Raw genomic sequence first — 54487 nt, 5'->3', positions numbered from 1 at the left:
GCCCGTACCGCCCCCGCCAATGCCAAGCGCGTGGCCTACGCCGAAGGTGAGGATGAACGGGTGCTGCGCGCCGCCCAGATCGTCATCGAAGGAGGGTTGGCCCGTCCGATCCTGATCGGCCGCCCGGCAGTGATCGAAGCGCGTATTGCCAAAGCCGGCCTGCGCCTGCAACTCGGGCGTGATGTGGACTGCGTCAACCCCGAGGAGGACCCGCGTTTCCGCCAGTATTGGGAAACCTACCACCAGCTGCTGGGGCGCCAGGGTGTCAGCCCCGAGGCCGCCAAGGCGGCCGTGCGGCGCAGCACCACCATCATTGCCGCGCTGATGATCAAGCTCGGTGATGCCGACGCCATGCTGTGTGGCCTGCATGGCCGTTTTGACGTGCATCTGGACCATGTGCGCGACGTGATTGGCCGCAAGGCCGGGGTCGATACCTTTGCCACGCTCAATGCCCTGATGCTGGAACACCACTCGATTTTTGTCGCCGACACCTATGTCAACGAAGACCCCAGTGCCGAACAGTTGTGTGCCATCGCCCGCATGGCAGCAGATGAGGTGCGGCGCTTTGGTCTGCCGGCCAAGGTGGCGTTTCTGTCACACTCCAACTATGGGTCCTCCCAACGGGCCTCGGCCCGCAAGATGCGCCGCGCCACTGAACTGTTCAAGGCCGCTTGCCCGGACGTGGAGTGCGACGGCGAATTGCAAGGCGACGCAGCGCTGTCCGAAGAGATTCGCCGCCATGCGCTGATCGGCAACACCCTCAGCGACCGCGCCAACATCCTGATCTGCCCGAACCTGGATGCCGCCAACATCCTGTTCAACGTGCTCAAGATGACCGGTGGCAACGGCGTGACAGTGGGGCCGATCCTGCTGGGCGCCGCCGCCACCGCCCACGTGTTGAACCCCTCCAGTACCGTGCGCCGCGTGGTGAACATGACGGCACTGGCCGTGGCCGATGTGAACGCCCTGCGCTGACCCCGAAATCACCCAGAGGGTGCTTACCCGAGCCTGGTACCCAAGGCGGACACCAGGCTCGGGCGCTGTTACTTTTTGAAAGCCGTCTTCAATCAAGTGATTGAACTTTTCAATTAGCACTCTCTCTTAGGGAGTGCTAATATAGAAGTATTGAGCAATAGGAGTACTGGCATGACAATTCACACTGGCACCACAAGCTCTGCAATGACTTTGGCCAACCCTTGGGCGCTGACGCCTTCGCTGGGCAATCTGGACGCCTATATCTCGGCGGTCAACCGCATGCCCATGCTCACCCCGGAGGAAGAGCAGTCTTACGCACGCAAGTTCCGCCAGGACAACGACCTGGATGCCGCTGGAAAGTTGGTGCTGTCGCACCTGCGGCTGGTGGTGTCCACCGCCCGTCAATATCTGGGCTACGGCCTGCCGCATGGCGACCTGATTCAGGAAGGCAATGTGGGGCTGATGAAAGCCGTCAAACGTTTTGACCCGGATCAAGGTGTGCGCCTGGTGAGTTACGCGCTGCACTGGATCAAGGCCGAGATTCACGAATACATCCTGAAAAACTGCCGCATGGTCAAGGTGGCCACCACCAAGGCCCAGCGCAAGCTGTTTTTCAACCTGCGCTCGATGAAGCAGCGTTTTCGCAGCGACAACGCGCTGGCCGATCTGGACACTCACCGAGACACCTTGAGTGACAGCCAGATCAATGCCATGGCCACCGAGCTCAATGTCAAGCGTGAAGAGGTGATCGAGATGGAAGCCCGTCTGGCAGGCGGTGACGTGCTGCTGGACCCCAGTCCGTCCGATGACGGCGAAGATGCCTATGGCCCGATTGCCTACCTGACCGATGCCAGCCATGAGCCCACCGCCATGCTGGAAGCCCATCACCGTGACCTGCTGGCCAGTGATGGCCTGGCCCAGGCGTTGGACACACTGGACGCCCGCAGCCGCCACATTGTGGAGGAGCGCTGGCTCAAGGTGAACGACGACAACTCCGGCGGCATGACGTTGCATGACCTGGCGGCGGTCTACGGCGTCAGCGCCGAACGCATCCGCCAGATTGAAGTGGCGGCCATGAAGAAGATGAAGAAGTCGCTGGTTGAATTCGCCTGATCCGGCCTCAATCAGATTCCCGCCAGACCCAGCCCCCAGCACAGCACCTTGCTCTGGGGGCATTTTTTTGCACACAGGAGACCGGTTCATGCGTTCGAGTCATCGTCGAAATGCTCTATTTTTCATAGCTATATCATCAATGTTTACCTGGGCTAGCGCCCAAAATAACACACAAAATGCGCCATGGCCCAACAAAGCGGTGCGCATCATTGTCGGTTTTCCCGGTGGTTCGTCACCCGACCTGACAGCGCGCACCCTGGCCGAACCGTTGTCCAAGGCACTCGGTCAGCCGGTGATTGTGGAAAACCGCGTGGGAGCCGGCGGCAATATTGCCGCTGATCTGGTCGCCAAAGCCACCGACAACCACACGCTGGGTCTGATGATCAACGGCAACCTGACCATTGCCAAGCTGCTCAACCCGAAAGTGCCCTATGACCCGCTCAAGGATTTCAAACCCGTGAGCCTGGTTGGCGTGTCTCCGCTGGTGTTGATGGCCCCGCAAAATGCGCCAGGCGCGGATGGACCGGCTTTTCTGGCGGCAGCCCGGCAAGCCGGTGACGGTTGGAGTTACGGTTCACCCGGCGTTGGCACGGTGGGTCACATCGGCATGGAGCTGTTCAAGGCCCAAACCGGGATCAAGCCGGTGCATGTACCCTACCCCGGCTACGCCCAGGTGGCCAACGCGATGATCGGTGGGCAATTGCATCTGTCGATGTTGCCGCCAGCACTGGCCACCGCCCAGGTCAAGGGCGGCAGACTGCGGGCCATCGGTGTGACCAGCAGCGGGCGTAGCCCCCTGGCCCCCGATCTGCCAAGTATGGCTGAGGTGGGGGTGGCCAACTTCAATCTGGAAATCTGGAACGCGGTGGCGGCGCCCAAATCCATGCCGGCCCCAGTCGTGGCCAGGCTTTCCACACTGATCAGTGAGATTGCACGCTCACCCGAGGTGCGGCAAAAACTCTTCCAGCAAGGCTGGCAGGTGGTGGGCTCTTCACCGGAAGGATTGTCCAACCGCATCCAGTCTGACGCGGTCCTGCTGGGCCGCATCATCAAGTCCTTGGCCATCAGCAGCCAATAACCAGGCGCGCCGGCGGTCGGTCTTTAGCCGGCCTGCTGCAGCAGGATGCGCAAGTCGGCAGCCGTCAGCTCCGGCTGGGTGCCATAACGGGTAAACAGCCGCAGTTTCCCTTTGGTGTCATAGACATAGCTGCCAGCCGTGTGATCCATGGTGTAACTGGTGGGCGTGGGACCTTCCACCTTTTTGTAATACACCTTGTAGTCTTTGGCCAGTGCCGCCAGCTGTTCGGGTGCGGGCACCAGCGCCAGAAACGACGGGTCAAAGGCAGCCATGTAGTCCTTGAGCATGGCGGGTTTGTCGCGCTCGGGGTCGATAGTGACAAACAGGCACTGAACCTTATCGGCATCCTTGCCCAGCAGTTTTCTGATGGCCACCATTTCGGTCATGGAGGTCGGGCAGACATCCGGGCACTGGGTGTATCCAAAGAACATCATGACGATCTTGCCCTGGAAATCTTTCAGGGTCCGCAACTGACCGTTGTGGTCCTTCAGGGCAAAGTCACGGGCGTAATCAGCGCCGGTCAGGTCAATCGCAGTGAATTTGGGCGTGCTGTCAGAGCAGGCGGTGATTTGGCTGACAACCCCGCTCCAGGCGGCACAGGCAACGATCAGTTGAAGAGCATTTCGTTTGTTCATGCGGTGCATCATAAACTGCCAGCCATTCAGGCCAACACGGCAGACCCTCGTTCGGGCGACTCAGGGCAGCACGTAATGGTCAATCAGCAGCGCAGCAAACAGCGCACTCAGGTGAATCAGGGAAAAGCGGAAGGTCTTGCGAGCCAGCAGGTCGGAATAATCACGCCACAGCCCATACGCATGCAGGCAAAACCCAATGCTCAAGCCCAGCGCCACCACCAAGTACAACCAGGAACTCATGCCGTAGATGAACGGCAGCAGGCAGGCCGCCAACAGGATAAAGGTGTAGAGCAGCACCATCAAGCGGGTGAACTCGCTGCCATGCGTCACCGGCAGCATCGGCAGGCCTGACTTGCGGTAGTCTTCCACCCGGTACAGGGCCAGGGCCCAGAAATGTGGTGGCGTCCACAGGAAGATGATCAGAAACAGGATCAGCGCCTCCGGCCCGACCTGCCCTGCCATCGCGGCCCAGCCCAGCACCGGTGGCATGGCGCCAGACGCACCACCAATCACAATGTTTTGCGGTGTCAGGGGTTTCAGAATCACGGTGTAGATCACGGCATAACCGATGAAAGTGGCAAAAGTCAGCCACATGGTCAGCGGGTTGACCCAGACATACAGCAGCACCGAGCCCAATCCACATAGGGCGGCTGAGAACAGCAAGGTTTGGCGGTCACCCAACTCTCCTTTGGCCGTGGGGCGCCAGGACGTGCGTTTCATCTTGGCATCAATGCTTTTTTCAATGATGCAGTTGAACGCGGCAGCAGCGCCAGCCACCAGCCAGATGCCCAGGCAGGCCAGCAAGGCCACACCCACTTCGTGCCAAGAGGGCACGCCGGGTACAGCCAGCACCATGCCGATCAAGGCACAAAACACAATCAGTTGCACCACCCGCGGCTTGGTCAGCGCGTAATACTGGGCCCACACCGGTAAGGTCGGTGCCGCAGCGGCGGCCGTCGTCCCCTTGCTCATACCGCCGCCCTGACCACAGGCTGACCACGTGATGCCAGCCCTGATGACGTCTCTTGAGGCTGGCCACCGGCCACCACCCAGGTCAATGTCAGCACCAGAGCACTGGCGCCACCGGTATGCAACAGCGCAGCCAGCAGTGGCCAGCCCAACACGACGTTGCTCAGACCCGTGGCCAGTTGCAGGCCAATCAACCCGGCCAGCACACGCGAGTGAACACGCCATGGCTTGACACGATTGAGCTGCCAGGCCAGTGCGATCAGCAACACCATGGCCAGCCCTGCCATCAGGCGGTGCGCATAGTGAATCGCCGTCAAGGCTGCAAAACTGATGTGCACCCCTGTGGCGGTGAACCCCAGGGGGCGCCACAATTCAAAGCCCTGGCGGAAGTCCATGTCAGGCCACCAGCGCCCCTGGCAAGTCGGAAAATCACTGCAAGCCAGCACGGCATAGTTGGTGCTGACCCAGGCCCCCAGCGCCACTTGTACCAGCAGCGCGGCAAACGCCCAGCCCCACCAGCGCCGCAGTCCGGCCGTCATGGGGCGGGTGGCTCGTGTCTTGGCCTCGCGCGCCACCGGCAGACACAACAACACCAGCAACCCCAACGCCCCAAGCAAGTGCAGGGTCACGATGGCCGGAAACAGCTTCATGGTCACCGTCAAGGCACCAAACGCCCCTTGCAGACACACCCACAGCAAGGTGGCGGTGGGCAACCAGGGAAATGGCACCCGCGCCACCTTGCGCTGATGCCACCAGTCGCGCCAACTCAACGCAGCCAAGCACACAATCAGAACGCCAACCCCCATGGCCAGATAACGATGCAACATTTCGATCCAGGCTTTGGCATGTGTCACCGGACCGGATGGCAAAGCGGCCTGGGCCGCAGCGATATGATCGGACGCCCCCAACGGAGAGCTCTGGCCATAACAACCCGGCCAGTCGGGACACCCCAGCCCCGAGTCGGTCAAGCGGGTGAAAGCGCCAAACAGCACCAGGTCAAAGGTCAAAAACAGGGTCAGCAGGCGCAGCGCCTGCACTTTTTTCAGCGGCGAGGTGTGCCGATGCCGCAGCCACACCCAGGCAACCGGTCCCAGAGCCAGCAGCACCCCCACCAGCAACAGGCTGATCAGTGGCGAAAAATCGTAGAGCGACTGAGCGTTCATGACTCGTTCACCTTCATCGTCCGGGAGGATCCCAGGGCAGGGAGGCGCGCAGCAAGTGGTCCATATCGCGGCGCGCCTTGGCCGCACCGGCGGTGTCAAATGGTGCTGGAAAACGCATCATGGTGTTGCCCATCGGATCCACCACAAAAATGTAGTCCGACAGCGATTTGCCGGCCGGCACGTCAAACCAGGCCTGCAATGCCGGTGGGGCCAGTCGCAGCAGCGTGGCCTTGTCCTTGGTCAGCCCCTGCCGTAACACCGGCTCCACCGCTGTCTGGTCGTTGATCAGCCAGACCCAGTCCACCCGGTCCATGTCCTTGCCCAGCGTCAAGCGGAACTGGCGCAGCAACAACAATTGCTTCTGACAGTTCTGAGCGCAGGCACCACCATCGACCTTGACCAGCAGCCATTGCCCTTTGAGTGAACTCAATGGCACGGGCTGACCGTCCAGGTTCGTGGCCGGTGCCTCGGGCAACACCCGCACCGGAGAAATCAGTTGGCCAAAAGAAGCCTCCCCTTGCGGACGCACCACGTAAAAAGTCAGGTACGCCAACAACACTGGCAAGGAACAGATGAACACAATCGCCAGCAATTTGACGCGGCTGGTGATCAACGCCGGCCGCCCCGCTTCTGCCGGATTTGGCAGGGAATGCACGGACAACTCAAGCACCTTGTCTGCTTCCGACTGGCTCATGTGCGATCACCTTTGCGAATACTGGCAAGCAGATAAAAAATCAGCAAGGCCAGCGCCATGCCAAACCACTGGAAGGCATAACCACGATGCATGCCGACCCGGTTTTCCGGCGGATCCCAACGCCGCACCAGCGTGTCGTTGGCGTCACCGCTGTTTTGCAACAGTACCACCGGCTGCAGAGGATGCCCCAGCAAAGCGGAAAAACGGGCCAGATCCAGCCGGGACCACAATTGGGGGGACACTTCCGGATGATCGGGCATCAGAAAAAACTTCTTGGTCGACGGCACAAAGGCCAGCCCAGTCACCTGCACCCGGCCGGCCGGAGTCGCCACCGTGGGCAACACAGAGCGCCCCTGGGGCCAGCCGACCCAGCCACGGTTGACTAGGATCCGGTTCTGCGTTCCTTCGATTTTTAATGGCGTAATGACATGCACACCAGGCTGGCCGTTGTCCTGTCGGTTGTCCAGAAAAATCTGATATTGCGGTTCGTAATACCCGGTGGCGGTGATCGGCGCGTCGCGCAGCTGGCTGGCATCCACCAAAGACGCGCCCACGGTCACAGCGCCAAGCTGGTGGCGGGCCGCATGCTGGGCCAGTTCGGCCTCCAGCTTGTCACCTTTACCGGACTGCCACAAGCCCAGGTAAACAAAAAGCACCATGCCCAGCAAAGTGGCGGTGGCGGGAAGCCATCTGAATTCGAAACGCACGGAAGTGATGCACCAAGGTGAAAAAAAGCATAATGCACCAAAACTTCTGGATGAGTGATTGATGCTGGCAAAAATTTTAATTCTGGTAACCCTGGTGATGATTCTGGCCAGCTTGTTCAGCGCGCTGGCCTTGCTGTTCAAAAATGACGATGCCAGCAAGCGCAAACGGGTGGTACAAGCCCTGACCGTGCGCATCAGCCTGTCCATCGGGCTGTTTTTGACGTTGCTGGCCAGTATTTATTTTGGTCTCATCCCCGGGCGGGGGTGATCGATGCCTGATGGGTCCACCGTGCACCGGGCACAGTGGATTTTGCGCCCAACGGTTCAGAGGATATAGACAAACACAAACAGGATCAGCCACACCACGTCAACAAAGTGCCAATACCAGGCAACTGCTTCAAACGCAAAGTGGTTGTGTTCGGAAAAGTGACCTTTCATGCCGCGCCCCAGCATCACGATCAGCATGATGGTGCCCAGCGTCACGTGAAAACCGTGAAAACCGGTCAGGATGTAAAAAGTGGCACCGTAAACACCGGCCCCCAGGGTCAAACCCATTTCGGCATAGGCGTGGGCGTATTCGTACACCTGAAAACCCATGAAGGTCATGCCCAGCAAGACTGTCAGCGCCAGCCCGATATTGAGCTGACTGCGTTTACCCTTGATCAAGCCCCAATGTGCCCAGGTCAAAGTGGCACCGGAAGTCAGCAGCAACAAGGTGTTGATCGCCGGAATCCCCCAGGCGTGCATCGGAGAAAACGGATCACCCAGAGGGCCGGCACTGGGCCAGGCACTGGTGAACTTCAGGTAAGGAGTGAAGATCTCTTCATAGCCACCGAGTTCCGGCAGGGCAATGCGCCGGATGTAATACAGCGCACCAAAAAAACAGGCAAAAAACATCACTTCCGAGAAGATGAACCACACCATACCGATACGATAAGAGCGGTCTTCCCACTTGGTGTAAACACCACGCACGTTTTCACTGATGAGTTCGCCAAACCAGCCAACCACCACATAAAGAATGAGTGCAGCACCGGCCAGCATGCTCCAGACACCGGCGGGCGTGCCATTGATCTGGAAAATGAACCCTAACGCGGTCAGAAAAACGCCCACCGACAGATAGGTGGAGTAATTGCTGGCCGCTGGCACAAAATAGTGGCCGCGTCCGGCAGAAGCTGTTGCATGTGTCATGTGATTTCCTTCTGGCTCAACTCTTGGCCTTGACGGCCTCAAAAAATGTGTACGAAAGCGTGACGGTGCCCAGGTCGCGGTCCATCTTGGGATTCACCACAAAGACCACCGGCATCGTGCGCGACTCACCGGGCTGGAACGTTTGCTGACGGAAGCAAAAACACTCCAGTTTTTCGAAATGAGTCGCCGCCACTGCGGGTGTAATGCTGGGAATGGCCTGCCCAACAAACACTTGATCGGTGGTATTGGTCACGGTGTAATTGATGTGGTTGATGGCCCCCGGGTGAACACGCAGGGAAAACTGTTCCGCCTTGAACTGCAATCCGACACCAGGCATGGTGTGGCTCAAGAACTCCACATTGACCCACCGGGTGGTATCGACCTGGGTGTTCTTGTCTGCCACCATGGCCACGGCATTGGTTTTGCCATTCAACCCGGTCAGCGTGCAGATCACGTCATACAACGGAACCATGGCAAAACCAAAGGCGGTAAAAAACAGCGCCACAAAGGACAGCCGCATCGCCAGCCGCATGTTGCTGCGCTGGCGATCCACCAGTGACTGTGCTGTCATAACGGGCGATATTTCCATATGGAGCCCAGAAAGATCAACAGCACAATCACACCAAACAAAATGCCGAGCCGCTTGTTGGCACTCTTGCGTTTGGCCCACTCTTCTGGGTCAAACTGCTGCTCGGGAGGTTTCGGCAAATTCATGGGTTCACACCGACAACAAGTTACTTGATTTCCGGCGGTGTTTCAAAGGTGTGATAGGGTGCCGGCGATGGCACGGTCCACTCCAGACCTTCGGCCCCCTCCCAGGCTTTGGCTTCTGCTTTTTCTCCACCACGGATGTTCTTGATCACGTTGTAGACAAAAATCAGGTGCGAAGCGCCCAGGATGAAAGCACCAATACTGGAGATCATGTTCCACTCCGCAAACATCAGCGGATAGTCGGGAATACGCCGCGGCATACCTGCCAGACCGACAAAAAACTGCGGGATGAAGGTGATGTTGAAACCCACCACCGCCACCCAGAAATGCCACTTGCCGAGAGTTTCATCCAGCATGTGACCGGTCCATTTGGGCAACCAGTAGTAAATGGCAGCCATCGCCCCCATCACGGCAGATGGGTAAAAGGCGTAGTGAAAATGCGCCACCAGGAAATAGGCGTTGTGGTACTGCGGATCAGCTGCAGCATCGGACAAAGCCAGACCCGTCAGCCCGCCCCAACCAAACAACACCAGGAAACCCAAGGCAAACAGCATGGGTGTTTCAAAGGTCATGGAGCCCTTCCACACCGAGGCAATCCAGCAAAAGAACAACACAGCCAACGGGAACGAAATGGCCATGGTCACGTACATGAAGTAAATCTGCCCACCCAACGACATGCCGCTGGTGAACATGTGGTGCGCCCAGACAATCAGCCCCAGGCCGGCAATCGCCCAGAAGGAATACACCTGCGCCTTGTAGCCATAAGTAGGCTTGCGGGTGAACGCTGACAACACGTGCGGAATGGCACCGGCAATCGGCAACAACAACACATACACCTCAGGATGCCCCATGAACCAGAAAATGTGTTGCCACAACACCGGGTCACCACCACCCGCAGCATTAAAGAAATGCGTATCAAAGTGACGATCCATCAGCACCATGGTCACACCACCGGCAAACACCGGCATGATGGTGATCAGCAGCACGGCAGTCATCAGGAAACCATGGGCAAACAAAGGCATCTTCATCAGTGTCATGCCGGGCGCGCGCATGTTCAAGACCGTCACAATGACGTTGATCGACCCCAGAATGGAAGACACACCCAGCATGTGGATGGCAAAAATGGCGAAGTCCATACCCCAGCCACTTTGAATGGACAGTGGCGCATACAAGGTCCAACCCGTATCCACACCACCTGGCCCAACACCGAACATCCCCAGCACAAACGGCAAGGTCAGCATGATCGCCGCCGGCGGCAGAATCCAGAAGCCCCAGTTGTTCAAGCGGGGCAAGGCCATGTCAGGCGCCCCCAGCACCAATGGCAACATGTAGTTGGCCAGACCGGTGGCCACCGGCATGGCAAAACCGAACACCATCACCAGGCCGTGCAGGGTGATCAACTGGTTGAAAAACTCGGGCTGCATGAGTTGCAGGCCTGGCTGAAACAGTTCTGCCCGAACCGCCAGAATCATGGCACCACCCACAAACAACATGACAAAACCAAAAATCAGGTACATGATGCCGATGTCTTTGTGGTTGGTGGTTTCCAGCCACCGGACAAAGCCACCCGAATAATGTTCGCCATGCGAATCCGCCCCCGGCAAACCATGCGCCATATCGTGTGCCATTCCCAACTCCTTCTACTGAATTTCTAAAACTGATTGCGCAGGCTTATTGAGCCGCTTTGGCCACCACAGCCACTTTGGTCTCGGGCACAGCGGCGGCTGCCACAGGCGCTTTCTTGCTGGCCAGCCACTTGGCAAACTCTTCCGGACTCACAACATTGACCACCACCGGCATGAAGCCGTGTTCCTTGCCACACAACTCTGAACACTGACCACGATAGGTACCAGGCTTATCAACCGTGGCCCAGAACTCGCGCAGAAAACCAGGCACGGCGTCACGTTTAACCCCAAAAGCCGGCACCCACCAGCTGTGAATCACATCATTGGAGGTGGTGATGAAACGCACTTTCTTGCCGGCGGGCAGCACCAGGGGGTTATCCACTTCCAGCAGGTAGTTGGGGGTTTTGGCTGCACCACTGTCAATCTGGTCACGCGGTGTCACCAGACGACTGGAAAAACTCACCCCTTCGGCCGGAAACTCATATTGCCACAGCCACTGGCTACCCGTGACCTTGACCACCAGTTCAGCATCCGTCTTGGTGTCTTCATACATCAATACCGCATGCAGTGCCGGGATGCCAAAAACAATGTAATCAATGAAAAACAGCAAGGCAAACGGCGAAAGCACCCACAGCCACTGCTTGCGGCCGACGGGAGCCGTGAACGTGGCCGCTTTGAACCCGGCAGATTTCCGATGGGTACGAAACGAGTACAGCAACAATCCAAAAACGAGAAAGAACAACACCAGGATCACCACCATCACCAGGTTGTGCATGTGCAGTGTTTCGCGTGCAATCGGGGTCACTGGCTCTGGAAAATTGAAGGCATACCCAGCCCAGGCCGCCACCGACCCCAAAGCAGCCAGAACGCCCAAGCCAAACCTGTACAAACTACGCATATTTCACGGTCCTTCACATCGAGATTTGCAGATCATTTGATCTTTATCAAACGATTCTAGTCGACGAATGGGCTATAGCTGCCCGCAAAGTGATCGGGGAAACCCGATACTTTGGCATCCATGGCCGTGCCAAATCGCTGTGATCAGGGTGTCCAGAACACCCGTGCCGTCGGCCACACCAGCGCCAACACAATCACACAGGGCACGATGGTCCAGGAAATTTCCACCCAAAGCGAACTGTGAAAATTCTCCTGCCCGAGTTTGTCGGCTCGATGATGCCGCCAGGCGGCCACCAACAGGGCCAGGAACGACACGGTAAAAATCAGCAGACAGGCCACCATCAGGGCCCAGCGAAAATTGAATTCGTTCATCTCGGATTTCCCTTGCCGATTTGCGCATGCGCGCGGCTTTGCTGGTGTGGCATGCCGCGGCCGCGCGCCAAAGTGGCGCGCATGTCGTCCAGACTGATTTCACTGTGTGTGCCCACGGTCAATCGGGCAGGCGGCCTGAAAGCATGGCCATAAATCACCTCGAAGGTCAGCTGCAACGGCTGCCGCGCCAACGCCTGCAACAGGTGCTGATGCCAGCGACGCCCGCGCAAGCCAGCAAACCGCCCGACAGACAGATTGCGCCCCAGGCCACGCAGCTCCTGCAGCAAGCGCTCAGGGGTCTCAAAGGTCAGCGTGATGCGTTCCATATCCATCACTGGTTCGGCAAACCCGGCAGACACCAGCATGTCGCCCCAGTCATGCATGTCAGTGAAATCGTGCGCTGGCGCGGGCCACTGCAAGGCCCGGTAAAGCGTCTGCAACTCCTTCAGGGTGTCGGGCCCGAGGCAGGAAAACATCAGGAAACCGTCCACATCGAGGGCCTGATGCCACTGCGCCATCAGCCCCCGGGGATCCGCCACCATGTGCAGCGCCATGTTGGACCACACCATCTGCGCCGGGAGGTCAATCTGGGTCACCACCGGGGTTGGAGCGCGCAACCAGCGTTGTGGCTGCCACCAGGGCAGGCGTAGCGCCAGCCGCGCCTGCGCGGCGCCTGCAACAGAGGACTCCAGGATGGTACAAACGGCCTTGGGATAACGCTGCCGCAACAGTCCATGGGCTTGCCAGCCACCACGCACCGGCTCCCAATGCACCCAGCTGGCGGGTTGTTGCTTGATCCAGTCCAGTCGTTCCTGCATGCGGCGCGCCACTTCCTCATGCAGCCATGGTGATTCGCTGGCCGGCAAATGCCGCCAACGCCGGGCGGCCTGCGAGTCGATGGTGGGGGGCTGAAGATGTGGCATGGGAAAACTTTGGCTGGCCGCGAGTATATTGACTCCATGTTTGCCAAGTTGCTTTCAGGGCTGTTGTCCAACCGTTCGGCGTTGTCCTGGCTGCCCAGCCAGTGCCGGGTGTGTCGTGCCTGGCCGGCGCAGCCAGTGTGTGAAGCCTGCGTCCACCAGTTTGCCCAGCCCCAACAGCGCTGTGAAACCTGCGCGCTGCCACTGCCGGGTGACCGGCGCCGGTGCGGCGCCTGCCTGAAACAGACGCCACCATTGGATCGATGCCTGGCCGCCGTGGCCTATGCCTATCCGTGGTCCAGCTTGATTCAGGACTACAAGTTTCACGCCGAGCCCGGTCTGGTGCGCAGCTTTGCTGCTTTGCTGCGGGCCGCCCCCTGGGTGGAAGCTGAGCTGGAGCAAACCGACCTGCTGCTGCCGATGCCGCTGTCAGCCGCCCGGTTGAAGCAGCGGGGCTACAACCAGGCGCTGCTGCTGGCACGGCAGCTGGCCCCCCACAAAACCAATGCCGATGTCCTGCTGCGGATCAAGGACACCCCGGCACAACACACCCTCAAACGCGCCGAACGGTTGACCGTCCTGAATCACGCTTTTGCCGTGGACCCGCTGCATGTTGCCGAGGTGAAAAACCGGCGGGTGATCCTGGTAGACGATGTGATGACCACTGGTGCCTCGCTCTTCAAGGCGGCCAGTGTGCTCAAGGCAGCGGGTGCCCGCCATGTCACCGGACTGGTGATTGCACGCACCGAGTAGGTCGCTGCGCGACAATGGCGGCATGTTTCATATTGTCCTGGTCGAGCCTGAAATCCCCCCGAATACTGGCAACGTCATCCGTCTGGCGGCCAACACCGGCTGTACCCTGCACCTGGTGGAGCCCCTGGGTTTCTCCATGGATGACAAACACATGCGCCGCGCCGGGCTGGATTACCACGAGTACGCCACCGTCAAGCGCCACGCCGACTGGTCAGCCTTTCTGGCGGCCGAAAAGCCGGCGCCCGAACACCTGTTTGCCCTGACCACGCGAGCCCGACACAGCGTGTTTGACACGCGCTTCGCCCCAGGGGACTTCCTGGTGTTTGGCTCAGAAACCCGAGGACTGAGTGAGACGGTGCGCCAATCTTTTACCCCTGCCGGTGCGATCAAATTGCCCATGGTCGCCGGTCAGCGCAGCCTAAACCTGTCCAACGCCGTGGCCGTGACTGTTTTTGAGGCTTGGCGGCAAAACGGCTTTGCCACGGGCCACATGGCCTGAGGTAGGTGCACCGCCGGGGAAACCGGTGACACTTCGGCGTTTTTCTGGGAATTTATGAAAAACAGGCCCTTAGCCCGCATGAAACAAGCACAAACAGCTATCTAATAGATAGCATCCGAAAAACCGGCATCCGCGGCCAACCATTGCAGCACCGGCACCGTGCCCGGCAGGATCGGCGCCACGGTGACCGGCAAGTGTTGCCAGGCAAAACTTTGCGCCTCGCGCATCTGCAATGCCCCGGTCCAGTCCAGCACCTTGCAAAAATGCAGGCGTACCAGTGCGTGCGGGTAGTCCACCATTTCTTCGCGCCAACGGACGATCTGGCCGATGTGAATACCCAGTTCTTCGTGCAGTTCACGTACCAGCGCCTGCTCCACCGTTTCGCCAGCCTCCAACTTGCCACCGGGGAATTCCCAATACCCGGCATAGACCTTGCCCTGCGGCCGTGAGGTCAGCAAAAACTCGCCATTTGGCTGGATCAGCACCCCCACCGCCACATCCACCACGGGGCGATCCGGTCCACCCAGCCGCGCCTGGTGAGCATCCGCCACCAGAGGGGTCGTCAACGCCGTCATGCCTGGCTGGCGTTCTGACCAGCGTAGTCACGGGCAAACTGGTAAGCCACCCGGCCACTGCGGGCACCACGCTCCAACGCCCAGACCAATGCCTGCGGCCGCGCCGCTTCCACAGCCTGTGAATTGACGCCGAACGAGCTCAACCACTGCGCGACGATGCCCAGGTATTCGTCCTGGCTGAAGGAGTAAAAGCTGACCCACAGGCCAAAACGCTCGGACAAGGAAATTTTTTCTTCCACCCCTTCACCCGGGTGAACCTCGCCGTCCTCACTGTGGGTGTAGCTGAGGTTTTCCTTCATGTACTCAGGCAACAGATGGCGCCGGTTGCTGGTGGCGTAAATCAGTACGTTAGGGGTGGTGGCCGCAACCGAGCCGTCCAGGATCGACTTGAGCGCCTTGTAGCCCGGTTCACCGTCCTCAAAACTCAAATCATCACAAAAAACGATGAATTTCTCGGGCCGCTCTGACACCAGGTCCACGATATCAGGCAGATCCGTCAAATCGGCTTTGTCCACTTCGATCAGGCGCAAGCCCTGGGCCGCATATTCGTTGAGGCAGGCGCGAATCAGTGATGACTTGCCGGTGCCACGGGCGCCGGTCAGCAGCACGTTGTTGGCCAGTTGACCACGCACAAACTGCAGGGTGTTGCGCCGGATTTTTTCTTTTTGTGGCTCGATTTCCTTCAGGTCATCCAGTCGCATGGCCCCCACATGGCGCACCGGCTCCAGACTGCTGCGGCCTGCGCTGCGTTTACGGTAACGGAAGGCGCTGGAGGCCGACCAATCCGGCTGCGCCAGTGGTTGCGGCAGCACCAGCTCAAGGCGCGCCATGAGTTGTTCAGCACGCTGCAACAGGTGGTCAAAGTTGCCACTCATGAGCGGTAATCGGCATTGATGGACACATAGTCGTGGCTCAGGTCACAGGTCCAGACGGTGTCCGACGCGCTGCCACGCCCCAGCAGCACCCGCACGGTGATTTCGCTCTGCTTCATGACGCGTTGACCATCTTCTTCACGATAAGCCGGATGGCGCCCGCCCTGGTGCGCGACAAGAACATCATCAAGGTACAGGTCAATGCCGGCCTGGTCCAGATCGGTGATGCCGGCGTAACCAACCGCCGCCAGAATCCGGCCCAGATTGGGGTCGCTGGCGAAGAATGCGGTCTTGACCAAGGGTGAATGGGCGATGGCATAGGCAACCTGACGGCACTCGGCTTGCGTCCTGCCGCCATCCACCTGGATGGTGATGAACTTGGTGGCACCCTCACCGTCACGCACAATCGCCTGCGCCAGCTTCTTCGCCACATCGAGCATGGCCGCACGCAAGGCCTGACCCGCCGCACTGTCCAGCGAGGTGATCAGGGCGTGGGCCGCGCGGTTGGTGGCGATCAGCACAAACGAGTCATTGGTGGAGGTATCGCCGTCGACCGTGACGCGGTTGAACGAGCCCTCGGCCAGATCGATGGCGAGTTGCTTCATCAGGTCCGGGCTGACACAGGCGTCCGTCGCCATGAAACCCAGCATGGTGGCCATGTTCGGGCGGATCATGCCGGCGCCCTTGCTGATCCCGGTGATGCTGACTTGCACACCGTCAATCAAGACCTGTGCACCAAATGCCTTGGCCACGGTATCGGTGGTCATGATGGCCTCGGCAGCACGCGCCCAGTTGTCGGCACGGGCATCGGCCAGCGCCGCCTCCAGGCCGGCTTCAATGCGGTCGTGTGGCAAGGGCTCCATGATCACCCCGGTCGAAAATGGCAGCACCTGTTCGGGCAGGAGACCAAGCCGGCTGGCCAGCGCCTGACAGGTACTCTTGGCACGCGCCAGACCATCGGCGCCGGTGCCGGCGTTGGCGTTGCCGGTATTGACCAACATGGCACGGATGCCCTGCCCGGCCGCCAGATGCTCGCGACAAACCTGCACCGGCGCAGCACAAAAACGGTTCTGGGTAAACACGCCAGCCACCGAGGCCGCCTCATCCATCAGCACCACCGTCAAATCCTTGCGGTTGGCTTTGCGAATACCGGCTTCGGTCACACCGATACGTACACCGGCAATCGGGAACAGTTCGGCTGGGTTGGGAGCAGTGAGGTTGACAGACATGGTGGGCTTTCAGGAATCAACTCGGAGAAGGATCAGGCAATGAAAAATCGGGCCTGAGCCCGATTTTGAAGGCTGACTTTCAGGCCAGCTTGCCGTGGCATTGTTTGTACTTTTTGCCACTACCGCAAGGACAGGGATCATTGCGGCCAACTCGTGGCACGGTGGCATTTTTAATCACGGTATCGTCATCCACGGTGACCTGAACCTCACCGGTTTCACTGGGTGCACTGTAGGTGACGTTGGCAATGTGCTCACCGCGACTCTCCATTTCTGCTGCAGCCTGTTCGACGGCATCATTGGATTGAATCCGCACCGTCATCAGCACCTTGGTGACCTCGTTCTTGACCGAGTCCAGCATCTGGCCGAACAGTTCAAACGCTTCACGCTTGTATTCCTGCTTGGGCTGCTTCTGGGCATAGCCGCGCAAATGGATACCCTGGCGCAAGTAGTCCAGCGCACTCAGGTGATCACGCCAATGCGTGTCAATACCCTGCAACAACACCATGCGCTCGAACTGGGTGAAGTTGTCAACACCAACCAGCGCGACCTTGGCATCAAACAGCTCATTCGCCTGCGCCCGCACCATCTCCACGATGTCGTGGTCAGTGATGGCACTGGCAGCACTCACTTTTTGTTGCAGCGGCAGTTGGATCTGCCACTCATCAACCAGCACTTTTTCGAGGGCCTTCAGGCTCCATTGCTCTTCGACCGACTCCAGCGGGACATACTGACGAACGATGTCCTCGAAGCAGCCTTCACGCAAGGACTGAATCTGCGCTGACAGGTCCGACGCATCCAGAATCTCATTACGCTGCTGGTAAATCACTTTGCGCTGATCATTGGCCACATCGTCGTACTCCAACAACTGCTTGCGCATGTCGAAGTTACGAGCCTCCACCTTGCGTTGGGCGCTTTCAATGCTGCGTGTCACGATGCCCGCTTCAATCGCCTCACCTTCGGGCATCTTCAGCCGGTCCATGATGGCTTTGACCCGGTCACCGGCAAAGATGCGCATCAAGGAGTCATCCAGACTCAAATAAAAGCGCGACGACCCCGGGTCACCTTGCCGGCCGGAACGGCCACGCAGCTGGTTGTCAATACGGCGCGACTCATGGCGCTCGGTGGCGATGATGCGCAAACCGCCCAGTTTGGTCACCAGCTCATGGTCCTGCGACCATTGAGTGCGCAGGGCCTCGATCTTCTGCTGCTTTTGCGCGGCGTCGAGGGTTTCGTCAGCCTCCATGGCTTCGATGGACTTGCTGATGTTGCCCCCCAGCACGATGTCAGTCCCGCGACCGGCCATGTTGGTCGCAATCGTGATCATCTTGGGTCGGCCAGCCTGTGCCACGATATCGGCTTCGCGGGCATGCTGCTTGGCATTGAGCACCTGGTGCGGCAACTTTTCCTTCTCGAGCAACTGCGAGATGATCTCGGAGTTCTCAATGGAGGTGGTACCAACCAGCACCGGTTGGCCACGCTCGTAACACTCGCGGATGTCCTTGATGGCAGCATCGTATTTCTCGCGGGTGGTCTTGTAGACCCGATCAAGCTGATCGTCACGACGGCTGGGCCGGTTGGGCGGAATGACCACGGTCTCCAGGCCGTAGATTTCCTGAAACTCATAAGCTTCCGTGTCGGCCGTCCCGGTCATGCCGGCCAGCTTGCCATACAGGCGGAAATAGTTCTGGAACGTGATGGACGCCATGGTTTGGTTTTCGGGCTGGATCGCCACCCCCTCCTTGGCCTCCACCGCCTGATGCAAACCATCACTCCAGCGCCGTCCGGTCATCAAGCGACCCGTGAACTCATCCACGATCACAATTTCGCCGGCCTGCACCACGTAATGCTGGTCGCGGTGATAGAGATGCTGCGCGCGCAATGCCGCGTACAAATGGTGCATCAGCGTGATGTTGGCCGGGTCATAGAGGCTCGCCCCTTCGGGGAGCAATCCCATCTCAAACAAGATGCGCTCGGCGTTTTCATGGCCACGCTCGGTCAGGAACACCTGATGACTTTTTTCATCCATCGTGAAGTCACCGGGCTTGGTGATACCTTCGCCAGTGTGCGGATCGGCTTCACCTTCCTGCTTCTCCAGTTGCGGCACGATGAGCTTGATGGCCTGGTACAAATTGGTCTGGTCTTCGGCCTGACCACTGATGATCAAGGGTGTGCGCGCTTCATCAATCAGGATCGAGTCAACCTCGTCGACGATGGCATAGTTCAGGCCGCGCTGTACACGGTCTGCCGCCTCATACACCATGTTGTCGCGCAGATAGTCAAAACCGTATTCGTTGTTGGTGCCGTAGGTGATGTCCGCACGGTAAGCCGCCTGTTTTTCTTCGCGCGGCACGTTGGGCAGGTTGATGCCGACCGTCAAACCCAAAAAGTTGTACAACTTGCCCATCCATTGGGCATCACGACTGGCCAGGTAGTCATTGACGGTCACCACATGAACCCCCTTGCCGGACAAGGCGTTCAAGTACACCGGCAAGGTGGCGGTCAGGGTCTTGCCTTCACCGGTGCCCATTTCGGAAATCTTGCCATAGTGCAGCGACATGCCACCGAGCAACTGCACATCAAAATGGCGCATCTTCATGACACGCTTGGAACCCTCACGCACCACGGCAAACGCTTCCGGCAGCAGTGCATCGAGTGACTCCCCCTGGCTCACCCGTTGTTTGAACTCCTCCGTCTTGGCGCGCAAGGCCTCATCCGAAAGCTGCTCAAAACTGGCCTCCAAAGCATTGATCTTGGCGACAGAATGGCGGTATTTTTTGAGCAGGCGATCATTGCGACTGCCGAAAATTTTGGTGAGAAAGTTGGTGGCCATGAATGCGGGGCGCGCGATGTTTGCCAATCATGGCAAACGTGCAGCACTGTCCTATTTTTACAATCTAACTGAAATGGGGATAAGCGGCATTAACACAAGCCCACACCGGGAAAACCCCTGCGCAGGCTGGAATCGGCGATTTTACCTTTGCGCCGCAGACCGGGAAAAAGTCACTGAGCACCAGGCACGGCAACACGTGGCTTCTGCTCCCCGGGGGAGCGCCCCATGGCTGCCACCTGCACACCAGAAGCCTGCCGCCCGGCTGACAGGAATTTTTGCGGATCCTGAGGGATGCCGCGAACCAGCACTTCAAAATGGAGGTGTGATCCGGTCGAACGCCCGCTGGTCCCGATCTCTGAAATTTTTTGGCCCCGCTTGATCAGGTCGCCCTTTTTGACCAGTATTTTGGACGCATGCGCGTAGCGGGTGATCAGATCATTGCCGTGGTCAATTTCGATCATGTTGCCGTATTCCGGGTGATATTCCTGCACCACCACCACACCACCCGCAGCGGCGAGAACAGGGGTACCGGTCGACGCAGGGAAATCAAGCCCGGTATGCAGGGCCGAGCGGCCCGTGAGTGGATCAAGTCGCCAACCGAAAGCAGACCCCACGTCATGCTGTGCAACCGGCTGTTGCGTCGGGATCATCATGCGTTTCATCTTGAGATCAAACAACTGTGATTCCAGGCCGGTGAAAAAGTCGGTGCGCTGGTCCGTCAAGTGCTCCAGTCCCGTCATGACAGACAGGATTTCCTCCTGCGACAAGGCATGTGAAGCCACCAGAGGACCACCTGACCCCGGCAGCATCTTGGCTGCTGGAGGCGTCATACCGGCCAGTCCAGACACCCGCTCCCCCAAAGATTCCAGCTGGGTCAATTTGGCCTGCATTTCGCCTAACCGGCGAGCCATGACATCCAGATTTTCCCTCAGGAAACGGTCTCGCTGTTCAAAATCATCCTTAGCCACCATTCTGACCAGGGACCCGATCACCGGCCAGCCTTCACGCGCTCCTTTGAGAAATACCCAGTGATACAGGCCAAGCGTGAGTAACATCAGCACAAAAGCACTCAGCACAAACGCCGCGATGAGTTGCCATCCGGTCAGACTGACTGCGCGAGACTTAGCCAGCCAAGCATCCGTCACGATCAATTGCATCTGTTGTTACTCCATCCAAACGCATGAACCTACGCCGACATCAACCCTTTACCCTGCTCCAGGCCAGCCAGAACAACCCAGGATTGGCCAAGCTGATGGCATTACAGGAGGAATCCCGAGACAGGCTCAAGGTCATTGAGCCGCTCATCCCGGCCGCACTACGAAGCCATGTGCAGTGCGGACCGATTGAAGATGGCGTATGGTGCCTGTTACTGAGCAACAACACGACTGCAGCCAAGCTGCGCCAGCTTCTGCCGGACTTTGCCACACGACTGAAGGCCAAGAACCTGGAGGTCAAGGCCATCCGGCTTAAAGTGAACCGGGAAAAATAGAAATGGTGCCGATTGTCGGATTCGAACTGACGACCTACCGCTTACAAGGCGGTTGCTCTACCAACTGAGCTAAATCGGCACTGGGTTTATTTTACATGACTGGAGCCAGTGAAACCTGTTACTTGATCCGTTTCAAAACAGGTTTTGTACCACCAGCAGGTCTTTCAGACGGCGCAACAGGCGAAGTGCTGGCAGACTCTATGCCAACCTCTGCGCCAGCCGCTGTATTCTCGCTCTTGGCCACCGCAAATGCCGGCTTCTGGTCATCTTTTTCAGGCCAAGTTGCGGCCTCAACAGGCGCAAGATCAATTCGGCTGGGTTTGGGAAATGCCATGCCTTGCCCGTTCTCTCTGGCAAAAATGGCAATGACTTGATCCACCGGGACCATGATGTCCCTGGCGACGCCGCCAAAACGTGCCTTGAAAGTAATGTAGTCGTTGCCCAGTTGCAGCCCACCGGTAGCAGTCAACCCGACATTGAGCACAATTTCACCGTCCTTGACGTATTCACGCGGCACCTGGACCGAGTGGTCAACGGCGACTGTGATGTGTGGTGTGTAACCATTGTCACAACACCACTCATGCATCGCCCGTATGAAATAGGGGCGAGTCGACGTTGGCTCGGTTTCTGATGTATCGCTCATGGAACCTTCGCTTACTTGCGCATCACCTTCTCGGACGGCGTCAATGCCTCAATGTAGGCGGGCCTGGAAAAGATGCGTTCGGCGTACTTGAGCAACGGCGCGGCATTCTTGCTGAGTTCAATGCCATAGTAATCCAGACGCCACAGCAGTGGCGCAATGGCCACATCCAGCATCGAAAAACCCTCACCCAGCATGTATTTATTTTTCAAAAACACGGGGGCCAACTGGGTCAAACGATCACGAATGTGAGCCCGCGCCTTTTCCAGCATTTTTTCATTGGACTTGGCCGAACGCGATTCCAGCGTTGACACGTGAACAAACAGCTCTTTCTCGAAATTAAGAAGGAAGAGTCGTACACGAGCCCGATCCACCGGATCACCAGGCATCAACTGAGGGTGGGGAAAACGCTCATCAATGTACTCATTGATGATGTTGGACTCATACAGAATCAGGTCACGTTCCACCAAAATCGGAACCTGCCCATAAGGATTCATCACACTGATATCTTCAGGCTTGTTGTAAAGGTCAACATCCCGGATCTCAAAGTCCATGCCCTTTTCAAAAAGGACAAACCGGCAACGATGAGAAAAAGGACATGTCGTACCCGAATAAAGCACCATCATGGTGGGAACTCCTAAAAAAATAAAAGAGCGGAGGGCTTGTCACCACTCCACTCTGAGCGATTCGGGCCACATCTGAGTGTCACCCGAACTGATGAATACGGTTACTTGATGTCTTTCCAGTAGGCCTTGTTCAGCCGCCAGGTAATGAAAGTAAAACCGGCCAGGAAGATCAAGACCCACAGACCAACACGCTGGCGTGTCGTCTGGACAGGTTCCCCCATCCATTGCAAATAGTTCACCAGATCACCCACCGCCTGATCATACTGAGCCGGCGTCATGGCTCCGGGTGTCACTTGCTCCCAGCCTTTGAACTGCTGTGTTGTTTGACCGTGTGCAGTGACCGCTTCAAACACCGCCTTGCGCTCACCCTGCAGCTCCCATAACGCGTGCGGCATGGCGACATTCGGGAACACCAGATTGTTCCAGCCCGTTTGTTTGGTGTCATCACGGTAGAAGGTGCGCATATAGGTGTACAGATAGTCCGCACCGGTTCCATTGGCACCTGCCCTTGAGCGAGCGATCACGGTCAAATCCGGCGGTGTATTGCCAAACCAAGCCTTGGCCTGGCGAGGATCAATCGACGCCTTCATGGTGTCACCAATCTTGGTATCGGTCAACAGCAGATTGCTCTTGATTTGATCCTGCGTCAAACCAATATCCTGCAGCCGGGTGTAACGCATGAACGCCGCCGAATGGCAATTCAGGCAGTAGTTCACAAACAATTTGGCACCATTTTGCAAGGCACCCATGTCATTGATCCGGTTCGGCGCCTTGTCCCAAGTCGGGCCACCGGTGTTGGCCTGTGCCACCATACTGATCCCGCAGACCAGCAACAGTCCCGACAAAATCTTTTTAGTCAAACCCATGGTTGTCATGAATATTCTCCGAATCAGTGAGCCGTGAAGGTAACGCGGCTCGGCACGGGCTTGAAGGCTCCCAGGCGACTCCACCAGGGCATCAACAAAAAGAAGCCAAAATAAAACAGGGTACCGACCTGAGACACCCGACCACCAATCACTGACGGCGGCAACATACCGAGATAACCCAGCACCAGAAAATCAACGACGAAAACGGCGTACAGGTATTTGTGCCAATCAGGGCGATAACGAATCGACTTCACAGCACTGTTGTCCAACCAGGGCAGGAAGAAAAGAATCACCACGCCACCCCCCATGGCCACAACACCCCAGAACTTGGCGTCAATGGACATCATCATGGCCAGCACCACAACCGCCCCGCCCACAATGATGGCCTTGAACAAAGCAGGCATCTTGACCTTCAGCACAGCCAGACCAGCACCCAGCACCACACACACCATGAGCACATACATCAACTCGGTCGTGACAGCGCGCAGCATGGAGTAGAACGGCGTGAAATACCACACCGGTGCGATGTGCAACGGCGTCTGGAACGGGTCTGCCGGGATAAAGTTGTTGTACTCCAGGAAGTATCCTCCCATCTCAGGCGCAAAAAACACGATGGCCGAGAACACAAACAGGAACACACTGACACCAAAAATGTCGTGCACCGTGTAGTAGGGATGAAACGGCACACCATCCAGAGGAATGCCATTGGCATCTTTGGTAGCTTTGATCTCAACACCATCCGGATTGTTCGAACCCACTTCGTGCAAGGCAATGATGTGCGCCACCACCAAACCCAGCAGCACCAACGGCACAGCGATCACATGGAAGCTGAAGAAGCGATTCAGTGTTGCATCACCCACCACGAAGTCACCACGAATCAGCAACGCCAGATCTGGGCCAATGAAAGGAATGGCCGAGAACAAATTGACGATCACCTGGGCCCCCCAGTAACTCATCTGTCCCCAGGGCAACAAATAACCCATGAAGGCCTCAGCCATCAATGCCAGGAAAATGCCACAGCCAAACAGCCAGACCAGCTCACGCGGCTTGCGATAGCTGCCGTACATCAGACCACGGAACATGTGCAGGTAAACCATCACAAAGAAAGCAGAGGCCCCGGTCGAATGCATGTACCGGATCAACCAGCCCCAAGGCACGTCCCGCATGATGTATTCCACCGAGCCAAACGCCAACGCGGCGTCCGGCTTGTAGTGCATCACCAGGAAAATGCCGGTCACGATCTGGATGACCAGCACCAGCAGCGACAAGGAACCAAAGATGTACCAGACATTGAAGTTCTTGGGCGCGTAGTACTCGCTCATGTGCTCTTTGAAGAGCTTGGACAACGGGAACCGGTTGTCGACCCAGTTAAGGGCTTTCTCAGCCACCGGGGCGTTGGGAGAAATTTCGTGAAATTCAGCCATGTTATGGTTCCTTAGGCTTTCTTATCTTCACCAATGAGCAGCTTGGTGTCCGAGAGATACATGTGCGGCGGCACTTCAAGGTTATCCGGTGCCGGCTTGTTCTTGAACACCCGGCCCGCCATGTCGAAGGTGGAACCGTGGCAGGGGCACAGGAAACCACCTTGCCAGTCATCGGGCAAGGAAGGCTGCGCACCGGTCTGGAACTTGTCTGACGGCGAACAGCCCAGATGGGTACAGATCCCCACCGTCACGAAGAACTCCGGCTTGATCGATCGGGTGGCATTGCGGGCATAAGCCGGCGCCTGCTCCTCAGGTTTGCGCGTCGAATCCGGATCCGCCAATTGACCATCGAGCTTGGGCAGCGCTGCGAGCTGCTCCGGGGTACGCCGCACAATCCAGACCGGCTTACCGCGCCACTCCACCGTCATTTTTTCACCGGGCTTGAGGGCTGAAATGTCAGCTTCAACAGCAGCACCAGCTGCCCTGGCTTTTTCGGAAGGCTGGAAAGAACTGACAAACGGCACCACAGCTGCCGCACCACCAATGGCACCGGCACAGCCTGATGCAATGAGCCAGGTCCGCTTGCTGGCATCAACCGAACCGCTATCGGCAAGAGCTTCACTCATGGGAATCCTCAATGACAAAGACCACAACAGATTACAACTTTTCGATTGTAGCTGAGCTACTTTGTCACGAAACTGACCGCCAGGGCACGGACACGGTCCTCCGGCCCGACATTTCCGCCCCTCTTCCGCGATACTTCACACCCTCTAGCAACCATTTCAGAAAGGAAACCCCATGAGCATGATGACTGAGTTCAAGGAATTCGCGGTCAAAGGCAACGTCATGGACCTCGCGGTCGGGGTCATCATTGGCGGGGCCTTCGGAAAAATCGTCGACTCGGTGGTGAACGACCTGGTGATGCCCGTGGTTGGCAGCATTTTCGGCAAACTCGACTTTTCCAATCTGTTCATCGTCCTGGGCAAGGCCCCCGAAGGCACCGCCATGACACTTGATGCCCTGAAAAAGGCCGGGGTGCCCATTCTGGCTTATGGCAGCTTCATCACGGTGGCGGTCAATTTCACCATTCTGGCCTTCATCATCTTCATGATGATCAAACAGATCAACCGCCTGAAAAAAGCCGCACCGCCAGCGCCTGCAGCTGCACCCGTCACCCCAGAAGACGTGCTCCTGCTGCGCGAAATCAGGGATAACCTCAAGAAATAGCTACTAAAAATATAGCTACATAACCAACAATTATCTGGGCTGAACGGCTGTTTTGTTACGAAGTTTGGCTCAATTGCCGGGCCATGCGGATGGCTTCAATCAGGCTGGCCGCATCAGCCCGCCCCGTGCCGGCAATATCAAAAGCCGTGCCATGGTCCGGGCTGGTCCGCACCAACGGCAAGCCCAGTGTCACATTGACCCCCTTGTCGACCCCCAGGTATTTCACCGGAATCAGGCCCTGATCGTGGTACATCGCCAGCACCACGTCAAATTCACCAGGTTCACCGGCTTTGGCGCGTGCCCGCATGAACACCGTATCAGGCGCCAGCGGTTCACTCACCTGCAGCCCCTGCAAACGCGCAGCAGCCACGGCCGGCCCAATGATGTCCTGCTCCTCGGTACCAAACAAGCCCCCCTCCCCCGCGTGGGGGTTGAGGCCCGCCACGCCGATGCGGGGCGTGCGTCCCAGCACCGCCTGCAATGACCGGTGGGTGATCAACAGGGTTTGCAGCACATTGTCAAACGTCACCGCAGCCAGCGCCGCACGCAGCGACACATGGATGCTGACCAGCACCACGCGCAGCTCGTCGTTGGCCAGCATCATGCGCACCGGCCACTGCGCAATGGATTGACCCGCATGGGCCGCCGCCAGCGACTGCAACAACTCGGTGTGTCCCGGAAAGGTGTCATACGGCGTCCCCGCCAGCGACAACGCGGCCTTGTTCAACGGCGCCGTGACCAGCGCCGCCAACTCACGCCGTAGCGCCGCATTGGCAGCCCACACCACACAATCACCGGCCATTTGCCCGGCACGCGCACTCACCTGCCCAAAAGGCACCGGCGGCAGGCCAGCCAACGCTGCCGATGAGGCGATGGACAAGAGGGGAACACAGCGCGGCGGGCAATGCCAAGCCTCCGCGGCTTCAGACAGCTCTACCACCGGCAGGCGCACCCCGCCGCCGGCCACAACCTGGGCCGCGCGGCGCAGGCTGGCAACGTCCCCCACCACAAAACAGCCCTGCGTCTCTTGCGGGGCGTCACGAAACGCCTTGACGATGATTTCAGGGCCAATGCCAGCAGCGTCCCCCTGGGTGATGGCGATGGGCAATTTCATGGCTGAACTTTCAAATGGCACTCAGGCCGGGTTGTCGATCTCGATGAATTCATGCGCCAGCCCGCATTGGCTGGCCACATGGGCGGCCACCGCCGGCGCGCCGTAACGCTCGCTGGCATGATGGCCACAGGCCAGATACGCCACACCACACTCACGCGCCAGGTGGGCCTGCGGCTCCGACATTTCGCCAGTGATAAAGGCATCGGCACCGGCAGCGATGGCCGCCTCAAAATAGCTCTGCCCACCCCCGCTGCACCAAGCTATCTTTTTAATAGCACCGTCACCCGTATGAACGTGGGCTACAGCCCGGTTTAATACATGACCAAGGTGATCTGCCAGGTCGTGTACCGAGGCAAAGGACTGGCCGTCAGCACGTTCACCGAGCCAACCCAGGTCCTGCTCACCAAAACGGCACTGACCTACCAGCCCGAGTTTCAGGCCAAGCTGGGCGTTGTTGCCCAACTCCGGGTGGGCGTCCAGCGGCAAGTGATAAGCCAGCAGATTGATGTCATGGGCCAGCAACAATGCCAGGCGTTGTTTCATCCAGCCCGTCACGCAGCCGGACTGCCCGCGCCAGAACAGACCATGATGGACAAAAATGGTGTCCGCGCCAGCGGTGATGGCCGCCTCGATCAGTGCCCGACTGGCGGTGACCCCAGAAACGATCTTGCGCACAAATGTTGTGCCTTCGACCTGAAGGCCATTGGGGCCGTAGTCGCGAAAACGCTCAGGCTGCAACAAGCCATCAAAAACTGCCAGAAGTTCATCACGGTGCATCATGGGCCACCATGATAAGGGACGGGCGCCACAGCGAACCGTGCGCTACACCTGTGCCCCCGGGACGTCGGGCGACGGCTGCAGCCGCTCGGCCTGCACATCACAATCACAACCGATACCGGCACCCACCCAACGCCGCGCCGATCGACGCAACAACCACCCCCACCAGAACCCGGCGCCATGCAACCAGGACGGCAGCCGCGCTTGCAGCACCTCCTGCGGCGCCACGATGGCTCCACAACGGTAGATGCCAGCGTCAGCCTGCCAACGCAGAGCCGAACAAGCCCCGCGGCGATGGCCCGACAACAGCACCCCGAGGGGACAGGGTTCCAGCAAACAACAGACACCACAACCATTACAAGCAGCGCCAAGTGCCGGCTTGTCGGGTGCCTGCGGAAAAATATAGAGGGTTGTGCGGGTCTTGGGCATTGAAATCAGGCGCGCCACCTACAATTTAAGTCGAACTGCCGTATTAGCTTGGACCTGTTCGCTGCGCTGGCATCCTGCCAACGGCGGCATCACCTTGATTCAACCTCATTTCTGGGGGCTGCTGCCTCCTCATTGTCCATGAAACGCTTCTGGTTGTTGTTCTCCCAATCGGTCACCGTGTTGCTGGCCGCCTATTTTGTCGTTGGCACGCTCAAGCCTGCCTGGCTGCCGCAACGTGTGAGCAGCGGCTCGGTTGCGGTCATCGAGGCACCGCCAGCGGCTGGGGGTGCCGTGCCGGCAGGAAGTTTCCGGCAGGCAGCACAAAAATCGTCGTCCGCGGTGGTCAGCATCAACACCAGCAAAAATGCCCGCCAGGGTCCGCATGACAACGACCCCTGGTTCCGTTTCTTTTTTGGTGACCAGCAGGACCAGCCCCAGGTCGGCCTGGGCAGCGGTGTGATCGTCAGTGCGGATGGCTATATCCTGACCAATAACCACGTGGTGGAGGGTGCCGACGAGATTGAAGTCATTCTCAACGACAGCCGACGCACCAATGCCAAAATCATCGGCACCGACCCCGATTCGGATCTGGCCGTCCTGAAAATCCAGCTGGATCGCCTACCGGTGATCGTGCTGGGCAACTCCAATACCTTGCAGGTGGGAGACCAGGTGCTGGCCATTGGCAACCCGTTTGGCGTCGGCCAGACCGTGACCAGCGGCATCGTCAGCGCCCTCGGACGCAACCATCTGGGCATCAACACCTTCGAGAACTTCATCCAGACCGATGCCGCCATCAACCCCGGTAACTCGGGTGGTGCACTGGTTGACACCAATGGCAACCTGCTGGGCATCAATACCGCGATTTACTCGCGCTCCGGCGGCAGCATGGGGATTGGATTCGCCATCCCGGTATCAACGGCCAAGATGGTGCTGGAAGGCATTGTGAAAGACGGCCAGGTCACCCGCGGCTGGATCGGTGTCGAACCCGCTGAACTCACCCCCGAGCTGGCCCAGACTTTTGGTGTGGCCGCGACCCAGGGTGTCATCATCACTGGCGTCCTGCAAAACGGACCGGCTGCCAAGGGCGGCATGAAACCTGGCGACGTGGTGACCCGTGTGGCGGGTCAGGAGGTGCACAATGTGGCGGAGCTGTTGACCAGCGTGGCGGCGCTCAAACCCGCAGCAGCGGTGGCCTTTGAAGTCCAGCGCCAGCAAGGCGCAGCCACCTTGCAGATTGCGCCCGGTGTCCGACCCAGACCGCGCCAGCAGCCGGCGCAGTAGGCTTTTCTCAGGAACTGGTGGCAGCATCCTCATCCGGCGCCTTGGTGTGCCGGATGAACACTTGGGCCGCCCAGATGCCAATTTCATACAGCAGGCACATCGGGATCGCCAGCGCCAGCTGGGACACCACGTCGGGCGGGGTCACGATGGCGGCAATGATGAACGCCAGCACGACAAAATAGCCCCGAAAATCCTTGAGCTTCTGGATGCTGAAAATGCCCATGCGAGCCAGCACCACCACCACCACCGGCACTTCAAACGCCAGGCCAAATGCCAGAAACATCGACAGCACAAAACTCAGGTAAGCCTCGATGTCCGGTGACGCCGTGATGCTTTTGGGGGCAAAACTCTGGATGAACGCAAACACGCGGCCGAACACAAAAAAGTAGCAAAAGGCCACCCCGACAAAAAACAGCAGCGTGCTGGACACCACCAGCGGCAACACCAGCTTTTTTTCATGGGAATACAGGCCAGGCGCCACAAAGGCCCACAACTGGTACAACACCACCGGCAAGGCAATCAGGAACGCCGTCATCAGCATCACCTTGAGCGGCACCATGAAGGGGGAAATGACCGAGGTGGCAATCAGTGTGGCCCCGGCCGGCAGATGCGCCACCAGTGGCGCCGCCAGCATGTCATACAGCGCCCCGGGGCCAGGGTACAAGGCCAAGGCCACCGCCACCACGGCAATGGCGATGAAGGCCTTGACCAGGCGATCACGCAACTCCACCAGGTGTTGCACAAACGGCTGCTCGGTGCCGGCCAACTCGTCTTCTTTTTGGGAGGAATCTGTCATTAACTTGATTTGGTCGGTCGAAAGCGCGCCACCCGGGCGGCCCCCGACAAAGCCTTGGTACGCACGCCGGCGCGGGCCTTGTACCAGTTCGGCATGGCGCCCTGTTTCAAGCGCCAGTTTTTCTTGGGATGACGGTATTCGGGTACGGGCTCAGACAAGCTGGGACGGTAGTCGGCAATGCCTTCCGATGCCGTGGCCGTCGCCTCGGCCCACGATTTTTCAAAGTCGGCCGCATTGGTCTGGATCGACTGCTGCACGTCCTGCGCCGCGTCTTCCACCGTCTGCTTCATCTTCTTGAGCTCATCGAGCTCCATGGCACGGTTGACTTCGGCCTTGACATCACCCACGTAACGTTGCGCCTTGCCAATCAGGGTGCCCACGGTACGGGCCACCCGCGGCAGTTTCTCCGGCCCGATCACGATCAGCGCCACCGCGCCAATCATGGCCAGCTTGGAAATACCCAGATCAATCATGCCAACCCTGTGTCCAACCAGTCAGGGGCATCAGGACTTCTGCTTGGCTTCCACGTCGATCGTGGTTTTTTCAGCCGGTTTGGCGGCCGCGACCTGGGACGGCTCGGCCGGTTTGTCTTCAGCCGATGCACCACCGTCCTTCATGCCTTCCTTGAAACCCTTGACCGCACCGCCAAGGTCACTGCCCAGGTTTTTGAGCTTTTTGGTGCCAAACACCATGACGACGATCAGCAGAACGATCAGCCAGTGCCAGATAGAAAAAGAACCCATCGTGAATCTCCTAACGAATATTGAAATTTTAGACGGGCAAGTGCTGCGTCTGTACCCAACGCCGCGGATTATCCCCGCAACCAGGGACGCGGGCCACCCATGACATGAATATGCAGGTGGTGCACCTCCTGCCCACCCTCGGCACCCGTGTTGCTGAGCATGCGAAATCCCCCCGCCGGGTAAGGATTACAACCCTCCAGCAGCGCCAACTTTGGCACCAGCACCATCATGCGTCCCATCATCGCCGCATGGGCATCGGTGAGTTGGGCCATGGACGCGATATGCTGTTTGGGAATCAGCAGAAAGTGCACCGGTGCCCAGGGATGAATGTCATGGAAGGCATACAACTCGTCGTCCTGGTACACCATCCTGGACGGAATCTTGCCCGCCACAATCTTGCAAAACAGACAATCGGGGTCCGTGTGCAACGCAAGTTCACTCATGTCGGCAACTCCATCGGCAAGCCCTTGTTCATGCGTACCATGCCACTGACGATACGGTACAGGAACCAGACTGAAATCAACAACCAGGCGATCCAACCTGGCACCAAAAACAACGCCCACAGCGGCGCGGTCACCAGATACAGCAACGCCGCGATGATGACCGTGCGGATGCGCCAGCGAAAGTGGGAAGCGTGCCAAGTCCCCTGGGCGTCATCACGCTTCACCAGATCCAGCACCAGGGCCGCCACCAGCAGCACCGGGCCGAACTGGCCGCCCGGGATCAGCGCCCCCACCGCCACGATCAGATGCAGCACATAACTGATGGTGCCGACGGTGTTCAGCGCATTGAGACGCTCCAGCGCCACGCGGTCCACAGACGCCTGCATCCGCTCCTGCTGCGTGTCATCTTCAGTCATGTCATCCTCCAGATGAATCACCCTCACGCGCCAGTACCTTGCGCATGGCTTTTTCTTCCAGACCACTGGTGCCCTCGCGCCGCTGCAGTTCCGCCACCACGTCCGCCGGACTCAAGCCGTAATGCGCCAGCGCCACCATGCTGTGAAACCACAGATCGGCCACTTCATAAACAATCTTGGCCTTGTCACCGCCGTGGTCGGCATCCTTGGCGGCCATGACCACTTCAGTGGCTTCCTCACCTATTTTTTTCAGGAAGGCATCCGGCCCCTTGTGCAGCAGACGCGCCACATAACTGGCCTGCGGGTCGCCACCACGCGCCGGCAGGCGGCTCTCGATCACCGCCGCCAACGCGGCCAGGGCATCAGGACAGGAAGGGCTTGCGGGCATGTTGTTCACTTGTAAATGGTTTGCGGGTCTTTCAGAACCGGTTCGCTGGCTTGCCAGACCCCGTCCTTGAGAACGCTGAAAAAGCAGCTATGGCGCCCGGTATGGCAGGCAATGCCAGGCGTGTGTCCGAGCTGGGTGACCTTGAGCAGGACCACATCCGCATCACAATCGACACGGATTTCATGCACGGTCTGGACATGACCGGACTCTTCACCCTTGAACCAGAGTTGGTTGCGCGAACGGCTGAAATACACCGCCCGCCCCAGAGCCACGGTTTTTTCCAGGGCTTCGCGGTTCATCCACGCCAGCATCAGCACGTCGCCGCTGCCCTGCTCCTGGGCAATCGCCGGCACCAGCCCCTGCGCGTCCCACTTGATGCTGTCCAGATAATTCATGCCCGCATTGTCGACGATCTGAAACACTCTTTTTTTGATAGCTTAAAACCCAATGAATACGTGGGCTAGCACTCAAAAACCTTATAAACGTACCGGAATGCCGCGTTCGGCCATACGCGCCTTGGCCTGCGCCACGGTGAATTCGCCATAGTGAAAAATGCTGGCCGCCAGCACCGCATCGGCCCCACCCTGCTGAATGCCATCCGCCAGATGGTCGAGTGTGCCGACGCCGCCGGAGGCAATCACCGGCACACTGACCGCATCACTCACCGCGCGAGTCAGCGCCAGATCAAATCCGGCCTTGGTACCATCGCGGTCCATGCTGGTGAGCAGAATCTCGCCAGCGCCATAGTCGGCCATCTGTTTGGCCCAGGCCAGCGCGTCAAGCCCGGTGTTCTTGCGCCCGCCATGGCTGTAGACGTCCCAGCCTTCGCCACGGTTGAGCATGTCCTCACCAAAGCGCCGCTTGGCGTCAATGGCCACCACAATGCACTGGGCACCGTATTTGCGTGAAGCATCCCGGATGACCTGCGGGTTGGCAATCGCGGCCGAATTGAAGCTGGTCTTGTCCGCCCCGGCGTTGAGCAGGCGGCGCACATCGTCCACGGTACGCACACCGCCGCCCACGGTCAGCGGAATGAACACCTGGCTGGCCACGGCTTCGATGATGTGCAGGATCAGGTCACGGCCGTCGCTGGTGGCCGTGATGTCCAGAAAGGTCAGCTCATCGGCCCCCTGATCGTTGTACCGCGCGGCAATCTCCACCGGGTCACCGGCATCACGCAGTTCGACAAAGTTGACGCCTTTGACCACGCGGCCACCAGTGACGTCCAGACAGGGGATGATGCGTTTAGCGAGCACAGTGTCCTTGCAAATCAAAAAAGTTCGGGCAGCGGCGTGATGTCAGCCGTTGAGTTCATCCGCACGCGCCTGGGCGGCTTCAAAATCGAGGTCGCCGCTGTAGATGGCACGCCCGCAGATGACCCCTTCAATACCTTCATCTTCCACCTCACACAGGGCCTCGATGTCAGTGATGCTGGACAGGCCGCCCGAGGCGATCACCGGAATCGTCAGGGCCTGGGCCAGGCGCACGGTGGCGTCGATGTTGATGCCGCTGAGCATGCCGTCGCGGCCAATGTCGGTGTAGATGATGGACTCGACACCGAAGTCTTCAAACTTCTTGCCCAGGTCAACCACATCGTGTTTGGTGAGCTTGCTCCAGCCGTCGGTGGCCACCTTGCCGTCCTTGGCGTCCAGGCCAACGATGATGTGGCCACCAAACGCGGTGCAGGCGTCCTGCAGGAAGCCCGGGTTGCGCACCGCCGCCGTGCCGATGATGACGTAACGCAGGCCGGCGTCCAAGTAACGTTCGATGGTATCCAGGTCACGGATGCCGCCGCCAAGCTGGACATCCACCTCGCTGCCGATGGTCTTGAGGATCTTGCGGATGGCGGCCTCGTTTTTCGGCTGGCCGGCAAAAGCGCCGTTCAGGTCCACCAGATGCACCCGCCGCGCGCCCTTGTCCACCCAACTGCGTGCCATCACCGAAGGTTCTTCGCTGAAGGTGGTGGCAAGTGTCATGTCACCTTGCTGCAGGCGCACACAGTGGCCGTCTTTGAGATCGATCGCGGGAATTAAAAGCATGATGCTTAAGGCTGAGGGTGGAAGAAAACGGAACTGGAAGCAGGCACGGAACAAGCCATGAGAGCCCGCTCAGGCAGTGCGCGGGAGGCGCACAGAACAAAAAAACGATGACATGGTGGCGTCAGGCGAAACTGGGTCAAGGGTTCCAGTGAAGGAAGTTGCGGTACAGGGACAAACCGTGTTCGGCGCTTTTTTCAGGATGAAATTGTGTAGCAAAAATATTATCACGCGCAATGGCCGAACTGAAACGCTGGCCATAGTCGGTCTCGCCCACGCTGTGGCGTGCATCCGACGGTTTGACATAAAAACTATGCACGAAGTAGAAATAACTGCCGTCGGGCACCGCGCCCCACACCGGGTGCGGCGCGCCGCCATGGTTGTTGCGCCAGACCTGGTTCCAGCCCATTTGGGGCACCTTGTAGCGGCTGCCATCGGGCTGCAGCTGACCAGCCAGCTCGAACCGAAGCACCTCGCCGTGGATCAGCCCCAGGCCCGGGGTGTCGCCCTCGGCACTGTGGTCCAGCAACATCTGCATGCCCACACACACCCCGAACAGCGGCTTGCTGGCGGCCGCTTCAAGCACCGACTCCTGCAATCCTGATTCGCGCAACTCACGCATGCAGTCGGGCATGGCACCCTGGCCCGGCAACACCACACGCTCGGCGGCACGCACCTGTTCCGGGTCCGCCGTGATCACCACCCGGTAACCACTGCCCTGCGCCGCCACTTGCACCGCCTGCGACACCGAGCGCAGGTTGCCCATGCCGTAATCGACCACCACCACGGTTTTTCCCGAGGTCTTGTTTACTATTAAATTCATAGCTATCTAGGCAATGGATGCGCGGACTAAAAGCCAATTTTTCATATAAAACTAGAGCGACCCCTTGGTCGACGGGATGCTGCCCAGGGCGCGGGGGTCAAACTCCAGCGCACTGCGCAGCGCGCGGGCAAAGGCCTTGAACACGGTTTCGGCCTGGTGATGGGCGTTTTCCCCCTTGAGGTTGTCAATGTGCAGCGTGACAAACGCGTGGTTGACAAAACCCTGGAAAAACTCGTGCACCAGCTGGGTGTCAAACGTGCCAACCATGGCGCTTTTGAATGGCACATCCATCACCAGGCCAGGCCGACCGGAAAAGTCGACCACCACCCGGGAGAGTGCTTCGTCCAGCGGCACATAGGCATGGCCGTAGCGGCGGATGCCTTTTTTGTCACCCACCGCCTTGTGCACCGCCTGCCCCAGTGTGATACCGACATCTTCCACCGTGTGGTGGCCATCGATGTGCAGGTCGCCTTCGGCGTCAATGTCCAGGTCAATCAGGCCATGGCGGGCAATCTGATCGAGCATGTGGTCAAAAAAACCAATACCGGTGTGCAGGCGCGACACGCCGGTGCCGTCCAGGTTGACGCGCACCGAAATCTGCGTCTCTGCCGTGTTGCGGGAAAGCTCGGCGATCCGCGGGACACGGGTGGCCAGGGCTTCAGGGAGTTCGGTCAAGGGATAGTTTGTCATAACGAGGCTTCCAGGGCGTCCAACAGCTGGCGGTTCTCGGGCGCCGTGCCCACTGTCAGGCGCAGGCAGTTGTTCAGGAGAGAGTGCATTTTAGAAACGTTCTTGACCAGCACACCATGGGCCACCAGGCCATCAAAGGTTTTTTGTGCCTGCGGCACACGCAGCAGGATCATATTGGCCTCGCTGGGGAACACCCGGACACCGGGCAGTTTTGCCAGCGCCTGCATCAGCATCGCGCGCTGTGCCCGTATCTCGCGGGCTTGTGCCTCAAATACATCCGCATGTTCAAGCGCAAACAAGGCCGCCTCGCAGTTGAGCACACTCACGTTGTACGGTGGCCGCACCTTGTTGATCTCGGCCACCAGCGCCTGGGGCCCGACCAAATACCCCAGGCGCACGCCGGCAAGGCCAAACTTGCTCAGAGTGCGCAGCAACAGCACGTGGCAGTGGCGGGGCAGTTGGTCCAACCAGCTTTTGGCGGCGAACGGCTGGTAGGCCTCGTCAATCACCACCAGACCACCGGCCTGCCCCGCCGCCTCGACCACCGCCAGCATGGCAGCGTCGTCCCACAAATTCGCGCTCGGGTTGTTCGGGTAGGCCAGATAGGTGATGGCCGGTCGGTGCCGGGCAATCGCGGCCAGCATGGCCGGCACATCCAGTTCAAAGTCCGCCGTCAGCGGCACACCGTGAAAGTCCAGCCCCTGCCATTGCGCACTCATGGCGTACATGACAAACCCTGGCTCAGGCGCCAGCACACTGGCCTTTTGAAAACCACAGGCCGCCTCGGGCGGACGGGCACACGCCAGCGCCAACAGGCTGATGAGTTCATCCGAGCCATTGCCCAGCATCAGGTCAAACCCCTCGGGCACCGGGACAAAACGGCGCAAGGCGGCCTGCAAATCGTGGACACCTGGCCCCGGATAACGGTTGAGCGCCAGCGCACCCAGCCGCTGCCCCAGCTGCGCCTGATACTCAGGCGGCAGGCCATAGGGGTTCTCCATGGCGTCAAGCTTGACCATGCCGCTGGCATCATGAACCACATAGGCCTGCATGGCCTGGACGTCAGGACGGATGCGCGAGGCAATCAGGTCTTTTAACGCCGACATGGCAAGGGACTCAGCAACAAAGGGGAAACAACAGCGCGCAGCAACATGGGCATCCAGTGTAAAGCCTGACTTCAGCCCGCCGGCAACCACGTCGTCCTGACCCATGACAAGGCTGCCGCCAAATGCGCCAGCGCGCTCGGGCTGGGAGGCTGGCCCAGCTCAAAACCGCTGCCACGGATAGCCAACAAGGTGCATGGCGGCGGCGTCTGCCCCTGCAGGTTCTGATACACCTGCAGCAGCGCCTGCGGAGACAGGCTATGGGTGGTGTAGCTGCTGTCTGGCGCGGCCTGCAGCGCAGACACCTCAAAAGGTGCCGCAGCACTCAGGCTGGCGTCCACCAGCAACACCCGGGAGCGTCCCACCAGGTCCAGCGCGTGCTCGACCTGCAGTTGGTAGTCCTCCAGCAGCTCCACCTGGTCACCCAGGGCCGCCAGCAGGCTCTGACGTAAGGCGGCCAACAGCATCGGCCCCAGCGCATCATCACCGCGGCTCGGGTTGCCCCAGCCCAGAATCAGCAGCGGCGCTGTCATGCCAGGGGGTCAGTCGACATGCACGAATTCGCCCGTGGAAGATTTCTGCACCTGGTCCAGCCGGGTGCCGTCGGCAGCCAGCAGCGTCACGTCCAGCGGCATCTGGCCAAGCGCGTGGGTGGCACAGGACAGGCAGGGGTCATAAGCACGAATGGCCACCTCGATGTGGTTGAGCAGGCCCTCGGTGAGCTCCCGACCATCGAGATATTCACGCGCCACGGACCGCACCGCCTCGTTCATGGCCTGGTTGTTGTGGGTGGTGGAGACGATCAGATTGCAGCGGGTGACCAGATCATCGTCACCCACGTCGTAGTCATGGATCAGGGTGCCGCGCGGCGCCTCGATCATGCCCACACCACTGCGCTGGCGCACGCCGCTGGTCACCAGGTCACCTGCCAGCAGGGCCGGGTCGGCCAGCAGCTGACCAATCACCTCGACACAGTGCAACAGCTCAATCATGCGCGCCCAGTGGTAGGCCAGTGAGGCATGCACCAGTTCACCCCGTCCCCAGGCCACAAAGGCCTGGCGTTCGGTCTCAGCCCGCTCGCTGGGAATGAAGTCGCAGTTCTGCACCCGCGCCAGCGGCCCGACGCGGTACCAGCCACGTTCGGCACCGAGGCTGCGCAAATGCGGGAACTTCATGTAACTCCAGGGGCGCACTTCCTCCTCGATCAGCTCCAGATAACGCTGATCTTCCACACCATCAAACAATATCCGCCCAGCCGCATCCCGCACCCGCAACACACCGTCGTACAAGTCCATGGCGCCATCGGCCCGCACCAATGACAACAGGTTCGACTCAAAGCTGCCAAACTGGTTGTACAGCGCCGGGTTCTGCGCATGCAGGGCTTTGGCAATGTCCACCGCGTCCTGCGCCCAGCTCAGCATTTGAGGCAGGTCGTGCAGCAGGCTGTCGCGCTCCTGCTTGGTGACCAGTTTGTTGACGCCGCCGGGCACTGCACCGGTGCCATGCACCCGCTTGCCCGAGGTGATGCGAATGATCTCCTGGCCAAACTTGCGCAGCAAAATACCCTTTTTGGCGATCTCGGGATGCGCCTGCGCCACGCCAACAATGTTGCGTTTGGCCACATCGGAGTCAAAGCCAAACAGCAGGTCGGGTGAAGACAGATGGAAAAAATGCAGAGCATGGGACTGCAGCATCTGGCCGTAGTGCATCAATCGGCGCACCGCCGTGGCACTGGCGGTCACCGGCCTGGCACCGACAATCCGGTCAAAAGCCTTGGCCGCGGCCAGGTGGTGCGACACCGGGCAGATGCCGCACAAGCGCTGCACCATCACCGGCACTTCCCAATACGGGCGGCCTTCAATGAATTTTTCGAAGCCACGAAACTCGACGATGTGCAGGCGCACCTGCTGGATGTGATGGTGCTCATCCAGCAGCAGCGTGACCTTGCCGTGCCCTTCGACACGTGACACCGGGTCAATCGCCACGCGGCGCAACCCTTCGGGGTGGGCAGCAGTTTCCAAAGCAAAAGTCATGACGGCAACCTCAGTCGTAATGCAAAAGCCCGTGGCCCAGCTGCGGGGTGCGTCCGGCCAACAGGTCGGTCAGAAACGACCAGATGGCGTCTGCGCTGGGTGGACAACCAGGCAAAAAGTAGTCCACATGCACCACCTCATGGATCGGGTGCACATGGTTCAGCGGCAACGGCAGCTCAGGGTCGTTGGGAACCTGACTGGCCGTGGAGGTTCCCCGGTGGCTGCAATACACGTCACGCAGCATCTGGCCGACATCCAGCGGGTTGCGCTGCGCCGGCAGGCCACCGTTGATGGCGCAGGCGCCGACGGCCACCAGGGTCTTGCAGTGGGCGCGAAACTCTCGCAGCACCTCGACGTTTTCGGCATTGCACAGCCCGCCCTCCACCAGACCGATGTCGCAGCGACCGATGGTCTTGATGTCGGTCAGCGGGGAGCGGTCAAACTCGATGTGTTCCAGCAGCGTCAACAGACGTTCGTCGATATCCAGAATCGACATGTGGCAGCCAAAACACCCGGCCAGCGAGACCGTGGCGACCTTGAGTTTGCGTGGCTGATACAGCGGCACGGTGTGGTCTGGCGTGCCGTTCATGCGGCCCCCTCCTGGGTTTGTGAAATCGGCTCAAGATCAAAACGGCGCTGACCAATCGGGATGACAAAACCGCGCCGCTTGGGCAAGATGGCGCCGACCGGACACACCTGGGCCGCGTGATCCGTGGCCGCGATCTGGCTGTCGCCCAGCAGGCCACTTGGGCTGTTGACCACCAGGCGGGTCTGGACCCCATGGCCACTGACGGCAAACACATTCTTGCCATCCAGATCGCGACTGGCGCGCACACACTGCTCACACAGGATGCAACGGTTGAGGTCCAGCAGCAGGTCCGGGTGGCTGGCGTCCACCTTGCGATTGGGGTAGAACTCTTCAAAATGCGGGTCGGTCATGCCCGCCTCGTAGGCCGTGGCCTGCAGGCGGCAGTTGCCACTTTTTTCACACGAGGGGCAAAAGTGATTGCCCTCGACAAACAACATTTGCAACAGGGTGCGGCGCAGGGTGCGCAACTCTTCCGTGTTGCTCTCGACGTTCTGGCCGGCACTGGCCTGCACAGTGCAGGCCGCCCCCATGCGACCATTGACCTTGACGGTACACAAGCGGCACGAGCCATGGGCATGCAGCCCGTCACGCCAGCACAGGTGCGGAATGTAGCCGCCAGCGCGGGTCACCGCCTGCATGATGGTGTCACCCGGCGCAAATTCGATGTCCTGATCATCAAACGTGAACGTGCCCGGACTCAGGGCGTCAATACGCTGGTTACTCATGGCAGTGTCTCCAGATGGGCGCCGGCATCGTTGCGGGCAGTCGCCTGGCGGGCTTGGGACAGCTCGGCATCCAGATCAAACCCCGGCACAAAGTGCAGGGATGTCAAATGTCGCTCATAAGCCGGGCGAAACTTGGCAATGGTGTCACGCAAGGGGTTGCAGGCTGCAGCCCCCAGGCCACAGTGGGTGGCGCCGTGCATGAGTTTGTCCAGTTCATACAACTCCTGGACATCCTGGCTGGAACCATGACCCCGCTGCAATTTATCCAGGCGGCGCACCACCAGTTCGTTGCCGACACGGCATGGCGTGCAAAAACCGCAACTCTCATGCGCGAAAAAATGCGCGAAGTTGCGCGCCACCTCAAACATGTCACGTGAGCGGTCGAACACCATGAAGGCGCCAGCGGTGGGCACATCCTCAAACCCGATGCGTCGACCAAATTCAGAGACCGACAGACAGACGCCGGACGGCCCCCCGACCTGCACCGCTTGGGTATCGTGGGCACCACAGTCTTCCAAAATGCGCCCAATACGCGTGCCAAACGGGTATTCGTAAATGCCAGGACGCTCACAGTCACCTGAGACCGAGTGGATTTTGGTGCCGGTGGACTGAGCCGTGCCAATGCCGCTCCACCAGGCCCCGCCACGCAAGGCAATGTGGGTAACGGCGCAGAAGGTTTCCACATTGTTGACCGTGGTGGGCTGCCCCTGATAACCGCACTCCACCGGAAACGGCGGGCGGATGCGCGGCGTCCCGCGCTTGCCTTCCAGTGACTCGATCAATGCCGACTCTTCACCGCAGACATAGGCGCCAGCGCCCACGTGAATGGCGATGTCAAAATCAAAACCGGCCCGGCCCTGGATATTGGTCCCGAGCAGCCCCTGCTCACGGCGGCGCTGCAAGACCGCCTGCAGGTGGCCAAGCAGGTAGTGGTATTCGCCGCGCAGATACATCAGCCCCTGGCGTGCCCCCACCACCAGGGCCGCCACCGTCATGCCTTCCACCACCGCATCGGCATAACTGGTCAGCAGCACCCGGTCCTTGAAGGTGCCAGGCTCGCCCTCGTCAGCGTTACACACCACATAATGCGCCTGCCCCGGGGCATTGCGGCATAGCTGCCATTTGAGGCCGGTGGCATAGCCGGCACCACCACGACCTCGCAACTTGGCGGACTTGACCTCTTCAAGCATGGCCTGCGGCCCACGCGCCAACGCGGCCGCCAGCGCCTGTCCGGGAACCGGCTGCAAGCCGAGTTTGACATCCGCCCGCCGGATCTGATCCTCCACCCGTGACCATTCGACCGGCCACAGGTCCGGCGGTACCTGCTGTTCAATCAACGCCGCCAACTGCGCCACCCGCTCAGGGGTGAGCCGCGTGACCACCTGCTGGTGATTGACCAGCAAAGCCGGCCCCTGGTCACACAAACCGGTGCATGAGGTGGTGGCGACACTGACCCGGCCATCAGCGCGCATCTGCCCCGGCTGCACACCCAGCCGGGTGCAGAGATCACGCAGCAAAGCCTCGCTGCCCAGCAGGCGGTCAGTGATGTTGTCACTGAACAAAATGCGGTAGGTTCCAACCGGCTGCATGTGAAAAAAGCGGTAAAACCCCGCTACCCCTTCCACATGGGCCAGCGTCAGACCCAGGGTGTTGGCAATCTGACTCAAGGCGGACCGGGGTAACCAGCCCTGCAGCGCCTGTAGTTCACGCAGAATCTGTACCAGCGCTCCGGGTTCATGGTGGTGACGTGCCAGCAGTTGCGCCAGCTCTGCGGATGGCAATTCGATGGTCGGACAGGTTGGACTCATGGCTTGGACAGGTGGCCTGTGAAATGGTACCAGTGGAGCAGCTTACCCCATCACGAAGGCCAGAGCCAGCAACGCGTCAAACCATGCTCTGCCGTCAGGCTCAGTTCTTCGGCTTCAAACGCATCTCGGCCGCGCGGGCGTGGGCTTGCAGGCCCTCACCATGCGCCAGCACCGAGGCAATCTGGCCCAGCGTCTGGGCACCAGTCTGGCTGACCTCGATCAGGCTGCTGCGCTTCTGGAAGTCGTACACACCCAGCGGGGAACTGAAACGCGCCGTGCCGCTGGTGGGCAGCACATGGTTGGGGCCGGCGCAGTAGTCGCCCAGGCTCTCACTGGTGAATGCCCCCAGAAAGATCGCCCCGGCGTGCCTGAGCAGGGGCTCCCACAGGTGTGACTCACGGCTGGAGACTTCCAGGTGTTCCGGCGCGATCAGGTTGCTGATGTCACAAGCCTCTTCCATGCTGCGGGTCAAAATCAGCGCACCACGGTCGGTGAGCGACTTGGCGATGATGTCGCGCCGGGGCATCTCCGGCAGCAGGCGGTTGATGGATGCCTGCACCTGGTCGATGTACGCGGCATCCGGGCACAGCAAAATGCTCTGCGCCAGCTCGTCGTGCTCGGCCTGGCTGAACAGGTCCATCGCCACCCAGTCCGGCGGCGTGCTGCCATCGGCCAGCACCAGAATCTCGCTCGGCCCGGCGATCATGTCGATGCCGACCACGCCGAACACACGCTTTTTGGCGCTGGCCACATAGGCGTTGCCCGGGCCGGTGATCTTGTCCACCTTGGGCACCGTGGCGGTGCCGTAAGCCAGCGCCGCCACAGCTTGCGCACCGCCGATGGTGAAGGCCCGGGTCACGCCAGCCACATAGGCGGCGGCCAGCACCAGCGCGTTTTTTTCACCCTTGGGGGTGGGCACCACCATGATGATCTCACCCACACCGGCCACATGGGCCGGGATGGCGTTCATCAACACGCTGGAGGGGTACGCCGCCTTGCCGCCGGGCACGTAAATGCCGACGCGGTCCAGCGGCGTGACCTTCTGGCCCAACAGCGTGCCGTCTGCATCGCGGTAGCTCCAGCTCTCGCCACTGGCCTTCTTTTGCGCTTCGTGGTAGCTGCGCACCCGGCGGGCGGCGGACTCCAGGGCGCTGCGCTGCACGTCGGGCAAGGCATCAAACGCGGCTTTGAGTTCGGCCTGAGTCAGCTCCAGCTCGGCCACGGCGCTGGCCTGCAGGCCGTCAAAACGGGCGGTGTAGTCCAGCACAGCGACATCACCGCGCTGTTGCACGTCCGCCAGAATGTCGGCCACGCGTTGCTCAATGCCGGCATCGGTGTCCGCTGACCAATGCAGACGGGCTTTGAATTCAGCCTCAAAAGTGCTGCTGGCGGTGGATAAACGGGCGGGGGTAGCGATGGAATTCATGGTGATCGGTTTGAGGTTGGCTCAAGTTTAGCGGGCAGTGGCAGCATGAGCGTGCGCGGGGGCAATCCATGCCATCGACGAGACAGACAGCTATCCTATATATAGCTATATAGGCTTATTTTACGCGGGCTATAGGCATAAAACACACATAACAGGTGGCATCCAGCGGGTTGTGCGGTGCCGGTGCCGGACCAGGAAGTCTGGTCTGACTCGTCAGATCTCATTCATCGCTGCGCGTGGCCTGGGATTGGGCTTCGCAGGCCTGCTCGCGCAAGTGAACCAAGCCTGGAGGCTCGGCGGAAAACCAGAACCACTGAGGGTCGGTGCCCCCCATGCGCAGAATGAATTGTGCAAAGGTGAGCGTGACAACCACAGCAAGAACCAGGACCACGAACAACGCCGTGACGCCGACCACGCTATAAAACAAGACCAGATGCAACGGCATCTTGGGCACCAGTTGGGAGCCGGCAACGCCCACCAGCAATGACAAAAGCACGATGGCGAGAAGCGCTTTCGCGAGAATTGGCTTGTTGAGTTTCGAAAGTATCATGATCGCTCCCAGTGAAATTTTTGCCGAAACAACTTCGCCAGCAAAGCTCTATTTTGCTATGTTAAATATAGCTTACTATGCTTATTTTGTGCGGGCAAAAAGGCTAAATATGCCAACAAGACAAACTCCTCCGCACCCCAGACATGACGGCTATCGTTTTATCAGCGCGAACACCCCCCAGCCCAGGTAGTCACGCGTGTAAGCGGCGTAGCGCTCGGGTTCGGAGGTCAGTTGGGCGCGAACCTCTTTCGCCAACTCGTCGTCTGGATTGGCTTCCAGCCATCGGCGCATGGTGAGCCATTTGGCCGCCTCGTATCTGTCCCAGCCGTCCTGGTCAGCCAGCACCATTTCAACAACATCGTAGCCAAGGTGGCCGAAAGACGCGAGCAGTTCCGGGAGCATGAGAAAGTCGGAGATGGCATTGGCAAGACACCCCTTGGCAACCTCCTCCGTCGGCGGCAACTGCCGCCAGAAGGGTTCGCCGATGAGGATGATCCCTGCGGTGTACACGCTCCGCGCCAGCAGCCCGATGGTGCCGGCGACTCCCCCGCCGATCCAGGTGGCACCGACACAGGCTGCCACATCGGCCTTTTCGTCGGAGACGTAACCGGACGCATCGCCATGGATGAACTTGACTTGATCGGCAACGCCGAGTTCTACCGCACGGCGTTTCGCTTGCTCGGTGAACAGCTGGCTCATGTCGATGCCGGTGCCGATGACGCCGTGGTCGCGTGCCCAGGTGCACAGCATCTCCCCCGAACCGCTGCCGAGGTCGAGCACCCGGGCTCCCGATGCCAGCCGCAGCGCCGCACCGAGCGTGGCGAGCTTTTCGGGGGTGATCGGGTTATGGATGCGGTGGGCGCTTTCGGTGATGTTGAAGATCCGCGGGATGTCCATTTCAGAAAATCTCCTGATGGGCTTGAGTGGCCGCCCGGCGGTCTCCTCGAAGCGATGGTTAGGCATGATTGGTCTGGCCATCCCGGCTGTTGGCCAGTTTGGGGGGATAACGGGGGACAAGGATTCCCTCTTCGACAACCGCCAAAACAGGTCGACCTTCGGGCTCCGTTCGCCATATCCTTGCCGGATAGCAACGGCTAGCGGGTTGCCACCCCTGTGGAATGAACTCGTACGTCCAATCAGGATGGCCTACTTCACACACAGTGGCATGGTACGTGTTGTCTGTGTCCCAGGATGTGACTGCAACGGAAACCTCCCCGTCGGTCGCCTTGCCAGAATCGTAGGCCACGATCGCTGACACAATGTTGGGACCGGCACGTTGCTCAGAGAATCCAACGACACCCAGGAAAGCGGCCATCATCAATGGCACAGGGTGCCAGAAGACAACCGCTGCAATGACGCCTGTTGCAGCCCCAGCCAGAAACCACTTGTGCATGTGAGGCGCAAACCTCATGGTAGATCTGAGGCAAGAAATTTGGTCTTCAACGGACAGCGCTCGCATCGTGTATGTCCAATGTTCAAGGTAACGGGCGCACGGCTTGCGGCGCGTCCCTGCTGACTGCAACGTTGGGCTGTTGGCTTTGCCGACGGAAAAAGCTGACGATCATTTGTGTCTGTCTGGCAGGCCAAGCGTGGTTGCCGCTATGGATGAAAGTCACTAATTCAACACCGTCGCTGTTTCTTGCAAGACTGACTTCATCTTGTTTGGCTTCAACCGAAATGATGCCAAACCGAGCAGCAGCGTACTTGATGGATTGGCGTTGCCATTCAAAGGGAACGATATCGTCCCGGATACCCATCCCCATAAAAACGGAACGTGGCTCAGCCACGTCGATCAGTGTGTCGGCCTGGGCAGCAGAAAATGCTAGCGCGGCAAAACGATGCCCGCGCAGCGCCCATAAAATTCCGACAAAACGTGCCCCGTTTGAATGCCCGACTGCAAACACCCTTCGCTGGTCAATTTTGTAATGCTGGGCCAACGCATCCAGCGTCGCATCGGTCAATGCGACATCGCGGTCGTTCATGTCGCCGGGGTTGATCTGCCACCCTGGATGCAGACCTTCCCGGTCGTATGGAGCAGGGTTGCCAGGAAGGCCATCGAGATACACCACCAATGCTTCCGGCCACTCGATGTGCAGGCGCGTGCCCATTGCCATTTCCTTGGCACTGCTTCCACGCCCATGGAAGGCAAGCACCGTTGGCGCAGGCGCAGTCGTGGAAGCCGGTGCGCAAACCATTCCCGTACGATCAATGCCTCGCACAGATAACGTCTTGTGTTCACATGCAGCATACGCATTGCCATAACATGCTGCGCAAAATAAGAGATGAGCAAGTAGTCTCATGATGCCTGGTGGAGCCAACGTTTGAAGTCACCGACGCTGCTCGGCTTCATCGCGCAGCGACCGTAGGGAGCGAGGTTGAGCGCCATGTCAGGCGTAGGCCTTGTCGTGCACCGGCAATCAGCGCTCGACGGCGTACCGAACCAGAAGCAGGCTTGAGCCATCGAAGGTGCGGGTGTCCAGCAGGCGAAGCGAGCCAGGCGACCGGGTCTCGAAGGCCCGGACACCCTCACCAACAACACCAGCGCCGATCATGAAATGCAGCTCATCGACCAAGCCAGCGGCGAGAAGATCGTTCCAGAGGACGTGACTGCCAAATACCAGGATTTCCCGCCCCAGCCCCTTCTTGAGTGCCGCGACCTCCGCGTGTGCACTGGCACGCGGTACGACACGGGTCGGCCCCCACCCCTCGACCTCCTCTGGCTTCAGGCTGTTCGAGACCACCACCTTCTCGATAGTGGTGTTGAGACGCGAGATTTCGCGCTCCACCGCCGGCTGACTCGCGTCCTCGGCAACCGCGGGCCAGTAGGAGCGGAAGGCCTCGAACGACTGACGCCCGAGTAGCAGCGTGCCGGCCGCCCGGAGCCGTTCCGCGTTGTAGTCGGAGAAGCCGCTGTCGAACGGCATGGCCATGATGTTCCCGCCTGGGCCGGAGAAAAACCCGTCAAGCGAAATGATGTTGCAGACGATCAGCTTGCGCATGATTGGTAAATCTCCTTTCGGCCAACAAATTCGAAAGAAAGCATCAAGAAAAATCATTAGAGCAGAAAATCAGCCGATTCCTGAGCTTCCATAGGAAGCCCCATGTGGAAGCCCCATGTGCCCATGAAAACGGGTCAAGCCCGGGACGATTCAAAAGGGTCAAAGTCCCGATTTCATCAACACTTTAATGAACCGGCTTGTGTGTACTGGGTACGCTGCTTCATCCGGTTCAGTGGGCTTGCATGTGCTCCAAGTGGCCGCGGGCGGCACAGGCAGCCCGCTGGATGCGCTCAGCCGCCTGGGGCAAGAACGCTGATCACCCCACCGCCGACTCAAACGCGTCAATGATGCGGCGAATCGGTGCCTGTTTGAGCTTCAGCGCGGCCTGGTTGACCACCAGGCGGGAGCTGATGTCCATGATGTGTTCCACCTCCACCAGGTGGTTGGCCTTGAGGGTGTTGCCGGTGGAGACCAGGTCCACGATGGCATCGGCCATGCCGACCAGAGGGGCGAGTTCCATGCTGCCGTAGAGCTTGATCAGGTCCACGTGCACGCCTTTGCTGGCGAAAAACTCGCGTGAAATCGCCACGTATTTGGTGGCCACCGTCAGGCGCGAACCTTTTTTGACGGCGCTTTGGTAGTCAAAGTCCGAGCGCACCGCCACGCTGATGCGGCATTTGGCAATCTGCAAATCCAGCGGCTGGTACAGGCCATCGCTGCCGTGCTCCAGCAGCGTGTCCTTGCCGGTGATGCCCATGTCGGCCCCGCCGTATTGCACGTAGGTGGGCACGTCGGTGGCGCGCACCACCAGCACCCGCACGTCGGGCTGGTTGGTGGTCAAAATGAGTTTGCGGGATTTTTCGGGGTCTTCCAGCACCTCGATGCCTGCGGCTTTGAGCAGCGGCAGGGTTTCTTCAAAGATACGTCCCTTGGACAGTGCAATAGTGATCATTTTGGCCTCTAGCCCTTATAAAACATGCGCAAACAGCTATTAAAACAATAGCATCTTATAGCTGCTGCGGCTGGCTGTTACTTGACGCGCTCGATGTCGGCACCCAGGGCGCGCAGCTTGGTTTCCATCTGGTCGTAACCACGGTCCAGGTGATAGATGCGGTCGACCAGGGTTTCGCCTTCGGCCACCAAGGCGGCAATCACCAGGCTGGCCGAGGCGCGCAAGTCGGTCGCCATGACGGTGGCACCCGAGAGTTGCGGCACCCCTTCAACCATCGACACCTTGCCGTCGATCTGGATGTTGGCCCCCAGGCGCACCAGCTCGTTGACGTGCATGAAGCGGTTTTCGAAGATGGTCTCGGTGACCTTGGATGCACCCCTGGCCACCGCGTTGAGCGCCATGAACTGGGCCTGCATGTCGGTCGGAAAGCCTGGGTATTCGGTGGTGCGAAAGCTCTGAGCCTTGAGGTGCGCCGCACCCGGCGACTGCACCCGGATGCCGTCTGGCTCGGCGGTGACGGTCACGCCAGCATCGCGCAGTTTCTCGACCACGGCTTCCAGGTGGTCGATGCGGCCATGTTGGGCCAGCACGTCGCCCCCGGCCACGGCCACGGCGCACAAAAAGGTGCCCGCTTCGATGCGGTCGGCCACCACCTGGTGGGTGCAGCCATGGAGTTTTTCCACGCCCTGGATGCGGATGCGGCTGGTGCCGTGGCCCTCGATCCTGGCACCCATCTTGATCAGCATTTCTGCCAGGTCGGGGATCTCGGGCTCTTGCGCGGCGTTTTCCAGAATGGTTTCGCCTTCGGCCAGGGTGGCGGCCATCAGAAAGTTTTCGGTGCCGGTGACGGTGACCATGTCGGTGGTGATGCGGGCCCCTTTCAGGCGGGTGCGGCCCGCGGGCAACCTGGCCACCATGTAGCCGTGTTCGACCACGATTTCGGCGCCCATGGCGGTCAGTCCCTTGATGTGCTGATCCACCGGGCGTGAGCCAATCGCGCAGCCGCCGGGCAGCGACACCTTGGCGTGGCCAAAACGGGCCAGCAAAGGCCCCAGCGCCAGCACCGAGGCGCGCATGGTTTTGACCAGCTCGTAAGGGGCCTGAGGGTTGTTCAAAGCACCCGCATCGATCAACACCAGGCCGTCGTCAGAACGCTCGGCACTCACCCCCATGTTGCGAATGAGTTTGAGCATGGTGGCTACATCCTGCAGGCGTGGCACATTGCGCAGGGTAACCGGTTCGGCCGTCAGCAAGGCGGCGCAGAGTTCAGGCAGAGCGGCATTCTTGGCGCCGGAGATGGTGACTTCGCCATTGAGGGCACGACCGCCGCGAATCAGTAATTTGTCCATGGCTTCAGGCGTTCAACGCTGCCCACTCAGCCGGGGTGAACGCCTTGATGGACAGGGCGTGCACCTCGTCGGTTTTCATCCGGTCACCCAGCGTGGCATATACCCGCTGGTGGCGCTGGATGGCGCGCTTGCCCTCAAACTCGGCCGAAACCAGGGTGGCATACCAGTGGCGCCCGTCACCCTCCACTTCGAGGTGCCCACACGGCAATCCGGCGGCAATCAGTGCTTTAAGCTGGTCAGCTGTCATAAAAATCCAAAAAATCAGGAACGAATACGGTAACCAATGCGCAACAGGTACAGCGCAACAGCGCTGACCCCCAGTGTGGTTGCGCCCACAACACCCAGACTCAGCCACGGCGACACATCACTGATGCCGAAAAAGCCATAACGAAAACCATCAATCATGTAGAAAAATGGATTGAAGTGGCTCACGGTTTGCCAGAACGGCGGCAAGGAATGGATGGAATAAAACACACCACTCAAAAACGTCATGGGCATCACCACAAAGTTCTGGAACGCCGCCAGTTGGTCGAATTTTTCAGACCACAAGCCGGCAATGATGCCCAGCGCGCCCATCAGCGCCGCCCCCATCAACGCGAACACCACAATCCACGCCGGGGCCACGAAACTGAAGTCGGTGAAAAAGGCCGACACCACAAACACCCCCAGACCAACCACCAGCCCGCGAACAATGGCGGCCCCCACATAGGCCACGAACCAATGCACGTGCGACAGCGGCGTCAACAGCAGGAACACCAGATTGCCCATGACCTTGCTGGCGATCAATGACGACGAGCTGTTGGCGAAGGCATTCTGCAGCAGGCTCATCATGGCCAGGCCAGGCACCAGAAAAGCGGTGTAACTCACCAGGTCATAGACCTTGACGTGGGATTCGAGCGCATGGCCAAAAATCAGCAGATACAGCATGGCCGTCAACACCGGGCCGGTGATGGTCTGCGCCGCCACCCGCCAGAACCGCAGCACTTCCTTGTAGAACAGCATTTGCCAGCCGGTCATGACTGCGCTCCTCTGGCCCCTGCCGAATCGGCATGCCGGTTCATCACGTCCAGGAAAACATCTTCCAGGTCGGCCCGGCGAATTTCGATATCGTGGGCGATCAAACCCGCCTCGCGAACCAGCGCCAGATAACGCTCAACCGCCAACGCGTCCTGCGCAGGCACCTGTACCACCCGGCCGGTCACGCGGGCGCCCGCGGCCAGGGCGGGCGGCAGGTCGCGGTCGACCTTGAAACGCAGCACATTGCTGGACGCCGCCTTGAGCAGCGCACTGGTGCTGTCCAGCGCCACCACCCGGCCGGTCTTGAGCATCGCAATACGGCCACACAGCGCCTCCGCCTCTTCCAGGTAGTGGGTGGTCAGCAGCACGGTGTGGCCCTGTTTATTGAGTTTGGCAATGAAGTGCCACAAGGTCTGGCGCAGCTCCACATCCACGCCGGCGGTAGGTTCATCCAGCACGATCACCGGGGGCTTGTGCACCAGCGCCAGCCCGACCAGCACCCGGCGTTTCATGCCGCCTGACAGCGCCCGCATGTTGGCGTTGGCCTTGTCGGCCAGACCCAGACTGTCGAGCAGTTCGTCAATCCAGTCATCGTTGTGTTGCACACCGAAGTATCCGGACTGAAACCGCAAGGCTTCGCGCACATTGAAAAACGGGTCAAACACCAGCTCCTGCGGCACGACGCCAATCGCCCGCCGGGCAGCGGCAAAATCGGTCTGGACATCGTGGCCCATCACGCTGGCACGCCCGGACGTCGCTTTGGCGAGTCCGGCCAGAATGGTGATCAGGGTGGTTTTGCCAGCCCCATTGGGGCCAAGCAGACCAAAAAACTCTCCTTGCTCGATGTTCAGGCTGACGTTGTCAAGCGCCAGAAAGGTGCTGCCCTGAGGACCGCGCGGAGAAGGGTAGGCTTTGGAAACGGATTGAAATGAGATCGCAGGCATGGGTTGGCGATTTTACCGGCGGGTCAGGTCACCGGCGCCGACAGCAGTTCGGCAATGCCATACAGGCCTGCCAGATCCGCCAGGCGCGGGGGCCACCCAACCAGACGGAAAGACCTGCCGCGCGTCAGGGCCTGGCGGCGCAGCGCCAACAGCACCGCCAGCGCGGCAGAGTCAAACTGGCTCAGATTGACCGCATCCACCTCCACCACGGTCGACTCTGCCTGCAACACCGCTCCCAGCTCACGCAGGCAGTCGGTCGCCGTGGCCAGCGTCAGCGTCTGCGGCAAGGTCAGCACATTCAACCTTTGGCGGGTTTGGCAGCCCCCGCGGCAGCATTGGCCTTGTTACGCTCGGTCAGCGTGGCAATCAGCCCGTCAAGGCCCTTGGCATTGATCTCTTGGGAAAACTGGCTGCGATAGGTGTCCACCAGCCAGACGCCGAGCACATTGAGGTTGTAAATTTTCCAGCCTGCACCTTCACCAGCGGTTTTTTCCAGCCGGTAATCGAGCTGCACCGGGTCACCACGCCCCTTGATCAGGGTGCGCACAATGACTTCCTTGTCCTCGGGCGCGGCCCGCATGGGTTTGATGCTGAAGGTCAGGTTCTTGGCCTGGCTCATGGCTCCGGAGTAGGTGCGCACCAGGAGCTTCTTGAACTCAGACTCCAGTCGGGCGCGCTGTTCCGGGGTCGCCTTGCGCCAGGCCGGACCAACCGCAGAAGAGGTCATCCGCTGGAAATTCACGTAAGGCATGACTTTCTGGTCCATCAGTTCGATGATGCGATCCACATCACCGGCCTGGATGGCCTTGTCCGCCTGAATGGTATCGAGTGCGTCCTTGGTCAGCCGGCCAATCAGCGCATCGGGTGCCTCATCCGCTGCCCGCGCAGGCAAGGTGCCGAGAGTGAGGGCGACACCCCCCACCAGGGATAACCATCGAAGCAGGAAACGTCTTTGCATGATCATGTCACTCCCATCCAGAAATTAATTATTGGTCAGCCTTGTCACCAGGGGCAGGGATCACTTCCTCGTCTGGTGGATTGCCGTCATACACGGCGTTGCGGCGGCTCTGCAAATAGGCGTCACGGGTAAAGGTGTAGGGGTCCAGCGCCACCTGGCCAAGCATCTCCGAAGCCTGCAGCAGTTGGGCCCGTGTGTTCACCAGCTTCAAGGCGGTGGCAGCATTGCGGCTGGGCACATCCGCGCGGGACAACGGATTGCCTTGATCGTCCACCGGCAGCGCCACCGTATCACGAACCGTGGACGGCCCCAGCAGCGGCAACACCAGATACGGGCCGGGACCAACACCCCAATAACCCAGGGTGTGGCCAAAATCCCGGGTGTGGCGCTCAATGCCCATCTCGGTGGCAAGGTCCAGCACCCCCGCCAGGCCAAACACGCTGTTGACCCCAAAACGCACCAGACTGTTGCCCGCTGCCTCACCTTTGAGCTGCAAGGCATTGTTCACGGCAGACCAGGCGTCCTGCAAATTGGCAAAAAAATTGGTGACCCCGGTGCGCACTGGTGACGGCATCACATCACGGTAGGTGGTTGCCACCGGCTTGATCACCGCACGGTCAAGCGCATCATTAAAACCATAGACCCCCCGGTTGAAGGATTCCAGCGGATCGCGTGGATGGCCTCCCGGCGCCGCGGCGCAGGCAGTCAGCAACAGGACGGCCGCCCCGGCGCACAAACGCCTGGTGATACGGTTGAATCCCTGAACAATATTTTTTTTCTTCATGATGTCTTATTTGGCAGCGCCGGAAGCCGCAGAACCGGCTGGCTCCGCCGCCTTGTTGTACAAAAACTGGCCAATCAGGTTCTCCAGCACCACCGCAGACTGCGTGTTGGAGATCACGTCGCCCGAAGCCAGATTTTTATCGTCAGCCCCCGCCTCAATCCCCAGATACTGGTCCCCCAGCAGGCCGCTGGTCAGGATTTTCAGGGAGCTGTCCTTGGGGAAGACATAACGCTTTTCCAGCGCCAGGGTGACCCGGGCCTGAAAGCTTTTGTCATCAAAAGCAATACTTTCCACGCGCCCCACGACCACGCCGGCACTTTTTACCGCAGCCTTGGGTTTGAGCCCGCCAATATTATCAAACGTGGCCACCACGGCATACGTCTTCTGAAAATTCAGGCTCAGCAAATTGGCAGCCTGCAGCGCCATGAACAGCACTGCAGCAGCACCGATCAGCACAAACAAACCCACCCACACGTCCGTTCTGGAGCGTTGCATCAGCTCTCTCCCACATGGTTTGGCAAGCAGGACCACGCGCCACAATGGCCGTGCCCCTGATCACCAGGTTTCAAATACCAAACATCACGGCGGTCAACACAAAGTCAAGCCCCAGCACCGCCAGCGAGGACATCACCACCGTGCGCGTCGTTGCGAGCGACACACCTTCAGGCGTGGCCTGCGCCACGTGCCCTTGCAGCAGGGCGACAAAAGTCACGGTCACACCAAACACCAAGCTCTTGAGGACACTGTTTCCGATGTCGCTCCAGACGTCCACCCCCCCCTGCATCTGGCTCCAGAACGCGCCACCGTCGACACCAATCATCACCACACCGACAAACCAGCCGCCGATGATGCCCACCGCGCTGAACACCGCCGCCAGTACCGGCAGGGCGATCACGCCTCCCCAGAAACGCGGCGCCAGAATGCGGCTGACCGGGTCCACCGCCATCATTTCCATCGCACTGAGCTGCTCGCCGGCCTTCATCAGACCAATTTCCGCCGTGAGCGAGGTGCCGGCCCGCCCGGCAAACAACAGCGCCGAAACCACCGGCCCCAATTCACGCACCAGGCTCAGCGCCACCAGCTGTCCCAGCGCGTCAGCCGAACCAAAATCCTGCAAGGTGTAGTAGCCCTGCAACGCCATGACAAAACCCACGAACAGGCCCGACACGCTGATGATGCCCAACGAGTAGTTGCCCAGGAAATGGATCTGGTTGCGCACCAGGCCAAAACGACGCAG

General features: G+C 59.6%; 66 protein-coding genes and 1 tRNA gene (1 of these 67 cut by a window edge). 9 read left to right on the top strand and 58 right to left on the bottom strand.

Features of this window, described 5'->3' with window-relative positions; genetic code table 11:
• The 3 genes from PHW99_RS04550 to PHW99_RS04540 form a co-directional block, all read left to right on the top strand.
• On the top strand, positions 1 to 975 hold the final stretch of the coding sequence (locus PHW99_RS04550; protein ID WP_300174226.1) for an NADP-dependent malic enzyme. It extends 1329 nt beyond the left edge of the window; 975 of the gene's 2304 nt are visible here — the last part of the coding sequence; the start codon falls outside the window, past its left edge; it ends in the stop codon at positions 973 to 975.
• Between the two features lie 171 nt (positions 976 to 1146).
• Positions 1147 to 2088, top strand: coding sequence for an RNA polymerase sigma factor RpoH (gene rpoH / locus PHW99_RS04545; RefSeq protein WP_300174224.1), 942 nt, complete (start codon positions 1147 to 1149; stop codon positions 2086 to 2088).
• 139 nt (positions 2089 to 2227) lie between these two features.
• Positions 2228 to 3166 carry a tripartite tricarboxylate transporter substrate binding protein gene (locus PHW99_RS04540; protein WP_300174222.1) on the top strand — a complete coding sequence of 313 codons (939 nt, stop codon included), beginning with the start codon at positions 2228 to 2230 and terminating at the stop codon, positions 3164 to 3166.
• 23 nt (positions 3167 to 3189) lie between these two features.
• Here the strand turns inward: PHW99_RS04540 and PHW99_RS04535 are convergent, their stop codons facing one another.
• Genes PHW99_RS04535 through PHW99_RS04515 form a run of 5 tightly spaced genes read right to left on the bottom strand, consistent with a single transcriptional unit; the run spans position 3190 to position 7334 of the window.
• Positions 3190 to 3801 carry an SCO family protein gene (locus PHW99_RS04535; RefSeq protein ID WP_300174220.1) on the bottom strand — a complete coding sequence of 204 codons (612 nt, stop codon included), beginning with the start codon at positions 3799 to 3801 and terminating at the stop codon, positions 3190 to 3192.
• A gap of 60 nt (positions 3802 to 3861) precedes the next feature.
• Positions 3862 to 4773: a heme o synthase gene (gene cyoE, locus PHW99_RS04530; protein WP_300174218.1), complete on the bottom strand. Its 912-nt coding sequence runs from the start codon at positions 4771 to 4773 to the stop codon at positions 3862 to 3864.
• Positions 4770 to 5933, bottom strand: coding sequence for a heme A synthase (locus PHW99_RS04525; RefSeq protein WP_300174216.1), 1164 nt, complete (start codon positions 5931 to 5933; stop codon positions 4770 to 4772). Before PHW99_RS04525 ends, cyoE begins: the two co-directional genes overlap by 4 nt.
• 13 nt (positions 5934 to 5946) lie before the next feature.
• Positions 5947 to 6627 carry a hypothetical protein gene (locus PHW99_RS04520; RefSeq protein WP_300174214.1) on the bottom strand — a complete coding sequence of 227 codons (681 nt, stop codon included), beginning with the start codon at positions 6625 to 6627 and terminating at the stop codon, positions 5947 to 5949.
• Positions 6624 to 7334, bottom strand: a complete 711-nt coding sequence (locus PHW99_RS04515; protein ID WP_300174212.1) for an SURF1 family protein — start codon at positions 7332 to 7334, stop codon at positions 6624 to 6626. Before PHW99_RS04515 ends, PHW99_RS04520 begins: the two co-directional genes overlap by 4 nt.
• 61 nt (positions 7335 to 7395) lie before the next feature.
• On the opposite strand from PHW99_RS04515, the gene PHW99_RS04510 reads away from it, so the two are divergent.
• On the top strand, positions 7396 to 7602 hold the full coding sequence (locus tag PHW99_RS04510) for a DUF2909 domain-containing protein (RefSeq protein ID WP_300174210.1): 207 nt from the start codon (positions 7396 to 7398) through the stop codon (positions 7600 to 7602).
• A gap of 56 nt (positions 7603 to 7658) precedes the next feature.
• Here the strand turns inward: PHW99_RS04510 and PHW99_RS04505 are convergent, their stop codons facing one another.
• From PHW99_RS04505 to PHW99_RS04475, 7 genes are all read right to left on the bottom strand, one after another.
• A complete protein-coding gene (locus tag PHW99_RS04505; protein ID WP_300174208.1) occupies positions 7659 to 8522 on the bottom strand; it encodes a cytochrome c oxidase subunit 3 in 864 nt (287 codons plus the stop codon).
• 16 nt (positions 8523 to 8538) lie between these two features.
• Positions 8539 to 9093: a cytochrome c oxidase assembly protein gene (locus PHW99_RS04500; RefSeq protein ID WP_300174206.1), complete on the bottom strand. Its 555-nt coding sequence runs from the start codon at positions 9091 to 9093 to the stop codon at positions 8539 to 8541.
• Positions 9090 to 9236, bottom strand: coding sequence for a hypothetical protein (locus PHW99_RS04495; protein WP_300174204.1), 147 nt, complete (start codon positions 9234 to 9236; stop codon positions 9090 to 9092). Before PHW99_RS04495 ends, PHW99_RS04500 begins: the two co-directional genes overlap by 4 nt.
• 20 nt (positions 9237 to 9256) lie before the next feature.
• Entirely contained in the window at positions 9257 to 10849 is a 1593-nt protein-coding gene (locus tag PHW99_RS04490) for a cytochrome c oxidase subunit 1 (protein WP_300174242.1), read from the bottom strand.
• Positions 10850 to 10904: 55 nt separating this feature from the next.
• Complete coding sequence (gene coxB / locus PHW99_RS04485; protein ID WP_300174202.1) at positions 10905 to 11756, bottom strand: cytochrome c oxidase subunit II; 852 nt, start codon at positions 11754 to 11756, stop codon at positions 10905 to 10907.
• Between the two features lie 143 nt (positions 11757 to 11899).
• Complete coding sequence (locus PHW99_RS04480) at positions 11900 to 12127, bottom strand: cytochrome c oxidase subunit II transmembrane domain-containing protein (protein WP_300174200.1); 228 nt, start codon at positions 12125 to 12127, stop codon at positions 11900 to 11902.
• Positions 12124 to 13050: a biotin synthase gene (locus PHW99_RS04475; protein ID WP_300174198.1), complete on the bottom strand. Its 927-nt coding sequence runs from the start codon at positions 13048 to 13050 to the stop codon at positions 12124 to 12126. Before PHW99_RS04475 ends, PHW99_RS04480 begins: the two co-directional genes overlap by 4 nt.
• A gap of 36 nt (positions 13051 to 13086) precedes the next feature.
• On the opposite strand from PHW99_RS04475, the gene PHW99_RS04470 reads away from it, so the two are divergent.
• Both PHW99_RS04470 and PHW99_RS04465 read left to right on the top strand, forming a co-directional pair.
• On the top strand, positions 13087 to 13800 hold the full coding sequence (locus PHW99_RS04470) for a ComF family protein (RefSeq protein ID WP_300174196.1): 714 nt from the start codon (positions 13087 to 13089) through the stop codon (positions 13798 to 13800).
• Positions 13801 to 13822: 22 nt separating this feature from the next.
• Positions 13823 to 14299: a tRNA (cytidine(34)-2'-O)-methyltransferase gene (locus PHW99_RS04465; RefSeq protein ID WP_300174194.1), complete on the top strand. Its 477-nt coding sequence runs from the start codon at positions 13823 to 13825 to the stop codon at positions 14297 to 14299.
• Between the two features lie 101 nt (positions 14300 to 14400).
• Here the strand turns inward: PHW99_RS04465 and PHW99_RS04460 are convergent, their stop codons facing one another.
• From PHW99_RS04460 to PHW99_RS04440, 5 genes are all read right to left on the bottom strand, one after another.
• Positions 14401 to 14874 (bottom strand): NUDIX domain-containing protein, encoded by a 474-nt coding sequence (locus tag PHW99_RS04460; protein WP_300174192.1) that lies wholly within the window; start codon positions 14872 to 14874, stop codon positions 14401 to 14403.
• Complete coding sequence (locus PHW99_RS04455) at positions 14871 to 15749, bottom strand: ATP-binding protein (RefSeq protein WP_300174190.1); 879 nt, start codon at positions 15747 to 15749, stop codon at positions 14871 to 14873. The genes PHW99_RS04460 and PHW99_RS04455 overlap by 4 nt, the downstream gene beginning before the upstream one ends.
• Positions 15746 to 16975, bottom strand: coding sequence for a bifunctional glutamate N-acetyltransferase/amino-acid acetyltransferase ArgJ (gene argJ, locus PHW99_RS04450; protein WP_300174188.1), 1230 nt, complete (start codon positions 16973 to 16975; stop codon positions 15746 to 15748). The genes PHW99_RS04455 and argJ overlap by 4 nt, the downstream gene beginning before the upstream one ends.
• A 79-nt stretch (positions 16976 to 17054) precedes the next feature.
• On the bottom strand, positions 17055 to 19805 hold the full coding sequence (gene secA, locus PHW99_RS04445; protein WP_300174186.1) for a preprotein translocase subunit SecA: 2751 nt from the start codon (positions 19803 to 19805) through the stop codon (positions 17055 to 17057).
• Between the two features lie 170 nt (positions 19806 to 19975).
• A complete protein-coding gene (locus PHW99_RS04440) occupies positions 19976 to 20962 on the bottom strand; it encodes a M23 family metallopeptidase (RefSeq protein WP_300174184.1) in 987 nt (328 codons plus the stop codon).
• 23 nt (positions 20963 to 20985) lie between these two features.
• On the opposite strand from PHW99_RS04440, the gene PHW99_RS04435 reads away from it, so the two are divergent.
• Entirely contained in the window at positions 20986 to 21294 is a 309-nt protein-coding gene (locus PHW99_RS04435) for a hypothetical protein (protein ID WP_300174182.1), read from the top strand.
• Between the two features lie 3 nt (positions 21295 to 21297).
• Here the strand turns inward: PHW99_RS04435 and PHW99_RS04430 are convergent.
• The 6 genes from PHW99_RS04430 to petA form a co-directional block, all read right to left on the bottom strand.
• A tRNA-Thr gene (locus tag PHW99_RS04430) sits at positions 21298 to 21373 on the bottom strand.
• Positions 21374 to 21412: 39 nt separating this feature from the next.
• The gene (locus tag PHW99_RS04425; protein ID WP_300174180.1) at positions 21413 to 21937 is read right to left on the bottom strand and encodes a ClpXP protease specificity-enhancing factor; all 525 of its coding nucleotides are present in this window, start codon (positions 21935 to 21937) and stop codon (positions 21413 to 21415) included.
• A gap of 11 nt (positions 21938 to 21948) precedes the next feature.
• A complete protein-coding gene (locus PHW99_RS04420; RefSeq protein ID WP_300174178.1) occupies positions 21949 to 22560 on the bottom strand; it encodes a glutathione S-transferase N-terminal domain-containing protein in 612 nt (203 codons plus the stop codon).
• A 101-nt stretch (positions 22561 to 22661) separates the two neighbouring features.
• Positions 22662 to 23372: a cytochrome c1 gene (locus PHW99_RS04415; protein ID WP_300174240.1), complete on the bottom strand. Its 711-nt coding sequence runs from the start codon at positions 23370 to 23372 to the stop codon at positions 22662 to 22664.
• Positions 23373 to 23449: 77 nt separating this feature from the next.
• Complete coding sequence (locus PHW99_RS04410; protein WP_300174176.1) at positions 23450 to 24850, bottom strand: cytochrome bc complex cytochrome b subunit; 1401 nt, start codon at positions 24848 to 24850, stop codon at positions 23450 to 23452.
• Between the two features lie 11 nt (positions 24851 to 24861).
• Positions 24862 to 25476: a ubiquinol-cytochrome c reductase iron-sulfur subunit gene (gene petA, locus PHW99_RS04405; RefSeq protein WP_300174174.1), complete on the bottom strand. Its 615-nt coding sequence runs from the start codon at positions 25474 to 25476 to the stop codon at positions 24862 to 24864.
• 172 nt (positions 25477 to 25648) lie between these two features.
• On the opposite strand from petA, the gene mscL reads away from it, so the two are divergent.
• A complete protein-coding gene (mscL, locus tag PHW99_RS04400) occupies positions 25649 to 26077 on the top strand; it encodes a large conductance mechanosensitive channel protein MscL (RefSeq protein WP_300174172.1) in 429 nt (142 codons plus the stop codon).
• Between the two features lie 55 nt (positions 26078 to 26132).
• Here the strand turns inward: mscL and pdxA are convergent, their stop codons facing one another.
• From pdxA to PHW99_RS04385, 3 genes are read right to left on the bottom strand one after another with little or no spacing between them, the layout of a single operon-like run.
• Positions 26133 to 27191, bottom strand: coding sequence for a 4-hydroxythreonine-4-phosphate dehydrogenase PdxA (gene pdxA, locus PHW99_RS04395; protein WP_300174170.1), 1059 nt, complete (start codon positions 27189 to 27191; stop codon positions 26133 to 26135).
• Positions 27192 to 27212: 21 nt separating this feature from the next.
• A complete protein-coding gene (locus tag PHW99_RS04390) occupies positions 27213 to 27971 on the bottom strand; it encodes a Nif3-like dinuclear metal center hexameric protein (RefSeq protein ID WP_300174168.1) in 759 nt (252 codons plus the stop codon).
• A 42-nt stretch (positions 27972 to 28013) separates the two neighbouring features.
• A complete protein-coding gene (locus tag PHW99_RS04385) occupies positions 28014 to 28304 on the bottom strand; it encodes a hypothetical protein (protein ID WP_366913009.1) in 291 nt (96 codons plus the stop codon).
• A 231-nt stretch (positions 28305 to 28535) separates the two neighbouring features.
• Here PHW99_RS04385 and PHW99_RS04380 point away from each other — a divergent pair, with 231 nt between their 5' ends.
• Positions 28536 to 29678, top strand: coding sequence for a trypsin-like peptidase domain-containing protein (locus tag PHW99_RS04380; protein WP_300174164.1), 1143 nt, complete (start codon positions 28536 to 28538; stop codon positions 29676 to 29678).
• A 7-nt stretch (positions 29679 to 29685) separates the two neighbouring features.
• Here the strand turns inward: PHW99_RS04380 and tatC are convergent, their stop codons facing one another.
• The 32 genes from tatC to mlaE form a co-directional block, all read right to left on the bottom strand.
• Entirely contained in the window at positions 29686 to 30474 is a 789-nt protein-coding gene (gene tatC, locus PHW99_RS04375; RefSeq protein WP_300174162.1) for a twin-arginine translocase subunit TatC, read from the bottom strand.
• Positions 30474 to 30947, bottom strand: a complete 474-nt coding sequence (gene tatB, locus PHW99_RS04370; RefSeq protein ID WP_300174160.1) for a Sec-independent protein translocase protein TatB — start codon at positions 30945 to 30947, stop codon at positions 30474 to 30476. The genes tatC and tatB overlap by 1 nt, the downstream gene beginning before the upstream one ends.
• 30 nt (positions 30948 to 30977) lie before the next feature.
• Positions 30978 to 31217, bottom strand: a complete 240-nt coding sequence (gene tatA, locus PHW99_RS04365) for a Sec-independent protein translocase subunit TatA (protein WP_300174158.1) — start codon at positions 31215 to 31217, stop codon at positions 30978 to 30980.
• Between the two features lie 68 nt (positions 31218 to 31285).
• Positions 31286 to 31645, bottom strand: coding sequence for a histidine triad nucleotide-binding protein (locus PHW99_RS04360; RefSeq protein ID WP_300174238.1), 360 nt, complete (start codon positions 31643 to 31645; stop codon positions 31286 to 31288).
• Between the two features lie 11 nt (positions 31646 to 31656).
• A complete protein-coding gene (locus PHW99_RS04355; protein WP_300174236.1) occupies positions 31657 to 32046 on the bottom strand; it encodes a hypothetical protein in 390 nt (129 codons plus the stop codon).
• 31 nt (positions 32047 to 32077) lie between these two features.
• A complete protein-coding gene (locus PHW99_RS04350) occupies positions 32078 to 32464 on the bottom strand; it encodes a phosphoribosyl-ATP diphosphatase (protein WP_300174156.1) in 387 nt (128 codons plus the stop codon).
• 5 nt (positions 32465 to 32469) lie between these two features.
• Complete coding sequence (gene hisI, locus PHW99_RS04345) at positions 32470 to 32859, bottom strand: phosphoribosyl-AMP cyclohydrolase (RefSeq protein WP_300174154.1); 390 nt, start codon at positions 32857 to 32859, stop codon at positions 32470 to 32472.
• 81 nt (positions 32860 to 32940) lie between these two features.
• Complete coding sequence (hisF, locus tag PHW99_RS04340) at positions 32941 to 33720, bottom strand: imidazole glycerol phosphate synthase subunit HisF (protein ID WP_300174152.1); 780 nt, start codon at positions 33718 to 33720, stop codon at positions 32941 to 32943.
• A 42-nt stretch (positions 33721 to 33762) separates the two neighbouring features.
• The gene (gene hisA, locus PHW99_RS04335; RefSeq protein WP_300174150.1) at positions 33763 to 34503 is read right to left on the bottom strand and encodes a 1-(5-phosphoribosyl)-5-[(5-phosphoribosylamino)methylideneamino]imidazole-4-carboxamide isomerase; all 741 of its coding nucleotides are present in this window, start codon (positions 34501 to 34503) and stop codon (positions 33763 to 33765) included.
• Positions 34504 to 34639: 136 nt separating this feature from the next.
• Complete coding sequence (hisH, locus tag PHW99_RS04330; RefSeq protein ID WP_300174148.1) at positions 34640 to 35323, bottom strand: imidazole glycerol phosphate synthase subunit HisH; 684 nt, start codon at positions 35321 to 35323, stop codon at positions 34640 to 34642.
• A gap of 51 nt (positions 35324 to 35374) precedes the next feature.
• Entirely contained in the window at positions 35375 to 36013 is a 639-nt protein-coding gene (gene hisB / locus PHW99_RS04325; RefSeq protein ID WP_300174146.1) for an imidazoleglycerol-phosphate dehydratase HisB, read from the bottom strand.
• Complete coding sequence (hisC, locus tag PHW99_RS04320; RefSeq protein ID WP_300174143.1) at positions 36010 to 37119, bottom strand: histidinol-phosphate transaminase; 1110 nt, start codon at positions 37117 to 37119, stop codon at positions 36010 to 36012. Before hisC ends, hisB begins: the two co-directional genes overlap by 4 nt.
• A gap of 71 nt (positions 37120 to 37190) precedes the next feature.
• On the bottom strand, positions 37191 to 37649 hold the full coding sequence (locus PHW99_RS04315) for a hydrogenase maturation protease (protein ID WP_300174141.1): 459 nt from the start codon (positions 37647 to 37649) through the stop codon (positions 37191 to 37193).
• A 9-nt stretch (positions 37650 to 37658) separates the two neighbouring features.
• On the bottom strand, positions 37659 to 39149 hold the full coding sequence (locus tag PHW99_RS04310) for a Ni/Fe hydrogenase subunit alpha (RefSeq protein ID WP_300174139.1): 1491 nt from the start codon (positions 39147 to 39149) through the stop codon (positions 37659 to 37661).
• 10 nt (positions 39150 to 39159) lie between these two features.
• Positions 39160 to 39738, bottom strand: coding sequence for an NADP oxidoreductase (locus PHW99_RS04305; RefSeq protein WP_300174137.1), 579 nt, complete (start codon positions 39736 to 39738; stop codon positions 39160 to 39162).
• A complete protein-coding gene (locus tag PHW99_RS04300) occupies positions 39735 to 40463 on the bottom strand; it encodes a 2Fe-2S iron-sulfur cluster-binding protein (protein WP_300174135.1) in 729 nt (242 codons plus the stop codon). Before PHW99_RS04300 ends, PHW99_RS04305 begins: the two co-directional genes overlap by 4 nt.
• Positions 40460 to 42271: an NAD(P)H-dependent oxidoreductase subunit E gene (locus PHW99_RS04295; RefSeq protein ID WP_300174133.1), complete on the bottom strand. Its 1812-nt coding sequence runs from the start codon at positions 42269 to 42271 to the stop codon at positions 40460 to 40462. Before PHW99_RS04295 ends, PHW99_RS04300 begins: the two co-directional genes overlap by 4 nt.
• A 100-nt stretch (positions 42272 to 42371) precedes the next feature.
• Complete coding sequence (gene hisD, locus PHW99_RS04290) at positions 42372 to 43697, bottom strand: histidinol dehydrogenase (protein ID WP_300174131.1); 1326 nt, start codon at positions 43695 to 43697, stop codon at positions 42372 to 42374.
• A 220-nt stretch (positions 43698 to 43917) separates the two neighbouring features.
• A complete protein-coding gene (locus PHW99_RS04285) occupies positions 43918 to 44247 on the bottom strand; it encodes a hypothetical protein (RefSeq protein WP_300174129.1) in 330 nt (109 codons plus the stop codon).
• Between the two features lie 150 nt (positions 44248 to 44397).
• Positions 44398 to 45144: a class I SAM-dependent methyltransferase gene (locus tag PHW99_RS04280; RefSeq protein WP_300174234.1), complete on the bottom strand. Its 747-nt coding sequence runs from the start codon at positions 45142 to 45144 to the stop codon at positions 44398 to 44400.
• A gap of 578 nt (positions 45145 to 45722) precedes the next feature.
• Positions 45723 to 46355 (bottom strand): prolyl oligopeptidase family serine peptidase, encoded by a 633-nt coding sequence (locus PHW99_RS04275; RefSeq protein ID WP_300174127.1) that lies wholly within the window; start codon positions 46353 to 46355, stop codon positions 45723 to 45725.
• A 309-nt stretch (positions 46356 to 46664) separates the two neighbouring features.
• On the bottom strand, positions 46665 to 47246 hold the full coding sequence (locus PHW99_RS04270; protein ID WP_300174125.1) for a dihydrofolate reductase family protein: 582 nt from the start codon (positions 47244 to 47246) through the stop codon (positions 46665 to 46667).
• Between the two features lie 316 nt (positions 47247 to 47562).
• Positions 47563 to 48198, bottom strand: coding sequence for an ATP phosphoribosyltransferase (hisG, locus tag PHW99_RS04265; RefSeq protein WP_300174123.1), 636 nt, complete (start codon positions 48196 to 48198; stop codon positions 47563 to 47565).
• 77 nt (positions 48199 to 48275) lie between these two features.
• Positions 48276 to 49547: a UDP-N-acetylglucosamine 1-carboxyvinyltransferase gene (murA, locus tag PHW99_RS04260; protein ID WP_300174121.1), complete on the bottom strand. Its 1272-nt coding sequence runs from the start codon at positions 49545 to 49547 to the stop codon at positions 48276 to 48278.
• A gap of 4 nt (positions 49548 to 49551) precedes the next feature.
• Complete coding sequence (locus tag PHW99_RS04255; protein ID WP_300174119.1) at positions 49552 to 49794, bottom strand: BolA family protein; 243 nt, start codon at positions 49792 to 49794, stop codon at positions 49552 to 49554.
• A 14-nt stretch (positions 49795 to 49808) separates the two neighbouring features.
• Positions 49809 to 50564 (bottom strand): ABC transporter permease, encoded by a 756-nt coding sequence (locus tag PHW99_RS04250; protein WP_300174117.1) that lies wholly within the window; start codon positions 50562 to 50564, stop codon positions 49809 to 49811.
• Entirely contained in the window at positions 50561 to 51508 is a 948-nt protein-coding gene (locus PHW99_RS04245; RefSeq protein ID WP_300174115.1) for an ABC transporter ATP-binding protein, read from the bottom strand. The genes PHW99_RS04250 and PHW99_RS04245 overlap by 4 nt, the downstream gene beginning before the upstream one ends.
• 23 nt (positions 51509 to 51531) lie before the next feature.
• Positions 51532 to 51804 carry an STAS domain-containing protein gene (locus PHW99_RS04240; protein ID WP_300174113.1) on the bottom strand — a complete coding sequence of 91 codons (273 nt, stop codon included), beginning with the start codon at positions 51802 to 51804 and terminating at the stop codon, positions 51532 to 51534.
• A 2-nt stretch (positions 51805 to 51806) separates the two neighbouring features.
• Positions 51807 to 52466, bottom strand: a complete 660-nt coding sequence (locus PHW99_RS04235; protein WP_300174111.1) for a phospholipid-binding protein MlaC — start codon at positions 52464 to 52466, stop codon at positions 51807 to 51809.
• Between the two features lie 28 nt (positions 52467 to 52494).
• Positions 52495 to 53250, bottom strand: coding sequence for a VacJ family lipoprotein (locus tag PHW99_RS04230; protein ID WP_300174109.1), 756 nt, complete (start codon positions 53248 to 53250; stop codon positions 52495 to 52497).
• Between the two features lie 6 nt (positions 53251 to 53256).
• On the bottom strand, positions 53257 to 53745 hold the full coding sequence (gene mlaD, locus PHW99_RS04225) for an outer membrane lipid asymmetry maintenance protein MlaD (RefSeq protein WP_300174108.1): 489 nt from the start codon (positions 53743 to 53745) through the stop codon (positions 53257 to 53259).
• 70 nt (positions 53746 to 53815) lie between these two features.
• The coding region (gene mlaE, locus PHW99_RS04220; protein WP_300174107.1) for a lipid asymmetry maintenance ABC transporter permease subunit MlaE at positions 53816 to 54487 on the bottom strand (672 nt) is incomplete at its 5' end.

This window comes from Rhodoferax sp., from assembly GCF_028689305.1.
Taxonomy (GTDB): domain Bacteria; phylum Pseudomonadota; class Gammaproteobacteria; order Burkholderiales; family Burkholderiaceae_C; genus Rhodoferax.
Note: the sequence above shows the minus strand (reverse complement) of the source record. Positions and strands in the feature narration are given on the sequence as shown.

What these genes read in the sequence shown, in the direction of transcription:
- PHW99_RS04470 (WP_300174196.1), top strand. Translation starts at nt 13,087, where the DNA reads ATGTTTGCCAAGTTGCTTTCAGGGCTGTTGTCCAACCGTTCGGCGTTG.
- PHW99_RS04275 (WP_300174127.1), bottom strand. Translation starts at nt 46,355, where the DNA reads ATGGGCACGCGCCTGCACATCGAGTGGCCGGAAGCATTGGTGGTGTAT.
- PHW99_RS04425 (WP_300174180.1), bottom strand. Translation starts at nt 21,937, where the DNA reads ATGAGCGATACATCAGAAACCGAGCCAACGTCGACTCGCCCCTATTTC.
- PHW99_RS04315 (WP_300174141.1), bottom strand. Translation starts at nt 37,649, where the DNA reads ATGACAGCGCCGCTGCTGATTCTGGGCTGGGGCAACCCGAGCCGCGGT.
- PHW99_RS04440 (WP_300174184.1), bottom strand. Translation starts at nt 20,962, where the DNA reads ATGCAATTGATCGTGACGGATGCTTGGCTGGCTAAGTCTCGCGCAGTC.
- hisH (WP_300174148.1), bottom strand. Translation starts at nt 35,323, where the DNA reads ATGAATTTAATAGTAAACAAGACCTCGGGAAAAACCGTGGTGGTGGTC.
- murA (WP_300174121.1), bottom strand. Translation starts at nt 49,547, where the DNA reads ATGGACAAATTACTGATTCGCGGCGGTCGTGCCCTCAATGGCGAAGTC.
- PHW99_RS04510 (WP_300174210.1), top strand. Translation starts at nt 7,396, where the DNA reads ATGCTGGCAAAAATTTTAATTCTGGTAACCCTGGTGATGATTCTGGCC.
- PHW99_RS04490 (WP_300174242.1), bottom strand. Translation starts at nt 10,849, where the DNA reads ATGGCGCATGGTTTGCCGGGGGCGGATTCGCATGGCGAACATTATTCG.
- PHW99_RS04230 (WP_300174109.1), bottom strand. Translation starts at nt 53,250, where the DNA reads ATGAAGAAAAAAAATATTGTTCAGGGATTCAACCGTATCACCAGGCGT.
- PHW99_RS04410 (WP_300174176.1), bottom strand. Translation starts at nt 24,850, where the DNA reads ATGGCTGAATTTCACGAAATTTCTCCCAACGCCCCGGTGGCTGAGAAA.
- hisG (WP_300174123.1), bottom strand. Translation starts at nt 48,198, where the DNA reads ATGATCACTATTGCACTGTCCAAGGGACGTATCTTTGAAGAAACCCTG.
- PHW99_RS04535 (WP_300174220.1), bottom strand. Translation starts at nt 3,801, where the DNA reads ATGAACAAACGAAATGCTCTTCAACTGATCGTTGCCTGTGCCGCCTGG.
- PHW99_RS04310 (WP_300174139.1), bottom strand. Translation starts at nt 39,149, where the DNA reads ATGACTTTTGCTTTGGAAACTGCTGCCCACCCCGAAGGGTTGCGCCGC.
- PHW99_RS04495 (WP_300174204.1), bottom strand. Translation starts at nt 9,236, where the DNA reads ATGAATTTGCCGAAACCTCCCGAGCAGCAGTTTGACCCAGAAGAGTGG.
- hisD (WP_300174131.1), bottom strand. Translation starts at nt 43,697, where the DNA reads ATGAATTCCATCGCTACCCCCGCCCGTTTATCCACCGCCAGCAGCACT.
- PHW99_RS04300 (WP_300174135.1), bottom strand. Translation starts at nt 40,463, where the DNA reads ATGAGTAACCAGCGTATTGACGCCCTGAGTCCGGGCACGTTCACGTTT.
- argJ (WP_300174188.1), bottom strand. Translation starts at nt 16,975, where the DNA reads ATGTCTGTCAACCTCACTGCTCCCAACCCAGCCGAACTGTTCCCGATT.
- PHW99_RS04390 (WP_300174168.1), bottom strand. Translation starts at nt 27,971, where the DNA reads ATGATGCACCGTGATGAACTTCTGGCAGTTTTTGATGGCTTGTTGCAG.
- PHW99_RS04350 (WP_300174156.1), bottom strand. Translation starts at nt 32,464, where the DNA reads ATGCCCGCAAGCCCTTCCTGTCCTGATGCCCTGGCCGCGTTGGCGGCG.
- PHW99_RS04435 (WP_300174182.1), top strand. Translation starts at nt 20,986, where the DNA reads ATGAACCTACGCCGACATCAACCCTTTACCCTGCTCCAGGCCAGCCAG.
- hisI (WP_300174154.1), bottom strand. Translation starts at nt 32,859, where the DNA reads ATGAATTATCTGGACAGCATCAAGTGGGACGCGCAGGGGCTGGTGCCG.
- coxB (WP_300174202.1), bottom strand. Translation starts at nt 11,756, where the DNA reads ATGCGTAGTTTGTACAGGTTTGGCTTGGGCGTTCTGGCTGCTTTGGGG.
- tatB (WP_300174160.1), bottom strand. Translation starts at nt 30,947, where the DNA reads ATGATTGATCTGGGTATTTCCAAGCTGGCCATGATTGGCGCGGTGGCG.
- cyoE (WP_300174218.1), bottom strand. Translation starts at nt 4,773, where the DNA reads ATGAGCAAGGGGACGACGGCCGCCGCTGCGGCACCGACCTTACCGGTG.
- PHW99_RS04415 (WP_300174240.1), bottom strand. Translation starts at nt 23,372, where the DNA reads ATGGTGGCACAGGCCAACACCGGTGGCCCGACTTGGGACAAGGCGCCG.
- PHW99_RS04475 (WP_300174198.1), bottom strand. Translation starts at nt 13,050, where the DNA reads ATGCCACATCTTCAGCCCCCCACCATCGACTCGCAGGCCGCCCGGCGT.
- PHW99_RS04525 (WP_300174216.1), bottom strand. Translation starts at nt 5,933, where the DNA reads ATGAACGCTCAGTCGCTCTACGATTTTTCGCCACTGATCAGCCTGTTG.
- hisA (WP_300174150.1), bottom strand. Translation starts at nt 34,503, where the DNA reads ATGCTTTTAATTCCCGCGATCGATCTCAAAGACGGCCACTGTGTGCGC.
- PHW99_RS04255 (WP_300174119.1), bottom strand. Translation starts at nt 49,794, where the DNA reads ATGACAGCTGACCAGCTTAAAGCACTGATTGCCGCCGGATTGCCGTGT.
- PHW99_RS04245 (WP_300174115.1), bottom strand. Translation starts at nt 51,508, where the DNA reads ATGCCTGCGATCTCATTTCAATCCGTTTCCAAAGCCTACCCTTCTCCG.
- PHW99_RS04235 (WP_300174111.1), bottom strand. Translation starts at nt 52,466, where the DNA reads ATGCAAAGACGTTTCCTGCTTCGATGGTTATCCCTGGTGGGGGGTGTC.
- PHW99_RS04500 (WP_300174206.1), bottom strand. Translation starts at nt 9,093, where the DNA reads ATGACAGCACAGTCACTGGTGGATCGCCAGCGCAGCAACATGCGGCTG.
- petA (WP_300174174.1), bottom strand. Translation starts at nt 25,476, where the DNA reads ATGAGTGAAGCTCTTGCCGATAGCGGTTCGGTTGATGCCAGCAAGCGG.
- PHW99_RS04270 (WP_300174125.1), bottom strand. Translation starts at nt 47,246, where the DNA reads ATGCGCAAGCTGATCGTCTGCAACATCATTTCGCTTGACGGGTTTTTC.
- tatC (WP_300174162.1), bottom strand. Translation starts at nt 30,474, where the DNA reads ATGACAGATTCCTCCCAAAAAGAAGACGAGTTGGCCGGCACCGAGCAG.
- PHW99_RS04465 (WP_300174194.1), top strand. Translation starts at nt 13,823, where the DNA reads ATGTTTCATATTGTCCTGGTCGAGCCTGAAATCCCCCCGAATACTGGC.
- PHW99_RS04285 (WP_300174129.1), bottom strand. Translation starts at nt 44,247, where the DNA reads ATGATACTTTCGAAACTCAACAAGCCAATTCTCGCGAAAGCGCTTCTC.
- pdxA (WP_300174170.1), bottom strand. Translation starts at nt 27,191, where the DNA reads ATGAAATTGCCCATCGCCATCACCCAGGGGGACGCTGCTGGCATTGGC.
- tatA (WP_300174158.1), bottom strand. Translation starts at nt 31,217, where the DNA reads ATGGGTTCTTTTTCTATCTGGCACTGGCTGATCGTTCTGCTGATCGTC.
- PHW99_RS04295 (WP_300174133.1), bottom strand. Translation starts at nt 42,271, where the DNA reads ATGAGTCCAACCTGTCCGACCATCGAATTGCCATCCGCAGAGCTGGCG.
- PHW99_RS04505 (WP_300174208.1), bottom strand. Translation starts at nt 8,522, where the DNA reads ATGACACATGCAACAGCTTCTGCCGGACGCGGCCACTATTTTGTGCCA.
- PHW99_RS04540 (WP_300174222.1), top strand. Translation starts at nt 2,228, where the DNA reads ATGTTTACCTGGGCTAGCGCCCAAAATAACACACAAAATGCGCCATGG.
- secA (WP_300174186.1), bottom strand. Translation starts at nt 19,805, where the DNA reads ATGGCCACCAACTTTCTCACCAAAATTTTCGGCAGTCGCAATGATCGC.
- PHW99_RS04355 (WP_300174236.1), bottom strand. Translation starts at nt 32,046, where the DNA reads ATGCAGGCGTCTGTGGACCGCGTGGCGCTGGAGCGTCTCAATGCGCTG.
- PHW99_RS04305 (WP_300174137.1), bottom strand. Translation starts at nt 39,738, where the DNA reads ATGAACGGCACGCCAGACCACACCGTGCCGCTGTATCAGCCACGCAAA.
- PHW99_RS04460 (WP_300174192.1), bottom strand. Translation starts at nt 14,874, where the DNA reads ATGACGGCGTTGACGACCCCTCTGGTGGCGGATGCTCACCAGGCGCGG.
- mlaD (WP_300174108.1), bottom strand. Translation starts at nt 53,745, where the DNA reads ATGCAACGCTCCAGAACGGACGTGTGGGTGGGTTTGTTTGTGCTGATC.
- PHW99_RS04420 (WP_300174178.1), bottom strand. Translation starts at nt 22,560, where the DNA reads ATGATGGTGCTTTATTCGGGTACGACATGTCCTTTTTCTCATCGTTGC.
- PHW99_RS04250 (WP_300174117.1), bottom strand. Translation starts at nt 50,564, where the DNA reads ATGACCGGCTGGCAAATGCTGTTCTACAAGGAAGTGCTGCGGTTCTGG.
- hisC (WP_300174143.1), bottom strand. Translation starts at nt 37,119, where the DNA reads ATGTCGGCGTTAAAAGACCTGATTGCCTCGCGCATCCGTCCTGACGTC.
- rpoH (WP_300174224.1), top strand. Translation starts at nt 1,147, where the DNA reads ATGACAATTCACACTGGCACCACAAGCTCTGCAATGACTTTGGCCAAC.
- PHW99_RS04480 (WP_300174200.1), bottom strand. Translation starts at nt 12,127, where the DNA reads ATGAACGAATTCAATTTTCGCTGGGCCCTGATGGTGGCCTGTCTGCTG.
- PHW99_RS04280 (WP_300174234.1), bottom strand. Translation starts at nt 45,144, where the DNA reads ATGGACATCCCGCGGATCTTCAACATCACCGAAAGCGCCCACCGCATC.
- hisB (WP_300174146.1), bottom strand. Translation starts at nt 36,013, where the DNA reads ATGACAAACTATCCCTTGACCGAACTCCCTGAAGCCCTGGCCACCCGT.
- PHW99_RS04455 (WP_300174190.1), bottom strand. Translation starts at nt 15,749, where the DNA reads ATGAGTGGCAACTTTGACCACCTGTTGCAGCGTGCTGAACAACTCATG.
- PHW99_RS04520 (WP_300174214.1), bottom strand. Translation starts at nt 6,627, where the DNA reads ATGAGCCAGTCGGAAGCAGACAAGGTGCTTGAGTTGTCCGTGCATTCC.
- PHW99_RS04380 (WP_300174164.1), top strand. Translation starts at nt 28,536, where the DNA reads ATGAAACGCTTCTGGTTGTTGTTCTCCCAATCGGTCACCGTGTTGCTG.
- mscL (WP_300174172.1), top strand. Translation starts at nt 25,649, where the DNA reads ATGAGCATGATGACTGAGTTCAAGGAATTCGCGGTCAAAGGCAACGTC.